The sequence below is a fragment of the Bradyrhizobium sp. GCM10028915 genome, from assembly GCF_042666195.1.
In the GTDB taxonomy this organism is placed as follows: Bacteria; Pseudomonadota; Alphaproteobacteria; order Rhizobiales; family Xanthobacteraceae; genus Bradyrhizobium; species Bradyrhizobium canariense_D.
In genome coordinates this window covers 1-55,380 of sequence record NZ_JBHTFN010000014.1, presented here as the reverse complement: position 1 = coordinate 55,380, position 55,380 = coordinate 1, and the positions used below count along the sequence as shown (strand labels likewise).

Sequence of the window (55,380 nt, the reverse complement as noted above, 5' to 3'; positions counted from 1 at the left end):
GACCTGGAGCAGAAAACCCTGCAACCTCTCGACAACCCGTTCGGCACGAGGCTGTCACCCATGTCTTAGGTACGTTCCGTTACCCATGTCTTCGGGCCGGACACCTGATTTTTTGGTAGCGGGAGAGGGACTCGGTACCACATTCAAAAAGACGATAATTCCCCTGATTTTCAATGGCTTGCCTGGATCGGAGTAGCGGAAATCAGGGTGTTACATCCCGCCGGGATGTAACACCTGCGCTATCCCCGGAAAGGCTCATTTCGTGGCCCGTCCTTCCTATCTCGCCCGGCGTGCCGGTGGCCGCTATTTCCTGCAAATCCGGCTGGGGAAACGGGCCGCCGAGCTCTTCCAGCGCCCCCTCCTCCGTGTCAGCCTTCGAACGGCGGATTTTGCAGAGGCCCGGAGGCGCCTGGTGGACAATCTCGGATGGGTATTGGAGCTGATCGAAGCTCCCGACCTAGAGGTGATGGGAAGCGTGCTCGACGCACGTCTCCGAGCCTATGTCGGGCGCGGCTCCCCCGCCGATGAGCGGTCGCTGGCGGAGCGCTGCGCCTTCGAAAACGAGGTCCGTCGGTATTTTACCCGGGCACAAGAGCGGGGATATGCCTACCAAGGGCGTTTCCCGGAGGTCCCGAGCCTGTGGGTCGACTTTGTCGATCAGAACAAGGCGGCCGAAAGCGCCATGACCCGTATGACGGTTCGGCGCTCTTACGAGGCGGGCCGGAATGAAGCTCGCGAGGCATTCAAGGAAGGCTGGGAGCCGTCGTCTCGGCACAGCCCGGAGACATTTGACCCGATCGCCATGATCGATCGTCTCGTCCAAGACGCCGTAGGCCGGCGCATGGCCGAACTTGCCCCCTGCGTCCTAGCCCCTCCGGCGGCGCCGACCATCGTTCCGACAGAAATCGACGAAAATGCCTCGACCAAATCCGGTGGCTCGACTGCGGGTGCCCCGGACCGTATGTCGGTCCTGCTGCAGGAGTTTCTCCGGCCGGCGGGGCGCAAGCGCCAGCACACCACGAAAGGACGTGGCGAAGCGGAGGCAGTCGTGCAGTTCGCGATCGACTTCCTGGACGACCCTCGCATGAGCGAACTCACCAAAGAGAAATGGAGACAACTCGACGAAGCTCTCCCGGACATTCCAAACCGCGACAATATTCCGCGAGAATTCTCCAAAACGCTGTTCCAGCGATTTAAGTATGCCGAGACGAACGGCTGGAAAGAGCTCGAGCGGGTCACCACCACGACCATAAAAAGCCGCTACTGGGGTGGCCTCTATAAATTCGTCGATTTCGCTATTGAGCTGAAGCTTTTCGACGGCCCGCGCCCGAAATTCGAATGTATTGACCCCGAAAATCTCGCCCCGCTCCCCCGCGACGCATTCGACGACACGGAACTCCTGCAGCTCTTGCAGCAACCTCTCTTCACCGGATGCAAAAATCGGATCCACGTCTGGCAGGCTGGCGATTATTTTGTTCAGTCTCACATTTATTGGGGATTTCTGATCTGCATATTGACCGGCATGCGGCCCGGCGAAGTCGGCCAGCTCAAATGCGCCGATATCCGCACCGATGGAGAATTCTACTATTTCGATCTAAGGCCATTCGATGCGCGATCGGGACGCGTTGCCCTGAAGGACTTGCGGAATTTGAAAACCAACGCCGCTGGTCGCGTAATTCCGATCCACCCAATTCTTATTGAGCTTGGCCTGCTCGATCGCATGCAGGATCTCATCGACAAGAAGGAGGAGCGCCTTTTTCCCGAATGGGAAGCCTACACCCGAAAAGACGGGACCATTCGTTGGTCACAGCCTCTCAGCAAGTCTTGGCAATACGTTAAGAAGGTGCTCAAGCTGAGCCGGGCAGACCTAACGCTTTACAGCACCAGGCACCTGATGGCGGACTGGCTCGACAACGAAGCCATCGCGCAGCGAACGCGCGACCGTATTCTGGGCCACGCCAGCGACGTACGCGGCCGCTATGGTCGTAAGGGCGTTTTGGACCCGCAAGTCGCCGCAAAAATCGAGGCGCTCGAACCTCCTATTGTCAAAACGATGCGAGAAATCTTGCTCGCGGCGAAGAACCGAGCGGATGCACGCGAGCTCATCGCGCTGAAGACATACTGATCGTTCGGACGTGCCACCGATAGTCGCTGGATTGATCGGCCGCACGGCTTGGAGCTGTTCTCGAATGTTCGACCCAATGCATTCCGGCCACGGAGCGAGCAAGCAACTCTGATTTGATCCATCGCGGCTGGAGCAGCGCCACAACTGTATTCGTCTCGAATCGGACTTGATGGCCGTAGACTTCCAACCCTTGGGGGTTTAGCGGAGGCGGTCCAATTCTTATTCTCGTCCTCCCTCGTGCCACTTCGCTGAACCACAAGTATGTCAAACGCCATCCGGAACTGCCCCCTTTGCGTCATGAAGAACTGCCCCCACCATCGGGATTATGATCTCGGTTGAAGGTTGTTTCCGCCGGTCACGGGCCGGAGGGAGGCGGAGCCGACCGGAGGGCCGTCACCGGCGGTCGGCGTCTTGATGAGGCCGCTCTTGCGCTTGGCTCGGAGCCGGTAGCTGTCGCCGCGGATCGTCAGCACGTGGCTGTGGTGCAAGAGCCGGTCGAGGATCGCGGTGGCGACCATCAGCGAACACGGTGCCCCATTCGGCAACACTGCGGTTCGAGGTGATCAGCATGGCGCCAGTTTCGTAGCGCCGGCTGACCAGTTGGAAGAACAGATGTGCCGCGTCAGGTATCCGGAATGAACAGAGCAGCGGGTCAACTACGAAAAACTCAACGCGAGCAAATCTGGTCCGCGCTGCCTTGCGGACCGAACATCTATCAAGGTGTGCCGCCAATTCGGCAGTGGGCCATCTGCAGATGCACCGAGATAAACCGCACAGAGCTACTGGATTAGCTCATCAGCAAGCAGCAGGATTGATGGTGGTATTGTCAACCCGAGGGACTGCGCGGTCTTGAGATTGACGACTAAACGGAAGCGCGTCGGCTGTTCAAGTGGCAGATTGGCGGGCCTCTCGCCTTTCAGGACGCGCTCCACCAAGCTCGCCCCCCGCTCAGCGGTCTCTACCTCGTCCGGACCATAGGACATAAGGCCTCCGTCCCGCACGAAGCTATCCGCCTCATAGATGGCAGGCAAGCGATGCCTCGCCGCAAAGTCAAAGACGCGTTTGCGATTGAGAGCGGTGAGCGCGTCCGCTACCATCAATAACCCATCTGGCATGGAGCGTTCCATGCTTGCAAACGCATCTTCGAAATCATCAGGCTCGCGTACGCCTAATGCCATCACTGTGATGTTCAACTGCTTTGCCGCAGCCGCAGATGCTTCATAGCGCGCGGTCATTCCGGGGTTACCTGCATTCCACAGCAATGCTACGCGTTGAAGTCGAGGCGCCGCGTTCTTCAACAATTCGAGGCGCTTCGGCGCGAGCTCGGCTGCGACATCGGAAATGCCCGTTATGTTTCCTCCCGGTCGATTGAGACTGGCGACAAGATGCGTTTGCACGGGATCACCAGGGGCAAAGATCACGGCCGGAACCGTACTGGTACCTTCCTTCACTGCAGCAGCCACAGGATAGCCGATGGCAATTATGACGTTGACCTTCGCTGCAACCAGCTCCGCCACGAACCCCGGTAAGCGGTCGAGATGCCCTTCAGTGGCACGTTGGACCAGCTCGAGGTTGCCCCCAGGAGTAAAGCCATTCTGCGCGAAGTGGTGAGTTAGTTGGTCCGTGAGCCTGCCGGGGTAAGTGTCCGGCGCGAAGCTCCCTGCGCTTATGACGCCGACGCGGTAAAGCTTCGGCGCCTGCGCAGCCATGGGCCACGCGAGCGGCAAGACTGCTAGACCCCCAAAGGCTGAAAGCAGCTGGCGTCGTTCCATCGCGGTACCAATGACCTGAATGATGACCGCCTCAATGTAGCACGCCTGCATATCGGCCGTGCAGGATTTCACGGCCGCATTGAGAAACAATCCCCGGCGATGCCCGCTTCGCGTCAATCTCTGCTTAAAGCGCAATCGAGGGCGGTCTGCTGTCCGCTCTAAACCTGACGCTCGCCAGCAGCCGCCGAAGGGCGTCGTCGGTGGGCCAACTAGGCGTCATTCAATGACTTCATCCGCCGACGCTAAGAGAGATGCCGGCAAGTCCAGTCCAAGCACTTTTGCTGTCCGCAAGTTAAGGACAGTTTCAAAGGTCGTTGGTCGTTCGATTGGCAATTCCTCTGGTCGTGCCCCCTTCAGGATGCGGTCTACGTAGGACGCCAATCGACGGTAAGAGTCGGACAACTTTGGACCGTATGTGCAGAGCGCGCCGCTTCTGGCAAATATTGGCCAGCCTGATATGACAGGTACCCCATGTTGCATCGCGAACTCAATTATCTTGTTGCGATTTTGGATGGCAAATCCGTCGGCCAGGACCGAGACCGCTTGAGGAGGGCTACGGTCCATAGCCGCGAGTGCGGAAACGAGTTGATCCTGGGTTGCCGTGGCAAAGAAGTCGGCTGCGATCCCCAGCTGCTTAGCCGTGTCCTCTGAGTACACACGTTCGATGTGTGAGCCCGGATGTTCGGGGTTGCCGATGATCGCAACGCGCTGCAAGTGTGGAACCGCATCTCGCAAGATTTGCAGTCGCTTGGCGTTGAGTTCGGCCGCCATAAACGTCAGGCCTGTCATGTTGCCGCCCGGGTGCGAAAGGCTGGTCGCAAAACCAGCGAGCACAGGGTCTCCACTGAAGACGTATACGCCAGGTGTCGATAGTTTGAGCTGATTCACCACAGTCACGGCGGACCCTTGGACGACCAAGAGGTCAACGGGCGTGCTAACCAGCTCGAAGGCAAGTCTCGGCACGAGCGTAAGATCATCGTCGCCATACCGATAGGTGATTTCTAGATTCACATTCTCAACATAACCAAGCTGTTTGAGACCGCTTCTAAACACGTCGACAAACGGCGCGAGGCTCGGCTCGCGCTGAGCCGTAAGGAATCCTATTCGGAATATTCTTCCCGCTGCCCGTGCTGGTTGCCGCTCCGCAAACACCACTATGAGGCTCGAAAGCAAAAAAATGCGTCGATCCATTGGCTCGTCCTGACCACAAGAGCTTAACTTACCAAAGTTGATGGCACCATCAAACAACCTCGGCCAACGGTTCAGAGGGACAGACCTCGGCTTTGTATCCACCGTCGATCAATTCCTGCGCGAGCGTGCTCAGCTTGTTCGTGTCACCGTCGGCAAATCTACGTTTGAAGGCAATGTTCTGTCCCTCGACATATCCAAACACACGTAGCTCCGGGATGAACGCGTCGAGCGTGGCAAGACTGGCGTCAGCTCTGTCGCCGCGGCCCTCCGACAGAACGCCGATCTGGACAATCTTAAAGGTCTGCTGCGCGTCGGCGTCGATGGGCCAACTCCCGACCGCGCTGATGAGGAGTTTGATGAGCTCGCGCCGCGTCATTTGCCACCCCGACATAGCACCGGCCATGGTAGCGATAAACATTCGTCACTGGAAGGGCGCAAGGTCAGTCATGACCTCTTAGCCTCCACAAGCTCCCTCCCCTGGCTAGACGCCAGACGTCCTTCGGTCGACCTCGACCTCCGGACAATCGCCGCCGCCGCCTCGCGCCATCAGCAGTTACGAACGCCTCCCGAACTCACTCAATCAGTTCGTCCGCCTCTATGAGAATGGATGGTGGTACCGTAAGGCTGAGTGCTTTCGCAGTTCGCATGTTGATCACCAGCTCGAACTTCGTCGGCCGCAGGACTGGAAGATCGACCGGTTTCGCTCCGCGGAGGATCTTGCCCGCATATACGCCGACCTGGCGGTAGGCGTCGGCGAGGCTGGCACCATAACTCATTAGCCCGCCATCCGCCGGAAACTCCCGAATGTGGAAGATGCCGGGCAATTTGTGAGTAGACGAGAGAGCAATGATCTTGATCCGTCGGGAGTCGAAGAATGGATCGTTCTGAACTATCAGCGCCCCGACGCCGGCTTCATTCAGTGCCGCGAAACCCGCCTCGATCTCAGCATCCGTTGTCGCGCTCTGCACGATTATCTCGCGGCCGAGCGACTGAGCTGCGCTCACTACCGACCGTCGGAACTCGTCGAACGCTTCCATTCCGAAGGCCGGGTTGAGCAAAAGCCCCACAAGACGAGCTGAGGGGACCAATGTGCAGAGAAACTCCACCCGTTTGGCGCCGAGATCGCCCGTGAAGAAGTTCACACCAGTGGCCGTGCCGGGCCGATTCATACTTGCGACCAGACCAGCGCGCACTGGATCCTGGCCGACGACGAAGACAAGCGGCACGGCGAAGCCCGCCGCCTTGGCTGCGAGTGCGGCCGGATCGCCGGTAGCAACAATGACCGAAAGCGGTCGGCTCCGCAGATCGGCGACAAGCAGCCCCAACCGACTATAATTGCCCTTGGCCCAGCGATACTCGACAGCGACGCTAGGACCTTCGACGTAGGCCATTTCTTCGAGCCCGCGGCGGAAGGCGTCCATGTGAACCGTAGCTTCTTCAGGAGAGCGCGTGCTAACGAATCCGATCAAGGGCTGCGAAGGTACTTGCTGCGCGCGCGCAGCAGCCGGCAACGTTGCCGAGAGAGCCGCAACTCCCCCAATGAATTCTCGCCGTCGCATTTGTCACTCCAAGATACGCCCAATCGTTTGGCTGCATAATGTCAGCGCTCGGCTCCTAGGTGATTTCGCGCTGAAGTTCCAAGCTGTGCATGTCACTTGCGGCTCAATCGCGTCGCCCTGAGAGTTCGTGATTTCCGACCTACTGCTGCAGACATCCTCGCTGCACGCAAGGCTAATAATGGAAGTGGCTTCCCTTCGACGTAATGCTGGCGAGCACCAAAATGGCTGCAGTGACTATCCGGCAGTTCGGACTGATTAAGGGTCGCAGAAGGTCAGCTTGGAGTCAAAAAGAGCCTTGGCTAGTCCTGAGCTTCGGGGGCGCACCAAATCGAGAGCACCGCCGGATACCTGAGAAGAGAATTGAAGTTGACAATGCGATGCAATAGCAGAGCAAGTCGGAGCCGGAACTGACTTGAGCGGACATGCCCTGCCCCTCCAGAAGCGGTCTATTCGATGACTTCATTGGCCCGCGCGAGCAGTGACATCGGCACGGTGACGCCGAGGGTATTTGCAGTTTTAAGGTTGACGATCAGCTGAACTGCCGTGGATTGTATTACCGGCAAATCTGCCGGCTTGTCGCCCTTCAGTATCCGACCCGTGTAAGTGCCCGCCAGACGATAGACATCTTCAACATTTCCACCATAACTCACCAACCCTCCGGCCTCGGCATACTCACGCCTGTCGAAAATGGTGGAAATTGCATAGCGTTTTGCCAGATCAACGAGTTGGGCGCGCCGGCTGAATAGAAACGCATCCGTGTCGACGAGAAGAGCGCTTCTTCCTCGTTCACCGAGTTCGGCAAGAGCTACATCGATTTCGCTTTCAGTTGTTGCATTCACCGTATCGAGTTGCAGCCCGATGCTACGAGCCGCCGCTTCCAACGCCCTGGACTGAGTTTTCGCGTTGGGATTCACCGGGTTGACCAGCGCGGCAACAACGCTTGCGTTCGGGAGCAGTTCATGAAGCAGCTCCAGCCGCTTCGAAACCACCTCGACATTCAACGTGACCGCGCCGGTCACGTTGCCTCCGGGGCGGTCCAGGCTGGCAACAAGCCCTAACTCAACAGGATCGCTGCTGGTCGTAAAGACGATGGGAATTTGCGCGGTTGCCTGCTTTGCCACGAGGTTCGCAGGGGTGCTTGTCGCGACGATAACGGCGACGCGCCGGCCAACCAAATCAGCCGCCAACGCCGGCAGCCGATCGTAGTGGCCTTCTGCCCACCGGTACTCGATCTCGACGTTTTGCCCCTCAACGTAGCCGGTTTCGGCAAGCCCACGGCGAAATGCCGCGACGAAGTGGCCATATCCCTGCGGCGATGTGCCATTGATGAATCCAATGACTGGCATCATCGGCTTCTGCGCCCATGCCGCAACCGGCCAAACGACAGCGGCGCTGCCGAGTAACGAGACGAACTCGCGCCGCTTCATGTGATCATCCTGTTGGGATTGCCGGTGACGCAGCACCTTGCGCTTAAAAGATGGAGAATGAAACAGCTTATAAGGAAAGCCGCGGTTGCGGTCCCAAGAAGACGTTTCGGGCCAAACTGCGGAGGGAGTTGACCGGAGCAACTCTAGTCCGCCCATGCCTTCCTAAGCTGACCTCAACGAGGTGCGCGGCTATTGCGCTGATGCGGTTGTCGCGAGACTACGGAAACAGGAAGGTGGACGCGGCTGCCATCGAGATCTTAATGCCGCCAAATAATTTGAAGCGTGGACAATCTTTGGGCGCGGTGCGGGACTTTTACTCAAACTGAATGCGGGTGCCCTTGGCACCGTTGAGTAACCGCTTGAGATGAAATCCGGCCAGCGCGTCGTCGGCATGTAGGCCAACCAGTGCAGCAAAGGCCGGCATCGCCGTTGTATCGCCGGCCTCCAGCCTGGCGAAAGCCTCGACATATTGCGCGGTGGAAGGCGCCCTGAATGCCGCGTCCTGAAGCGGCTCAAAAGCACGAAGCGGCTCGCTGCGTCCTCGCAACATAATTTCGCCGACTGGCCGTCCCTGAAAATTGCCCGCGGCTGCGGCTGCCGCTGCGCTGACGCAAATGCGGGTGCCGAGATACTTATTGGCAGCCTCGAGCCGCGCTGCGGTATTGATGGTATCGCCATAGGCGCTGTAGTCGAAGAACCGACTTCCGCCAAAGTTGCCGACCAGCGCAGCCCCCGCATGGACACCGATGCGCGTGGCACCAAAATCAACGCCCTTTTTTTCCCAGCGTTCTCGATACATTTGGGCCCAGGTGTCGAGTTCATGAGCGCAGGCAATGGCTCGTCGGGCATAATCGGGCTGTTCGCCTGGCGCATTGAACAGCACCTGGATCGCGTCGCCTAGGACCTTGGCGACCGTGCCCTCATGAACGAACACCACATCGGTCATACCGCCCACATATTCGTTGAGCAGCGCGCCCAGCACTTCCGGGGCTACGGTCTCCACGAGCGAGGTGAAGTTGGTGATGTCGGTGAAGATAGTCGCAATCTCCCGCCAGTGCGCTTCCATACCGTCGCCGTCGCCTATAGCCGCGAGACGGCTGGCGATCTGCGGCGAAAAATAACGAGATAGCGAGGCGTGAGCGCGTTCGGCTTCGAGCTGGCGGCGGCGGGCCTCGCTCATGGTCTGGACGTGACTGATCGTCTTGTTGATCGTGATTTCAAGGTCGTCGAAGTCGATCGGCTTGGTCAAAAAGTCGAACGCACCGCGGTTCATGGCCGTCCGAATGTTACTCATGTCGCCGTAAGAAGAGACGATGATGGTCGATTTCTTGTCCTCGTGCTCCTGCAGCTTGGCCAGCAGCGACAACCCGTCCATCCTGGGCATATTGATGTCGGATACCACCATGTCGACATGCGGATGCTGCTCGATCGATGCTAACGCCTCGATGCCGTCATGCGCGAATACGAACGCCATTCCTCCTTCACGGATCTGGCGACGAAATTTCTGCAGCACCAGCGTCTCGAGATCAGGCTCATCATCGACGACCAGGATAGTCGCGGTCATGCAGCTTGACCTAGTCGATTATCGATTTCGATCCGGAGCAGCGCAAAATCGATCGGTTTGGTCAGTAGATCGGCCGCGCCATTCTCCAGCGCCTTGCGCTTCGTGTCGGCATCGGCATACGCCGTGATCATGATCACGGGAACATCCGGACGGGCGGCACGCACGATCGGCAGCATTTCCAGACCACTCATTCCAGGCATGTTGATGTCAGACAGCACCAGAATGAGCGCTGCATCTCGGATCTCTGTGGCGCGCTGCAATGCCAGAGGTGCCGAGAGAGCAAACTCCATAAGAAAGCGGCCGTCTCGCAGATCGCGCCGGAAATGCTGACGGAACAAGGCTTCGACGTCGGGCTCGTCATCGACGACTAAAATATAGACCCTCAACTCTTGCCTCCGGTCTGCGATATTGGAGCCGCCGTACGTGGCAGCGTGATAATTAACTCTGTAAAAGCACCCGGCGCGGTATCGACCTCGATCCTACCGCCATGCTGTTTTGCGATGATATCGTGGCAGATCGAAAGACCGAGCCCCGTCCCTTCGCCCGCTGGCTTGGTGGTGAAGAAAGGATTGAATATCTTCTCCTTCACCTCGGGCGGGATACCAGTGCCATTGTCGCGAATCCGGATTTCCACCGCGCCGCCGAGATTTCTCGTCGTTGCACTCAGCGTTGGCTCAAAACTATCGCCAGCGGCTTCCTTACGCTTCGCGGCTGCATAAAAGCCGTTTGCAATCAGATTCAGGAATACCCGGGTGATTTCCTGCGGATAGACGTCGATTGTCCCTGCAGCAGGATCAAACTTCCGCTCGAGCGTCACATTGAAGCTCGGCTGTTCTGCTCGTGCACCGTGATAGGCGAGGTTGAGGCTTTCGTCGACCATCGCATTGATGTCCGCCGTCCGGCGCTCGCCCGACCCCTGACGCGAATGCAGGAGCATATTTTTGACGATCGAATCCGCTCGCTTGCCATGCTGGACAATTTTTTGGAGGTTTCCCTGCAGCAACTCCGTGAGTTCGTCGATCTCCTTGCTGGCATTCTCGTCGACTGCCACTGTGCGCAGCACCTCTTTGAGTTCCTCGATCAGCTCCGAAGAGAGAGCCGAGAAGTTATTGACGAAGTTGAGAGGGTTCTTGATTTCATGTGCTATCCCGGCCGTGAGCTGGCCAAGCGAGGCAAGCTTCTCACTCTGGACCAGCCGATCTTGCGCGGTGCGAAGCTCTTCCAGAGACTGCGATAATTCCTGCGTGCGCTCGCGCAACTCGTTCAACAGCCGCGTATTTTCGATGGCAATCACAGCCTGGTTTGCGAAATTGGACACAAGCTCGACCTGTTTCCCACTGAAGGGCTTGACCTCCTGGCGGAAGATCGTGATGGTTCCGATGAGCTCATCTTCTTTGAGCATGGGTACGATGACCAGGGTTCTGGCGCCGCCAAGATCGGCAAGCGCCCGGACGTCCGGATTGCCATCGATGTAGGGCGGCTGAGTCCTGATGTCGTCGATATGAACAGTTTGGTGGGTCTTCTCGACAGTGCCGAGCCCACTTGCAGGATGCGGGCGAATGCTCTTGAAGAGTCGGGTGTCAACATAGGGCTGCGGCGCATTGTAGAGGGCGACAGTACGGAAGCCGCCTTCCTCGTAGAGATTCATTGTGCCAAATCGGGCACCGCAGATCCGTGTCGCATTCTCCAGCATCTTGTCAAAAACCGGGCTTAGCTCGCCCGCCGATGAACTGATGGTTCCAAGAACTTCAGCAGTCGCGGTCTGCTGCTCGAGCGCCTCGCTCAAATCATCTGTGCGTTGACGCAATTCCTTGAGCAAGCGCGTATTCTCGATCGCAATTACCGCTTGTTTCGTAAAACTTTCAATCAACTCGATCTGTTTGCCCGTGAACGGCCGAACCTCTGTCCGGTAGATAATAATTGAGCCTATCACCCCATCGTCTTTCAACATCGGAACCAAGACGACGGTGCGGGCACCAGCGATATCAGCAATCTCGACGACGTGACGTGCACCGGCTAAGTATGCTGGGGTGCTTCGCACGTCATGAAAATGCACTGGCCGCCGGGTTCTGATAACGGCAGCGTGGCCACTGTCCGGGTGAGGCTGAAAGACGAAATCCCTTCGCAAGGCAGCAAATTCGGGCGGCACATTATGACTTGCGGCGATACGAAAGCAGTCCCCGTCGAGCAGATTCATCACGCCAAAATTCGCACCACAGACGCGTGTGGCATTCTCGAGCATCTTCCGGAACACCGGCTCTAAGTCACCTGGCGAAGAGCTGATAACCTGCAAGACCTCAGAGGTCGCGGTTTGCTGCTCAAGTGCCTCCGTCAGTTCGCGCGTGCGCTCCTGCACCTCCTCAAAAAGACGGACATTTCCGATGGCGATCACCGCTTGGTCAGCAAAGGTCCGAAGCAATGCGATCTGCTTTTCGTTGAATGGATTGACCTCGGTGCGGCGGAGAACGATGGCTCCGATGCTCTCGCCCTCGCGAAGCAGTGGTACGCTGAGAATCGTGCGGACGTTCGAGCGACGTGCGAGTTCGAAACCGACTGGGTATTCGTTACCCTCAGGCCCAAGGAGATCGTGTACATGAACGGGTTTGCAGTCGAGAATGGCGCGACCGGACGGCAACTGTCGGTCTATAGGCAAGCGCTGCCAACTCATTGGAATGGATCCGTGCTGCGCTCCAAATACTACCTCATCTTCCCCTCGAAGCAGAACCACGGCATCGGCGGCCTCACAGAGCCCGCAGGCGCTTTCTACGATCGCCTTGAGCACTGGACCTACGTCGGTTGGGGACGAGGCGATCACTCGTAGGATGTTAGCGCTGCCCGTCTGATAGGTCAGCGCCTCCGTTAGATCGCGAGTCCGAGCTTGTAGCTGCTCAAATAGCCGTACATTCTCAATCGCAATTACCGCCTGGTCGGCAAAGCTCTGGACGATGTCAATCTGCCGCTGGGTAAACGGCCCCGGCTCCGGCCGCGCCAAGCTGAGTACCCCAATCGTAATGCCTTCGCGAACCAAGGGTACGTTGAGCGTCGCGCGATAGTCACCTAGGCTCGCAAGATCATGCCGTTTGAAGTCGGGATCCTTCAAGAGATCAGGAACATGATCTATTTGACCACTTAGAGCCGCCCGCCCGCTCGGCGTATCACGGCTCGGCGCGAGCGGCTGGCTCCTGCGCAGGTCAACCCATTCAAACGGATTGTTATGGGCGGCCTCCAGATGCAACAGGCCATCACGAATGAGATAGATCGCCGCCCGGGGGTCGCCACACAGTAGTGCCGCCGAGCTGACGAGTGTGTTGAGAACATTCGGCAAGTCGAACGTCGATCGGCTGATCACCTTCAGAACGTCCGCGGTTGTGGTCTGTTGTTGCAGCGATTCGCTCAAGTCATCGGTGCGCTGCCGAAGTTCGTCGAAGAGGCGGACATTCTCGATCGCGATCACCGCCTGGTCGGCGAAGGTGGAGACTAGTTCGATCTGCTTTTCCGTGAAGGGCTCAACGCGCTGGCGGGCCAACACAATGGTCCCGATCGGCTCACCCTCTCGCAGCAACGGTACACATAGCGCAGTATGCTGACCGGCGAGTGTCGTCGACTCCCGCAATGTGTATTCGGGGTCGGCCGACACATCGAGGATCTGAATTGGCCGCCCCTCGAGCACCGCACGACCGGTGATAGTGCCTCGATCCGGCGCGATCGGGTGGCTCTTAAGGAATTCGATGTAGTCTTTTGTGTAACCCACAGCCGCGCCCGCGCGATATACCCGCCCTTCGCGTCGCATGATGAAGGCCATTTCGGTGTCGCACAGGCGCGCTACTGTCCGCACAAGCGTGTCCAGCACTGGCTGCAGATCGAATGTCGAGCGGCTGATAGTCTTGAGGACTTCTCCAATCGCAGTCTGCTGCTGCAGGGCTTCGGTCAGGTCTCTCGTGCGCTGCTGAACCTGGTTAAACAGCCGTGCATTTTCAATCGCGATCACTGCCTGGTCGGCGAACGTCTGCAGCAACTGTACATGATGATCGGTGAAATGGCCGGTCTCCTTGCGCGTGACGCTGATCATGCCGATGACAGCTCCGCTGCACACCAGGGGCACGAACATCATGCTGCTAAAGCCACGCGCGCGCGCAATGTGCTTGATATCGTTCGTCAGACTTTCGATGTCGGCCGTCTGCACCACCTTGCCCGCCTGGGCCATTGCGAAAGTATCAAAATCCGCTATTGGCCGCGGAAATGTTTTTTTTAAGATTTCGTCAGCTGCCGGATCGGTCGGCGTGAACGCCGCGAGATGTCCAATGCCGTCAATGAACCGAAAGACAGCCGTTGAGAAACCACCGAGCAGAGCGTTGGCTCGCGTGGCAATGGCCTCAAACACAGGCTGCACGTCCGAGGGCACGCTTGCGATCACTCTGAGGATATCGGCGGTTGCTGTTTGCCGCTCCAGGGCCTCGCGCGTCTCGTTCAGAAGGCGGGCATTCTCGATGGCGATCGCCGCCTGCAAGGCAAAACCCTCCAGGAGGGCAATCTCGTTGTCTGTGAAGAGCCTGATTTCGCGTCGGCCGCAGACGATCATTCCGAGCAGCGCTTCGTCTCTGCGCAGCGGCACGAACAGTGCGGTACGAATACCAGCGAGTTTGGCCGCACTTTGCATAACCGGATGGTCGATTTCCGAGCAGTCTGTTAGGTGCACCAGGCGGTCACCGGCAAGCAAAGCCCGACCTACCGGATGGTCGGATCCCCGAAACCCTCTTCGCAAGAGATCAGCGAATTGTTCTGGCAGATCATGGACCGCAACGGCGCAGAACCGTTCGCCGTCGTAGACCTGTAAGCTGCCATAAGCGACATCGCATAGGCGGTGCGCCCTCGCCAAGATGGCGTCGAACACCGGCGCGAGATTGCCAGACGATGAATTGATGACCTGCAATACCTCGGCCGTAGCGGTTTGCTGCTCCCTGGCTTCCTTCAGTTGGCGAGCGAGCACGTCCACTTGCTTTTGCAAATCGACGTCGCCCGCCGAACCACCGATGGTCCTGAAGATTTCCGCAGTCGCCTTCTGCCGATCATTCGCAGCGCGCAACTCAGCTAAAAGCCGCGCATTCTCCTGCTGCAAGTCCGCGACCATGTCCTGAAGAACCGCGGTCATGAAAAATTCCATATCGCCCGACAGCGAGTATTCGACGGGCCAAAATCGCATTAGGGACCAAGATTATTCCACGCTCTGCGCCATCACGCCACCCTAACGTTGGTTGATTTTCAAGCCGGCTGCCCGTCAGAAAACTCGGTTTCTCGCCTGCGGCATGGACCATTAGGACCACCCACATGGCAGAAGAGTTTGATTCGTTGCGGCGCGGTCGAGCTACGCATCCCCAAGCTGCGCAAGGTTCAGGCACTGGAACTCCCGACGCGGGCCAACACTATGTGCAAGCTCTCAGGCGGTTGCCGGATAGTAGCGCTGGCTCCCGCGTAGCGTTCCCACATTTTCTTTCCATCTAGATCCTCGACCAACTCAAGCCCAACAGACATCAGAACGTTCGCGATCTCTTTGGGATCAAACCCGGACCTATAAGGTTCGCCTATCGCGCCACCAGAGGGGCATTGTCATTGTGTGGCGACTGCGATCGATCCGGGCTGAACTCGAGTCTATCGACGTAAGTGAATACAATCTCGCTTCCTGGCGAACCGCATGTCGCAACAGCCCGCAGCGTTGACAAATTGGCCTCCCGCGTCAGGTACACCGTCACCCCGAGCCAGGAGAAGAATGCTGCCTTGTCGTTTCGGAATGAAGAGCGACGAGATCCTCCTTTGCGAGGTCGGCAGCGATGAAGTGCACAGACCGCAAAAGCGAGACGCCGCATTCGCTGATGCGATGAGTCTTCATGGTTTGCGTCGCCGGATGGTCTACCTCGAAGATTTCCAGCATGTTGGAAAAAGCAGGGCAGCGAAGCGCAAAGCTGTCGAATCCCGCATCGATTAGGACATACTGACGTACACCCCTGATTGTTGCCTCGCGTAGCGCATCCTCGGCGTACCGGGAACGGATGACCACTCCAGGGAAGGCAGTATTCCTCAACAGGAACTCATCCAGGATAGAATCCGGCGCTCGCAGAGCGCGGGCATGTCCTTCCGAATCCATGCGGGCCAAAATCCGGTGCCTTAACTTTTCGCGCTCGGACGCGGGGACGAGCCGATCGCCCCAAGGGTCATAGAGAAGAGGAGAAGGGTCACACCGCGAATGCACCGCTCTCATCAGCGACGTCATAAGTGCCGTTCGGCTGGGTGATGCTTCCACCATCAATCTCCTCTAGGAGAGTTTGCCTCAGCCGCCGGCTCTTGAGCGCAGCGGCACACGTGCGGATGTTGTTCGCCCAAAGACGGTCGGACCAGTCCGGTAGAGTCCTGCGCCGACTAGAGCAACACCGTCAGCCTTTACTGCCGTGACGTAGCTAACATTTGTGCGACGGCTCCGTCTCGCCCGGCTTCGGGAGCCAATAGTCGGCCCAGCCAGAACCGTTCGACTTGGCGGCTTTGTGTCTCGTCGTGAAATGCCTTCCCCATCTTCGTTCTCTCCGGGTAACGCGTGCTCTTCGCGCGCTGGCAACGGCGGGACATTTAAAAGGACGGGCGGAGCAGACCAAGTCACGGCTCCCAGTAGGCCCGCCCAGAGAACAACGCGTTCGATGATTCTCCAGTCGCTGCTGAGTGAAGAGCTCGTCAGGAAAACGTTTTCTCTGCAATTCCAACTGGCGCCCAGATCGGAACTGACGTGGTGCGGAACAAACGCTAGAGCCGCCACCAGTGGCGCGGCGGTGAAGGCGAAAATGCGGGCGTTGCGTTAGCGGGCCATCGGTGTATCTCCGTCCCTTGAGATGGGGGCAATCATTCTCCCGTCCGGCTTCAGCTTCATTTCGTCGACCTTGCGATCATGTTTCAGGATTGTTTCGACGCGTATGCCGCCTGGCAGCCACCCTTATTCGATGGCGATGCAGGTCGGGCGATCGCTTCTTTGCGGCACGGGCTCACCCTCAATCCTTATGACTCGCAGAACGTAGCGTGGCCCATCTTCCTGGCCTACGCCGAACTTCGCAGCGACATGGTGGATGAGGCGCTCGAAAGCGCGAAGCGGGCGCTGGCGTTGCGTCCCGTGTTTGGTCCGACATTCGAGTTGCCGTGCTGCTGCACAATGGCGCTCGGGCGGGGCGATGACGGCCGCCGGTGGGCCGAACGCGTGGAAGAGGTTCATGGCCCGGAAGGCCGCTTCGTCGCGCCAATTAGAGCCGGTCGACTTGGTTACGACAACGCATCGCAGTATCCCTCCGGCGGCGGCCGCCTTGTTTAGTTTGGGAGGCGGCCCGAGGATTTGACCTTAAGTCTAGCTTTAAGGTCACGTGGCGAATGCAGGTCAATGTGTTGGGCGCCGAACGTCGGCGGCGATGGAGTTCCGACGAGAAGGTCCGCCTTGTCGAAGAGACCTTGCAGGCTGGTGAGACAGTCTGCGGCGTCGCGCGCCGGCACGGGATGGCTCACAGCCTGCTGTTCACGTGGCGTCGACAAGCGCGCCAGGGTCGGCTGGGCGGAGATTCCGTGCCAGCTCTCGTTCCCGTCGAGATCACGCCGGTGGCGTCTCCGATCTCGAGTGACGCGCCACAACCGGCCTCTTCCCCGCCGGCGCAGCGCGCAAGGACTGGAATCATCGAGATCGAGTTTGGCGGCGGCTGTCGCGTGCGCGTTGACCGGGACGTAGACACCGAGACGCTGCAGCGGGTTCTTGAAGTTTTGAGACGACGATGATCCCGATCCCAAGCGGCGTCAGGGTCTGGATCGCCACTGGCCACACCGACATGCGTCGTGGCATGCAAAGCTTGGCTCTCACGGTTCAGGAGAGCTTGAAGCGCGATCCTCATGCCGGCGATCTCTACATCTTCCGGGGCCGCCGCGGTGATCTGGTGAAGATTCTTTGGCATGACGGGTTGGGCATGTCGCTGTATGCCAAGCGCCTGGACCGTGGCAAGTTCATCTGGCCCTCGGCGTCGGACGGTGCGGTGTCGATCTCGGCGGCCCAGATGGCTTACATGCTAGAAGGCATCGACTGGCGGAATCCGCAACTGAGCTGGCGGCCACAAAGCGCGGGCTGAGCGCCGAATCTGTAGCTTCTTGCATTTTGGGGAATCCCATCGCGTCCAATCTGTGATTCACTGCATCGCGTGCATGCTGATCGCGACGCTGTTCCGGATGAGGTTGCCGCCCTGAAGAAGGCGCTGGCAGTCGAGCGCGCGAAGGCTTTGGAGGTCGCCGCCGAGCTCGCGGTCGCCCGCGCGAAAGCGTCGGAAGACGAGGCGCTGATTGCCCAGCAGAAGCTGCAGATCGCCAAGCTGAAACATCAGATCTACGGACAACGGTCGGAGCGCTCGGCGCGGCTGATCGAGCAGTTGGCGCTGACGTTCGAAGAGCTGGAAGCTGACGCAACCGAGGACGAGCTGGCGGCGGAATGGGCCGTGGCCAGGTCGACCACGGTGCGCGGATTTACGCGCAAGCGCGCCGAGCGCCAGACCTTCCCCGAGCACCTTCCCCGGGAGCGGGTAGTGATCGACGGACCTACGGCTTGTGAATGCTGCGGCAGCAATCGTCTTCGCAAGCTCGGCGAGGACGTGACCCGCACGCTAGAAGTGGTGCCGCGCCAGTGGAAGGTGATCGAGACGGTCCGCGAGAAGTTCTCCTGCCGCGACTGCGAGAAGATCAGCCAGGCGCCAGCGCCGTTCCTGCCGTTGCTCGGGGGTGGGCTGGTCCGAGCCTCTTGGCCATGATTATGTTTGAGAAGTTCGGCCAGCATCAGCCGCTCAACCGCCAGGCGGAGCGCTACGCTCTGGCGTGCCGATCGCACTGTCGACCATGGCAGATGCCGTTGGGGCGGTCTGTGCCTCGCTGGATCCTCTGCTGCGCTTGGTGGAAGCCCACGTCATGGCGGCCGAGCGCCTTCATGCTGACGATACGACGGTACCGGTCCTGGCCAAGGGCAAGACCGACACCGGACGGTGCTGGATCTACATCCGCGACGATCGGCCATTTGGGGGCACGGACCCGCCGGCGGCGATGTTCTACTACTCGCGCGACCGCAAGGGCGAGCATCCCCAAGCGCATCTGGCCCGGTATGCCGGCATCCTGCAGGCCGACGCCTATGACGGGTACAACCAGCTCTATCTGCCGGGACGCCAGGCCGGGCCAATCCGCGAGGCTGCCTGCTGGTCGCATGGACGGCGCCCGTTCTTCGCGATGGCCGACATCGAAGAGAATGCCCGGCGCAGGGCCACCGGCAAAAAGGAAATCCCGCTCTCGCCGATCGCGATCGAGGTCGTGCGGCGGATCGATGCGCTGTTCGAGATCGAACGGTCCATCAACGGCAAGAGTGCCGAGGAGCGCCTTCGGGTTCGGCAGACGCTGAGCCGGCCTCTGGTCGAGGACCTCCAGGTCTATATGCGGGAGCAGCTTGCCAAGCTGTCTCGGGGGCACGACCTGGCTAGGGCGTTCAACTATATCCTGAAGCGCTGGGCGAGCTTCACCCTATTCCTCGAGGACGGCCGCGTGTGTCTCTCCAACAATGCCGCCGAACGGGGCTTGCGAGGCATCGCTCTTGGGCGGAAGTCCAGGCTGTTCTGCGGATCTGATCGCGGAGGGCGGCGCGCCGCAGCTATGTACAGCCTGATCGTCACAGCCAAAATCAACGGCATCGATCCGCAGGCGTGGCTCACGAATGTCCTCGCCCGTATCGCCGCTCATCCGGCTCATCGGCTGGACGAACTTCTGCCCTGGAATTGGACGTCAGCGTCTGCGCTCTCCGCTCGAGCGGCGGCATGACCACCCAGGTCAACAAGGTCCATCACGTCACCACCATCACCAAGGTCGCCAAAGACCTCGGCGAAGACGAAGATTGGCTGTGGGACATCGCCAACGAGATGGAGATCGAGGATGGCGTCATCTGGGTCTATGGCGTCGGAGAAGACGGCGTTCAGGCGTTCACCGACTTCGGCATCGACAACCTGATCGAGTTCATCAAGTTCTATAAAGAGAACCCTGGACTACTCAGGCGGTAGCCCTGCGGCCTACGCCGAATGGATACGCATCGCAACCGCGTGAACCAATATGTCCGACTTTGGCCCATCAGCGAAGTAGAGCGCACCTCGTTAAGGTTCGCTCAGGCGGGCAAATCACTTGGCTTGACCCCATCCAGGATTTTCTCGACGAAATATGCGCCCCGGCGCCATATTCCATCAAACTGAGCTCTATCGGCGATAACTGCCCGGAAATGCACGCCCTAGCACTGAGCCCGCGAGCGGAAGTAATTTGTCGCTGGCTTTTCGCTCGAGAGCATCTTCTTCGATGGCTCCGCCGTGTCGAACGCCGCAGCCTTCATTTCCTTGCCGAATGCGGAGCTGGTCGCCAGCGCTAGGCAAATGAAGAAACCTCCAAATGCCGCGCTCCGACGCGGCGCGCGGAGACGCAAGCCCGTCACTTTCGATCCGCAGGCGCCTGAGCGTTTGCCTTGTTGGCGTCGGCTTTGTTCGCTTCGTGGTAACCAATGGCGCAACCCGCGGCGGCGCCAAGCTTGCCCTGTCCGGCCATGTGACCAGCTACGCCACCGACGACGGCGCCTTTGAGGCAGCCCTTGGCGTCGGCGGCGGGTGCCAAGGCGAACGAGATCGCGGCCACCAAGGCCACCGACATAATACATTTCGTCTGCATTCTCCGAATCTGGATCACTGCCTGGTCAACGCGTCGCGGACAAGTTCCGTTCCGACCGTCGCCTTGCTCGAGGAACCGCGATGGCGAGGCCGTAGATGCCAAGCGATGTCCGGTGGGTCCTCAGCTTTCGTGGCATGGAGACTGCCGGCGGCCACGACGTTGATCTCAACGCCGCCGAGCGAACCAGACCCCCAATACGAAGGCCGCCACCAGCGAGCGTAGCGGCGCCTCCACCGCCGCCTTCCGGAGCCGCTCGGCCAATTCATCCACGGACTGCCGGAGGTCTGTTTGGTTCCTCGTCCCCGACGTTTCCCGAGGAGGATTCTGGAAGCCGAAACCCGTCATGCCAGCTTTCCTCGCCCGTCGCCCAGACAGTTTCTTATTTCGAATAAGGGCTAAGTGGCGCGCTGCTGCCCGACTATTCTGCTCCGAAATTAATCGCGATGTTCGGCTTGGCGCGGCCCTGGCTTTGACTCTGTATGACCCGGAAGCCGGTTGTCCCGTGCGACGGCTCCCAGTTGTGCGGACCATTTAGTCGAAGGCGGTCGCGGGTTCTCGAAGCGTGTCGTGCTGCAAGCTACGGCATCATAGCGCGACGCATTTCCGACGGCTTGAGGCCGTAGAAATGCCTGAAGGTGCGGTTGAAGTAAGACAAGTCACCAAAGCCTGCGTCGAATGCAATCGAAGCAATGCTGCGCTGCGGCCAGCCAGGGTCTGTCAACATGCGACGGGCGCGCTCGAGCCGGCGGCCGAGGACGAACTGCGAGAATGACGTTCCTTCGCTCTCGAACAGTTTACGGATGTAGCTGTCCGATATCTGATGGCGCTTTGCGACCGCGCTGGGTGAAAGATCACTGGCCGAGAGGTGCGCCTCGATGTCACCCTTGATGGCGCGAAGGCGAGCCGCGCGAATACCGCGGCCCTCGGCAACCGCGATTGCGTCGCGGGTCGCGCCGAGCGTGACCGCGACGAGATCGCAAAGTTGCGCCGCGACAAGCCGTCGCATCTGCGGGCTCGCCAGCGCCGGATCCTCGAAGACGGCATCAACGTAATTCCGGAGCAGCCTCAACATGCCAGTGCCGCGCGGGATTCGACGTAGTGTGGCATCGTCGATGTTGCGCACAAGCGGACTGAGTAAGGCGCGCGAAAGTCGGATGACGCGATGATCCACGAGTTGTGGCCGGTCGATGGTCCGCGAGACCGAATAGCTGAGAAGCATCGCATCACCGTCACGCAACGTCGTCTCGCCGCGCCGCCCCGTAACGAGACTGAGCCCGCGCAAATTCATGTGAAAGCTAAAATCATCGTCGCCGTCGCCGCTGTCCCGGCGCGCGTGCTCGTGTCGGACACCCCGCACCGTCCCGGACAGGAGGCCAAAGTCAGGAAACTTCCGGAGCCCAAAGTCGATGCTGCAAGCAACGTCCGGCATCGGCTTGAACTCCACCCAGGTCACGCCGCGGTCATGCAGTGATTCCACGTCACTGGCTTGCGCTTGCACCTGTACGACATCCGCGACGCGGGTGGTCATCGGGATACTCCATCGCGCAGCGACCACAGCGGTCAGGTGGTAACCTAGCAACCGTGCGGAGTCCCGTCCAGTCCGTGCCTCATTCCCGCTGCGGCCAAGCCAGAGGCATCAATCGACGGCTATGCTGCGGGCAAGTTCAGAGGATGCCATGACCCTTATACGGCGCGAGTTCTTACAACTAATCGCAAGCGCGGCTGCGGCCCCGGCGATCGCTTTCGGCCCCGCCGCAGCGCAAGAGGTCTCGCGACAGGTCCGCGTAGCGACCGGTCTGCTCGCCACCTGGCAGAGTACCGCATGGCTTGGAGCCGAGGCCGGTGTCTTCAAAAAGCATGGGATCGAGATGAGCCTGCCGGCCATCGCAGTCGGCGGGCCGCAGGCGGCTGCCCTCGTCATCCGCGGCGACTGCGAATTCGCCCATACCGGCACCCTGCCAGTCGCCGAAGAGGTGCTCAAAGGCCGCGATATCGTGATCCTAGCGACGCCGACGTCGGAATTTCCCAATTCCTTCGTGATGACCCGCAAGGACATCAGGGAACTCGCACAGTTGAATGGCAAGAAGGTCGGAGTCTTGACCGAGACCGGACAGACCAGTGTGGCGGCCCGGATCACAGTCGAGAAAGCGGGCGCCACTGCGACCTACCTCCCGCTGATCAAGTTCGATCGCATCTACGCGGCGCTGGCAGCTGGCGAAATCGATGCCGGGGCACTCCCGATCGATCTGCGCTTTGGGGGCGAAGTCCGCTACGGCTGGAACGCGTTCCCCATCCATGAGTTCGGCACGCCATCGATCTTCGCGAGCACTCGCAAGCTGATTGCGTCTGATCGCGCGCTGGTGATGAACGTTATGCAGGGATTTGTCGAGACGATCCATCTGTTTAAGACACGCCCAGACGTCGTCGTCCCCCTTCTGCAACGCTATCTAAAAATCGACGATCGCAAGTCCGCCGAGGAGCTATACGCGTTTCACGTACCAGTGTTTCAGAAGATCCCACGGCCATCATTTCCTGGGATGTCGACGCTGCGGGGGCTGCTCGTTCCGAAATATCCCGCGGCGATATCGCTGAAAGAATCCGACATCGCTGATTCATCATTCATCGACGAGCTTGAACGCAATGGATTCATCGACCAGCTGTACGCAGGTGACACTAAGTAGACTGAACAGCACCGGTCCACCTGGGAAAGCAGTACCGAATGTGAGAGCAACGCATCCCGTCGCACAGGCAAGCCGCTGCCGGATCACGCGCAGGCGGGAGAAGGCCTGCCGTTGCTGTTATTCAGTTGCCATAACAGCAGGCGCTCCCTCGGCGGCTTCTTGTACAGCAGCGGATACGGGAGCGCCTTCACTGCCGCCCAGTCGTGCTCTTCTGTGGCTCCGGACTTCTTGCTTTAGCGGGCAGCGCCTTCAAGAGTTCGCCCGCGAGATCGGCGAGAGACTGCGCATCCTCAAAGCGGCCCGCTTGGAGGAGGAGATGCCGTAATGCCAGCTCTTGAGAGCTTGGTTCAACGAAAGGCCCAGCGGCCAAATACATTGCAGCCGAGTTTTCTAATAAATCAAACCAAAACGGGCTCCAGCGCGTCGCGTTGTCCATAAGGAAGCAAAACAGGGAGGGTCGAAGTCCACAGGTCTGCTCGGGAACAAGCGGCAATCAGAGACGTTGGGGCGGCAGCTTGCACCTTGGAAGCCACCTTATCGCGAAGGTCTGGAGAGCCATTGAATGGATGCGGCGATCGAACCGAAGGTTCAGAAACGAAAGACGTTCCGCGTTCGCAATTTTCTATCCACACTGGGACCAGGCCTCATCACGGGGGCATCCGACGATGATCCGTCCGGGATAGGCACCTACAGCCAGGCCGGCGCGCAGCTCGGTTTCGGCATCGGTTGGACCATGCTGCTCTCTTATCCGCTCATGGCCGCGATCCAGGAGATTTCGGGACGGATAGGGCGTGTGACCGGCCGCGGCATTGCTGGAAATGTCTGTCGGAATTTCGGGCCTGCCTACGTCTGGAGCCTGGTGGGGCTGCTGTTCGTCGCCAACACGATCAATATCGCTGCCGATCTCGGAGCCATGGCGGATGCGCTCAAACTCTTGATTGGCGGTCCCGGCATCGTCTACGTGGTGCTGCTCGGAACGCTGTCGGTCCTCGCCCAAATCTTCTTCAACTATGACCGGTACGTGTCGGTGCTGAAATGGCTGACCCTCAGCCTATTCGCTTACGTGATCGCGCTCGCCGTCGTGGAGGTGCCTTGGCTGGAGGCGCTGAAGGGTGTCTTAATTCCCCGCGTCACTTGGGACGCCGCCTTCTTGACGACGCTCGTTGCCATCTTGGGCACGACGATATCACCATACCTTTTCGTCTGGCAGTCGTCACAGGAAGCAGAGGAGCAGCGGGTCGATGACGACAAAGAGCCTTTGAAAAAGGATTCGTCGGACGCGCCGGAAGAATTTCGCCGTATCCGCCTCGACACGATGATCGGCATGGCCTTTTCGAACCTTATCGCGCTTTCGATTATCGTCACGACGGCAGCGACGCTGCATGCCCAAGGCAAAACCGATATCGAAAGTTCGGCGCAAGCGGCAGAAGCCTTGAAGCCGATCGCAGGTCCTTTCGCCGAGCTCATCTTCGCATTCGGCATCATCGGGACCGGGCTGTTGGCGATCCCTGTCTTAGCCGGCTCCACTGCATACGCCATTGGCGAGGGGCGTCGTTGGAAGGTCGGGCTGTCGCGCAAACCAAAGGAGGCCATCGCGTTCTACTCCGTGCTGGCACTTTCGGGCCTCTGCGGTATCGGGCTCAATTTTACCCCCATTGATCCGATCAAGGCGCTCTATTGGAGCGCCGTGGTGAACGGGGTGCTCGCCGCGCCTGTAATGGTTCTTTTGATGGTGCTCGTTCGGCGACCGAAGGTCATGGGCAAGCTTGTCGTCACAGGACCCTTGTACTGGCTGGGCTGGGCCGCGACCGGCGCCATGGCTCTCTGCATCGTGGGCATGGTCGCCACGATGTTCATGGGCTCGTCGTCCTAGAACTTGAGCGTGGTCCTGAGGCCGAACACAGATGCGTTTTTGAGAGCCTTGCCCGCCAAGGGGCCGGCCGGTAATGCGGCCCCGCCTCCTGGATGAACGATGTACTGGAAATTGGGTTGGACAGTCCAGCCGTCCTTGATCTGGTACTGGTAGGCAGCGGTCAACAAACCTTCGAAGCTTCTCAGCGGCCAATTTGGATTTACCAACGCCCGGTAATCCGCGTCTAGCGCCTGGGCCCGCCTGGACACATGGGCATAGCCCGCCGCGATCCCGAACTTGTCGTCGGGCCGGTCCTCGCGAAGCCCGATGAACTCGATACCGGCATCTGCGTAGAGGTCGATTATGTTGCGATCAGCGGGTGCGCCGGCGGCCCTTGCGAATAAGCCGATGCCGCGATCGTCGCTGTGGGGTACGCGGTAGGTCTGCTGCTCGAAGACCGCCCAACCACCGATGTCCCCTGCCAGCAAGAGGGGCTCGCCGCTGCTACCGAGAGCGGCGAGCGAGACGCCGTTCGAAGCGAACTGTTGATTGGCGAAAGAGCCGAAGTGCCGCCAGCCGCCGAACTTGATCTGGCCGGTCAGGTTGGGATCACCCTTCTTGTTGTTCCAGGCGTACTGGATCTGACCTAGAAGCAACGGCGGATCGTTGACCCGGAAATTCACGCCGTAGCGATTGCGCTCCTGCGGGTCGCCCGATCCGGGTCCCGCTTGGTCGCCGTCGAAGATCCCACCCAGAACAGAAAGCTGGTCGGTCACGTTGATCAGCAGCCTTGCACCCATAGCCGCCAAAGGCGGCGACGGTCCGCCGCTGGGAAGATTGAGCGACGTGATCGCGGGCCAACCCATTGAGGCGTTGGTAAACACATCTGTGTATTTGGTGTTGAAGAATTCGCTGTCGGCGGCGAGCTGACCGACTTTGAGCGAGATCCTCTTCGCGCCCCACTGCTTCTCGAAATACGCTTCGTAGAGACGCGTTGAGGGAAGGGCCTCGATTCCGCTGACGACGAAGAAGTTCTGAAGATTGCTTCGGGACAGGCCGTCGCCATGAATCTGGAACATGTTGGCGTGAAAAGTGAGCTTGTCGATGCCGACGAGCTTCTGCAGATCGACATCCACCGCGAGGTTGAGACGGCCTTCGTAGATAGCCCCCTGTTTCACGCCGCCGGAAGCGTTATCCAACGTTTCGCCGATATAGGTGGCTGCGAACTTCACCCCGTACTTCTGCAGCGGGTTAGGAAGAAGGCCGAGCGTCTTTTCCTCTACGGTGCTCTCACCCGTATCCGGATCAGCAGGCTTGTCGTCGTCGGTCTTCTTGTCCTCCTGGGCGGCGGCACCGGCCGCCAGAAGTAAGACGAGTGACAACGAAAGAACTGCCTGCCTATAGGCTCGCTGGGGTCGCGACACGCGAGTTCCTGATCTCGACAATAGCCTTACGAATTGCCCGATCTTGCAAGGCAAGTCCACCCTCGGGGCTTCTTCCAACAGGTGGTCAGACCAACTATCGTATTCGTGACATTTGAGGCGCGCCATGCGGAATGTTGGTTAAAGTACGACTTTCCCTTCTGGGGAGGCATTGATGTTCGATGCGGCAGCGACTGCGCTATGGGCGGTCTTAACAAGATCTGCGAGAGCGTTTTGTACCGCGACCCCGGAGCGTACCTATGTCGCCTCATAGATACTGGAGGCGGCCACCAGTGGCGAGGTATCGTCGGACTAACTCGGGCGCCCTTCGCGGGCGTCCACGATCTGGCGCTGATCGGTCGAGGCGGTGGTGAATTTCCAGGTCACGGTTCTGAAAATCCTGGCCGGCCTATCCGGACGGCTTCGCCGTCATGGAAGATCTCAAGCGCGACATGGCCATCCTGGCGACCAATGGCCGCGAATGGGCGGATCGGACCAAGCGCCTCGCCGCCCGGGTTCCGGATCTCGACATCTTTTCACACGGGCTGGTCGAACGAACCAGCGGCGGCTGGAGGATCACGTCCAAAGGTCGGGAAGTGCTCGACTTTACGGAAGCCGGAATTGCTGCTCTCGAGCCGATCCGAGCGCCATTAGTCGAGGACGCCACGTCCGCAATAGTCGCTCCAAGCCAGGTTCCGCTGCCGGCACAGCCTGCTGACCGTGCCAAGCGGCGGCGCGAACGCCGCGAACGTCGTCGCGAGGCGCGTGAACGCGCGAGAGCGAATAGCTCTTGAGGTGACATCGAGGCCAAAGAAAAAGCGCCGGTTGGGCGCGGTGGCTTGGTTAGTTCCGAACTGTCGATTGCCTCCCCAGCCCCAAGCGTACCGCCCTCGCCCTGTTGCTGCAGCGCAAGCTCGATCTAGCGAGTGCGTTTCAATGCGGCGACGGGGCGGGCGAGGTGTGCCGGGGGTCCTTACGAGGCCGGCAAGGGCGCAACGAGGACCGGGGAGCCGACCCCCTGCGCGGTGTCGCCGGCCCGCGATCGTCCCGCGGCCCCCACCACACCAAGCGCTCTGCCTTTGAGTTGAGGGCCCGTTCCGCTGACGAGAGCACCTGCCGTTTCAAGCCGACTGAGCATTCGGTGAAGACACACTGCGTCCAGAGGCCGGTCAGGTCCACAATCCCCGCGGCTCCAAGATCGATGGATGTCCCGAGCGGCACTCGCTCGACGCCGAGGCCGGTCGATCCTGATCGAGCAGAACGTTCAGTGGACCGTTCAGCGTGCGCGCTATATGACGCTGGAAACTATCGCTCCGTTGAGCGATGATCCGAGCGTCAGCCTCACGGCGATCGCCAGCTGACAAGCCCGGCTCTCGCCGGCGAACGTGGAGACCTGCTGCCACCTACACCACGCCACGGGACACGATCTCGGAACGAATGCGAGCCGCTGGTTGTAGTCGTCAAATAGGACGTTAAACGGTGGACATGAACGCCGGGCGAACCGCTGGAGCTTTGGTCGGCAACGGTCGTGGCACCTGGGCGCCTCGCCTACCAGCGGCGGACGGGGGACGGGGGACGGTCTCCCGTAAGGGCAGAAGACGAGTCGAAGCGTAGAATACTGCCGTTGGCCCAGCAAGGCATTTTCACCTTGTTTTTGTGACCTTTAAATTGATGGCAGTCGCGGAGAACGCAATGCCGACTGACGAAAGCAAGGATCGCTCCCACCCAGAATCGGGTGGGGTGCTCGACTTCCAGTATCACTGGATCCGTGCCACTACGCAGACCCAAGCGCAGTTGTCCGGGATCCCCACAACCCTGTACATTGGGCTCATCTAGTTGGCGCAGCGAGCCGAACAGATTTGGTGTGATGAAACAGCGGCCGTCAGACGAGAGGAGCTCGGATTACTCGACATCCGTGATCTCAGCGGTGCTCAGGTTTCATCCGTCTCCCAAAGCCTATCTCTGCTGGACCTCGACCGGGACTTCGTTGCCTCGCGTCTGGCCGGTCTGGCGGCAAAAGAGGATTTGCAGTGCCGCGGAGCGACAGAGCTAGACGCCGAGGCAACCCTTACGTGGGATGACATCGAAGCCACGATCTCCTCCGTAAAGGATTGGGGCGCATTCATCGAGGCTGCTCGTGCTTATGGGCGCTGGATCGCGACGGCGAAATAGCCGCCGCCAGATCCCCAGGTCATCTCCGTGGCACCACGTCGCTTTTTTTCAGATCATGTTTTTCCATCAAACTCTACGATCTGCATCTCGCCGCACTGGACCCAACCCCGCTTGTGGTCCAGGAACGGGCCCATCTTGCCTATCGCGGCAGCGTTCTTGCGACACGAACACTCATGTAGTGCGTCCGATTCGATGAGCCAAACCAAATACGAGCCGCGGCGCGGCGGGTTTGTGCCGCTCGGCTGAGCGAGCCGCCGCGCAGAACGTGTCGGCTGCAATCACCTTCTATCCAGGCCGATCCGTCCGCCGGTGCGCCTTGATAAGTGTCGTGCCAGCAGTCCTCCACCCAGTCGTAGACGCTACCATGGACTTCGTAAATTCCCCAAGGATTAGGAAGCGCCGGTCTTGGCAACGGAAGGGGCGCCCCAGCGATTTGGCGCTGTTCGAACAGATCAATAGCGAAGGAATCGCCCCACCAGAAGGCGGTCGTCGTTCCGGCGCGCGCGACGTACTCCCGCTCCGATTCGCTCAACAATCGATATGGCTTTCCGGTCGCACGCGACAGCCATTCGACGTACTCTTTGGCTTCGACCCATTGGATATTGGTGATAGGTTTCCATTCGCTACTGCTGCTGGGATCCGAAGGTTGGAAGCTGCAGCCCTTCCTCATAACGCAGGCGTTCCACTCAGCGAGAGAAACGGGAAGGCGTCCAACCGAAAAGCTCGGAAACGTCACTTGGTGTTGCGGTCGTTCGTCCGGCGTACTGCCTGGTTCATCTGCGCTTGCGCCCATGGTAAACCGGCCAGCAGGAATGACGATCAGCACTGGACAGAAATCACACTCTTTGAAGCGATCAAGCGGCAGCAATGCGCTTTCTTCAGATCGCGATAGCGGCCGGAAAAGCCGCAAATCTAAGAGTGTTGGGTGCTCTAAGATCGCGAGCGCCGATACGGATTGATCCAACGTTTCTGCACCGACGCTTGGTACATGGAGCTGGATAATAAGCGGCGCAACAAATAGAGCTAATCGGTGAACAAACCTATGCATACAAAGTCTCCCAGCCGCATCGCGGGGGTGGGGTAAACCACTAGACTGGCGGCCTCAACTACAGCAGGCCCCTTTGCCGTTCTCTTGGATCGGCGGACAGGGGACGGTCCCGTAAGAGCAGAACACGCAGCAATCGGCGGGCTTGGCCTTCAGCCGGGTACCGCAGCCAGCGCAATCATAGAAAAACTGGCAGGCGTCAGTCGGCATGCGTTCGGTGGCTTTGAACTGGCAGCTCGGGCACGTAATTGTGGATAACAAGATCATTCTGCATTCATACAACAAATTTGGACCGCCGCCAAATCAGCTTACGTCCGCTTTGATTGAGACAGCCGAGCGCAGCTTGCAGGAGCTAGTCGGCTCACCTCGCCGAAACGGCCGTCGCGGGAGTGGCCGAACTGCGTATCGCCCGTTGCGTTGCGTTTGTGCTTGATCTTGCAGTACTGGTACGTCCGACGTCGAAGGGCGTTATGACCGTGCAAAACAGACGTTTGGCTTTTGTTGGCTCGGCACAAGAGCCTGACGGCCACTCTCTCCTTTGTGGCTATCGTCCCAAACTTTCGACATCGCGCTCACAAACAACCCTGCGATTGCGCTACGATATTCATTGGGCCTCCCTATCGCCTATCAGCCCGACTGCTCACCGGCCTCAAGCTGATGAAAGTCGCCGAAACTTGGGGAGGTAAGCCGCTCCCAGCAGTGACTCGCAAGTCTACAATCGCGCCACACGCATCATCGTCGAGAGAGCAAGCGCGGTGCTAGATACATGGCTGTCGAGTTGCGGCGGATCGTCGGTGAACCCGTGCCGTTCTGTGCGGGAAGCTCGGTCTTAGATCGGAGCAGCCGCGTTTTAAGGCAGCTTTGCTGACCCGTAAAACGCAATGATTAGCCGCAAATGAGAAGACAAGGTGTTCGCTTCGGCGTAGAGATACGATCACTTGCTTGTTCGGAATTTCATTTCATCAGTTTTTATTTGGGGCTCACCATGGCGGTAGCAGACTCAAAACTAGTATCATCCGTTGAAACAATTGAACAATCTGAGGCGAAAGCCGCGACGAGTGAGGTCGTGACCGTCGCCTTGTTCTCTGGCCTTGGGTTACTGCTTTCGTTGGCCGTCCTGATAATGGATCTGATCACTCCCGGCGACTGGTTCTAAGTCAGAGCCGCTCTGTCGCCCTTTGGCGAAGCTCGGCGCACTTCTCTTTTCTTTGCGATTTTTTGATAACAGGAGGTCGTTCCATGCCGAAGGTATTTAGTCGTGTCGTTGCTTTAACTTTCGCCGGACCAATCATGGCAGCCCAAGCCTAGGCGGCGCCAGCTAACGCCGCCATCGTTGCGCCGGATGTGCTAACCCCGGGCGCAACGGTTCAACCGCTTCCAAACGGCGGCAGCGGTGTCGCCACCCTACTATATAACGCTTTTTGTGGTATCTCGAACTTTGGCGGACGGGAGAAAATGACGTTCTAGCGACGAGTGCCAGCCCATTATCCGATAGCGGCCAAATCATCTTTGCCAAAGAACTTGCGGGTGGAGAATACAGCGCCAATCTGCAAACATTTGTAGTCGGAGCTTCCTTCCAAGATCCTTTTGCCTTCTTCACTGACCTGTGCGGCAACAATTTTCAGACAGACGGCGCTGTTGGGCCGCTGTACCAGCCGTCCCCGAACCGTCAACTTGGGCCATGATGATTCTTGGCTTCGTGGGCATGAGGCCGGCGCAGGTCGAAAGGGACCGCGCTCCGCGTAGCAGCGGCGTGATTGTCTCGAGCTAATGCAACGAAAGCCGCTCCTGAACGTGATGGATCGCCGTTCTCGTCCTTACGAATCTGACGATCGAGACAGCGCGCAATGTTGACTTCCGACCATCCAGAGCTCGCCCGCAGTGCCGCGCGCCGCCGGGCGTCTTCACCTTGCACCTTGCTATGCATGGTACGTTCATGCGCCGCACATCGCTTGATGCGATAGCGGCGCGCTCCACTAGCGACATCATGGAGCTTGTGATCTGATAACCCCGCCTTGATTTTGATTGCTAAACTCGGGATGAGGGAGAGCTAACATGAAACAAGTGTCACAGCTTTCGTGCCGCGCGGGCGCCGACGCGGCTTCTCAGACGGGAGGGCGTGGGGGTTCGGCGCAGGTACGAATTTATCCGCGATGATCTTTTTCATTCGAGCGCGATATCGGCAGCCACGTAGGCGGCTGATAGCCACCTCCTAACTGCCAGGGGAAGAACATGATGAAACAACGCAGCATTCTGAGTGTCTCAGGGTCGATCGTTTTGACACTTGCCCTGTTTGGCATCGCTGCCGGGAGTACCGCAGCAGCAGCTGAGATCAAGCTTCTATGCGCTGTGGCTTTGCAGCCTGCAATGGACGTGCTAATTCCGGACTTCGAAAACACCTCAGGACACAAAGTAACGGTAGCCTACGGAAACGCGGGGGCTATCGCGGACCGTTTCAAACAGGGTGAGGCCGCGGATCTTGTGATCAACGCCGCGCCGCTGATGGAGCAACTTGGAGCGCAAGGCAAAGTCATAGCTGGGGACCATATCACCATCGCGAAGGTCGGCGTTAGCGCCTTTGTGCGCAAGGGTGCCGCGAATCCCGACATGAGTTCGGCAGACGCCTTCAAACGCTCCATATTGGCCGCAAAATCAATTATCTATCCTGACCCCGCTGGCGGGGGTGCCAGTGGCATCTACATGGCCAGTCTGCTCGAACGATTGGGCATCGCTGCGGAAATGAGGTCCAAGACTAAGCTATCTCCGTCTGCAAAAGTGCTGTACGCAAGCGTTGCCAGCGGCGACGTTGAGATCGGATTCAATCAAATCAGCGAAGTCTTGGCTCAACCAACCGTCGAATTCGCTGGCGCATTGCCATCGGCGATTCAGAACTACACCAACTTTGCCCCTGGAATCGTCACTACTAGCAACCAGACTGAGGCCGCAAGAGCCCTGGTCACGTTCCTTACCTCGCGCGCCGCTAAGGCCGTTCTACAAGCAAAGGGATTCGAGTAAAGCGCGAGCTGCGAGCCACAAGCTCGGCGGCTAACTGCATAAACCGCGTACGCGAATATGGTGGTTGAAATTAGAAATAGTGTCTACCTTGAGGTTAAGCGGTTGTGGAGGGGGCATATGAAGGCGCTTTCTTTTGCGGCAGTGAGTATCCTGGCAAGTATGATGCTGTTGTCCTCTGCGAATGCAGCTGAGTTGAGGGTGCTGGCCGGCGGTGCCATGACGGGGGTCTGGGCTATTTTAAAGCCCAAGTTTGAGCAAACCTCGGGCCACAAGCTTGAAATTTTCTTCGGCACCACCCCCAACCTGATCAAGGAAGCGACTTCCGGCAAGCCGTTCGACGTCGGCGTCGTGCCGGTTGAGGTAATGAAGGACGCCGCCGCGCGACCACACTTCGCAGCCGGGCCCACGCTGGACGTAGCTCGTGTCGGACTCGGTGTCGCGGTGCGCGGCGGTGCGCCAAAGCCAAACATTTCCACACCCGAGGCGTTTAAGGCTGCTCTGCTTAATGCGCAATCGGTCGCCTCGATCCCGGAAAGCGCAACTGGTTACTCAATCGCGAAGGTATTTGAGCGCCTCGGCATCACCGAGCTGATGAAAGCCAAGATGAGAGCGCAGCCGACCCCCGCACAGGTGGTCGCTGTAGTAGCCAACGGAGAGGCTGAACTCGCGCTCTTCCTGATGAACGTGTTGACGGTGCCGGGTTTGGACGTGGTTGGCCCTTTCCCCGCTGAGTTGCAGCAGGATGTCGTATTCACGGCCGCGCTCGGTGCGGGCACAAACGAGCCCGCAGCCGCGAAGGCGCTCCTCGATTACCTGAAGACGCCAGACGCCATATCGGTGATCAAGGGCAAAGGTATGACACCGGGATAACGGTGAGCCGTCTTGTGCGGCGACCAACATTTTGATTGATAAACGGCGGATTGCTTGGAAGGTGGCCGCGGGCGAACGCAGCGACATCTTCGGGACGAATGTCAGGAGCTCACGAACTCAGGGCAGATCCGAAGCCATCGCCTTGAGCCGGCGCTCGCTTTTGCGTGAACCGATCTAATCCGATCCCGCGGGTCCTTTGGAGATTCTACGGCACCTTGCAATCCATCTCAGGTCTCAGGACGACACTCTCCTGTGCCGTCGCTTCGTTGCGCGAGCCAATGAACACTGCCGGTTCTTCGCCTCGGTTCACCGCAACGTGCAACATATTAGCTGGGATGAAAATGTAATCCCCCGGACGCACGGTGTCGCGAAACTGAAGTTGGTCGCCGGTCAACAATTCCATTTCGTCGCCGCTGAGCATATAGAGCGCGGTCTCGTGGTACTCGTGCACGTGTGCCCGCGTGCGCTTGCCAGCCGGAAGCGTGATCAAACCTAGCCAGAGCGATCGTGAGCCCACCGTTTCTGCGCTCACTCCTGGTTGGTAATCGCTGCCTTGTTCCGCGCGATAGCCTGCGCCGTTCTTGACAACAGAGGCTTTATGCACCGCAGCAATCGCGTCGCTGCTCTGGCTGGCTTCAAGGACCGTCATCGAACCCTCCTATGTGATACATCCACGCGCATACATTCTGCCGTTAGCTCTCGAAAAGTCCTGAATGCTGAGCCGAAATCTTCCGAAAATTTGCAAAACACGCTAGTCTCGCGGGATGTCTACAGATTTCTCCTTCGGCCCGTTCGTGCTTGATACCCGACGCGGAAACCTCTTCCGAGATGGCCGGGCCGTACCGATCAGTAACAAGGGCTTTCGGTTGCTTGAGGCACTAATTGGCTCGCCGGGTCGGGTGCTGACAAAAGATGAATTAATGCAGGCCGGCTGGGGCGACACGGCGGTGGAGGAGAGCAACCTCTCGGTTCAGATCGCGGCGCTCAGAAAACAACTCGGCCCTACTGCAGAAGGGGAAGATTGGATCACCACCGTTCCGCGGGTCGGCTACCGGTTCGTTGGGCCTGCAGCAGAGCCGGTGCAACGGATCGCTGAAGCGACCACGTTAGCGGCCGAGCCTCGACCGTCAATCGCTGTGCTTCCGTTCACGAACTCTGGTGGTGAAAAAGAACAGGAATATCTTGCTGACGGCATAACCGAAGATATCATTACTGCTCTGACGCGGTTTCGCTGGCTGTTCGTGATCTCGCGTAACTCAAGCTTTGCCTACAAGCAGAAGCTGATCGGCGCAAAGCAGATTGCGCAGGAGCTCGGCATCGAATATCTGATCGAAGGGAGCGTACGCAAGTCCGCGCAGACGATCCGCGTTTCTGCGCAACTAGTAGAGGCCACCTCAGCAAAGCATATTTGGGCTGAGCGCTATGACCTCGAACTGACCGAGGTGTTTGCAGTTCAAGACGAAATTACAGAACGCGTAGCAGGCGCTATTGAACCGGAGCTGCTCAAGACGGAAGGCGCGCAAGCGGCAGCTCGGCACACCGGCAACGTGACAGCTTGGGACGTCGTGCGGCGCGGGACCTGGCATTTTCATCAGGTGACCCACGAGAATCACCTGAAAGCCCGGGAGCTTTTTCGTGAGGCTGCTAAGCTCGATCCCGAACTTCCGGAGGCGCATCTCTGGCTCGGTCGGGTCAGCGCGGGATTGGTTGCCTATGGCTGGTCGGACGATCGTGTGGCCGACGTGCAGGAGGGCACGCAAGCGGCGTTGAAGGCCGTTCAGCTGGACGCACGAAACCCTTATGCGCACTACTCGCTTGCGATCGTCAGCGCCTATGCAGGCGCGTGCGAGCAGGCAATTAGCGCTGCCAGAAAAGCGGTTGAAATCAGCCCCAGCTTTGCATTAGGCCATCTCGTCCTGGGAATGGCTCTCCTGTTCAGCGGGCGCGCGGCGGACGCAATTGCACCACTTGAATGTGGACTGCGACTGAGCCCGTACGATCCGCAAAATTTCGTCTGGTTCAACCTTCTTGCACTAGGTCGGCTTTTCTCCGGGCACGCGGAAGCCGCTCTGGAAGCAGCTGCTCGCGCTCTACAGATACGGCCGACTTGGCGGACTAGCTTGGAAGTGCTCGCCTGTTGCTACGCGGCGCTTGAAAAGGCGGACGAAGCACAGCGCTGCGTGCAACAAATGCTCGGCAGTTCAGGGCAGCCCGACGGGATACTGGAGCCGCTCAAGGCTCACAATCCGGCGTGGGCAGCGCAGATGATCAGCAGTGTCCAATGGCCGCAGTCTTAGTACTCCAATGTGTCGCGGTAATGTCGCTTTCTGGCGCTTGGTGTCCTCGCCGCCGGCAACACGGCCCGAGAGTTCATCCGCCATCCCGCTCCCCGAGCTTGGGCGGCAGGACGCAGCACTCAGGAAACGCAGCGATTGCGCGAGAGCGCCAGCGCGCCGTACCCTTCACGTCCGTGCAAAAGATGGCACAGGCAGCCAGACAGCAGCTGCTTCGGCTGGCGAACAGAGCGCCGTTAGTAAGCGCAACCTTCCCTGGGGCGTAATCCCGCTTGACCTTCGCTCTGGCCCAGACTGAAGTGCAATTGCTTCAATCAAGGGCTTTCCCCATGGTCTGTTTGGCAGTCTTATTTCTCATTTTGCATTCGTTGAGCCTGGCCAGAGTGTGTTTCGGCATGGAATAAGGACCCCGTTTTCGGGGTGATCGGCATCCAATCGGGACCCCGGGATAAGGGTCCACAGTGGCTTCCATCGAGTCATGGAAGCCGAGGTTGGGATGCTGGTGGTGGAGACGATTGGTAAGATCCGTCGCGCCTACTTTGTTGATGGTCGTCCGATCAAGGCGATCTGCCGAGAACTTGGCGTATCGCGGAAGGTGGTTCGCAAGGTCATTCGTTCTCAAGCGACGGAGTTCCGGTATGAGCGCGCGACGCAGCCGCTCCCGAAGATGGGTCCCTGGAGTGCCGAGCTTGACCGGTTGCTGGCAGGGAATGAGAGCAAGGCGGCGCGGGAACGGCTGACGCTGATCCGGCTATTCGAAGAGCTTCGCGGCCTCGGTTATGCCGGCGGCTATGATGCGGTTCGTCGATACGCACGACGGTGGAGCAAGGAACGCGGCACCTCGACAGCGTCGGCGTATGTGCCGCTGAGCTTTGCACCAGGCGAAGCCTACCAGTTCGACTGGAGCCACGAGGTCGTCCTGCTGAGCGGCACCACGGTGATGGTGAAGGCTGCCCATGTCCGGCTCTGTCACAGCCGCATGCTGTTCGTGCGGGCCTATCCGCGAGAGACGCAGGAGATGGTGTTCGACGCCCACGACCGGGCGTTCGCCCTGTTCAAGGGCACCTGCAGCCGCGGCATCTACGACAACATGAAGACCGCCGTAGAGACGATCTTCGTCGGTAAAGGCCGTCTCTACAATCGCCGCTTCCTGCAGATGTGCAGCCACTATCTGGTCGATCCGGTCGCCTGTACGCCAGCGTCGGGCTGGGAGAAGGGGCAGGTCGAGAACCAGGTCGGGCTGGTCCGGGAGCGCTTCTTCACGCCGCGGCTGCGGTTCAAAAACCTCGACGAGTTAAACGCCTGGCTGCTCGACAAGTGCATCGCCTACGCCAAGGCTCATCGCCATCCGGAGCTGGCCGATCAGACGATCTGGGACGTGTTCGAAGCCGAACGCCCCAAACTCGTTCCCTATGCCGGCCGCTTCGACGGCTTCCATGCGGTGACGGCATCGGTCTCGAAGACCTGCCTGGTGCGCTTCGATAACAACAAGTACTCGGTCGCAGCCAGTGCAGTCGGACGACCGGTCGAGGTTCAAGCCTATGCCGATCGCATCGTGATCCGTCAGGATGGACGTATTGTTGCCGAGCACCCGCGATCCTTTGGCCGCGGCGATACCGTCTACGACCCCTGGCATTATGTGCCGGTGCTCGCCCGCAAACCCGGCGCCTTGCGCAACGGTGCTCCCTTCAAAGACTGGGTGCTGCCGGCCGCGATCGAGCGGATCCGGCGCAAGCTGGCCAGCACCGACGATGGCAATCGGCAGATGGTCGACATCCTCAACGCGGTGCTGACTGACGGTCTGTCCGCGGTGGAAGCGGCTTGTGCCGAAGCGCTCAGTCACAGCGTCCATTCCGCCGATGTCGTTCTCAATATCCTGGCCCGTCAACGTGAACCCGCCCCACCGGCCAACATCATGACGCCGGCCGCACTGACGCTCCGTCATGCACCGATCGCCGATTGTGCCCGCTACGACAACCTCCGGAGGACCATCGATGGAACGAACCCAAATCTTCGACCTCATGGGCGAACTTAAGCTCTACGGCATGAAGGCTGCCTTCGACGAGATCATGGCAACTGCCGTCAAGCGCCAGCACGAGCCTCAACGCATTGTCGGCGACCTGCTCAACGCCGAGATCAACGAGAAGCAAGCCAGGTCGATCAAATACCAGCTCACCATTGCCAAGCTGCCGCTCGCCAAGGACATCGCCGACTTCCAGTTCGACGGCACGCCGATCAATCAGACTCTCGTCAATGATCTCGCTGGCGGCGGCTTCATCGCCCAACAACGCAACGTCGTGCTGGTTGGCGGCACCGGTACAGGCAAAACACACCTGGCCATTGCCATCGCCAGAAGTTGCATCCGCGATGGCGCCAGAGGACGCTTCTACAACGTCGTCGACCTCGTCAACCGGCTCGAGACCGAGACCCGCAACGGTCGGCAGGGACGGCTCGCCGAGCATCTGACCCGCATGGACTTCATCGTTCTCGACGAGCTGGGCTATCTGCCGTTCGCACAATCCGGCGGTCAGCTCCTGTTCCATCTCATCAGCCGGCTCTACGAGCGCACCTCCATCATTGTCACCACCAATCTTGCGTTCGGCGAATGGCCGAGCGTGTTCGGCGACGCCAAAATGACCACCGCGCTACTCGACCGATTGACCCATCACTGCGACATCGTCGAGACCGGCAACGACAGCTGGCGATTCAAAAGCCGCGACGATGTTCAAACAACCCGCGCTCGCGCCGTCTCCGCAACCCCGACCAGCTCCGACGACCCGAGCGCTACCAGCAGAGCACGCCGATCAAAGGGGTCCCTTTTGGATGCCGATAGGGGGTCCCAGTCGAACGCCGATTGACAGGCCAGAGATTGCCCCCGTCGAGCTTAGATCACGGGACCTCAGGGGCATCTAAGCGACATATCTTTAATCGAAAGCGACTCCGAGGCGCCGCCCAGTGCGCCGAACTACCCCGCATTGCCGTTTCGACCCGTCGCTCCGAATGTGGAGAACGAACCGATCAGGAATGAAGAGCGGCGTTACAACCTCCAAAGCCGCACCGGTCGCAGAAAGGTTTTTGACCGTACAATCGATGGCGTCCCCGCCGAACTCAATCGTGCCAGCCTTGAACACGCGACGCCTTACTGCGATTCTTTTCTCGCTCATGCACTCACTCAAGAGTTGGCTTCTCAACAGAAGTTAAGGGCGCCTACCCTGGCGCAGCAACCGCGGTACAATCATGCTAATGGGCAAACGCTAATCCTTTGATACCGCCGGTTAGGACGAGACGTAAAAGTCAGGTTAACATCCCGATAAAGGTACGATTCCGACGCGCTATGCCGCAGACGAGCTGCGGAGGCACACTGCCATGTCACTCGCCGGCTCGACTGCTGGAAGAAACCCAGATTAGGTGCCCCGTGCTAAGATCTCACCACCGCCTTGTTGCCAGCGATTGCACGGTCTTCCTCCCGAGGGGAGACCAAGGATGAGTGGATCGCGCACGGGGGGCTCGGGGCCACGACATAGAAGTCTGGCTGAGATAATCTCTATCCGCTTGCTGCAAACAAGCCCCATCGACCCGGAAGTCCATTGAGCTCATGTACTGCCCGGTTGCCGAACTTCAGTCCCGCCCTGGCTACAAGCTCGGTGACGACGCGAGATACAAGAACCTTCTCGGCCCCGGACTTTGCCATAACACGAGCTGCCGCGTGAACGGCGATGCCGCCGATATCGCGGCCCATGACTTCGATTTCTCCTGTATGCAAACCCGACCGCAGCGGTAAACCAATCTGTTTAGCGGCGGCCGAAAATGCCAGCGCGCATCGCACTCCGCGGCCGGGGCCATCGAAGGTAGCGAGAATACCGTCGCCGGTACTCTTGACCAAGTTGCCGCGGTGTCTTTCGACGATGTGGCGCGCCAGCTGATCGTGATTGTCTAGCAGGCGACGCCAGTTCTGATCACCCATCTCGGCCGCCCGGCGGGTTGAGTCGACGATGTCGGTGAACATCACCGTCGCCAGGATTCGCTCAAGATCTATCGCTTCAGTCTCGCGATCCCGGTGATGAACTCCTCGATGTCACCCAACAGAGCTTCTACGTCGCCTGACCAGAACGCATGGTCGCGGCCGGGATACTCGATATGTTCGCGCCAGGAATTTGTGCCGCGAAATCGCGTCTCATCTGGACCGGAATCGGGTCGGTCGCCCGGTGCAGCACGAGCGTCGGGAGGCGTACTGCTGGAAGGATGTGACCGACGTCGATCTGCAGATTCAATAATTGAATGGCCTTCATTGCTCCGGGGCTGGCCGACACCGCTCGAATTTGGCAAATGCGCTACCGCGTCGGGGTCGGCTGCCTTGCTGGCCATGACGCGCCCGATCTGGGCGCCGGTACCCCACGACTTCATGCGTTCGTGATTTTATTCGTTCTGGATCGGCACTGCGATAAAGATCCGCATAACTGATGAATGCTCCGAACAAGACAAGGTGCGATACACGCTCAGGGCAGGAAACGGCGAACATTGCTCTCATGGCGCCACCCTCGGAAAATCCGAGCGGGGCCGCCCGCGGCGAGCCAATATCGTCCATCACGGCCCGCACTCATCCAGGCGTTGCTCAAGCGTGGGGGCACCGGATATTCTGTCGGATAGCCCCTGGCCACGTTTGTCATGGTAACGCGAGCGAATTTAGAAAGGCGCTGCAGGAAAGCTATATATCCAGGTATTTCATGCAGGAATTCGACGTGCGAGACAACTCCCGGAACCAGGATGATGTCGATGGGGCCGTCACCCATTACTTGATAGCGATGTTAACTTACCCGCTGGCAGCGCAACGCGTTAATGGCTAGTCTGAATAGCTCATCAGATGGCAGCCTCGGCGATGCTGTAATATCCGTTACAATAACACCGGATCGTTCGGCGAGTTCTGCTCTGGGTTAAACGTCGAATTTCACCGGCAGCTCGGCTGTACACTCAACTCCGGACATCGCTCTGCGCTGCACAACTGACGCTTGGTGACAAAAGGCGACATCATCAGCTCATTCTTTCACCCTGACGCTGGCGCGAAAGTCCCAAATGTGTAGTGTTAACCTTCTGCCTCCCTCAAAAGGCAGGCAGTCGGGTGGTCCTCAAAAATTTGGAGTGAGAGGGACCGTTGTGAAACTATCTCGTAGACACTTGCTTCAACTGGTGGCGGCAGCTACCGTCCTCCGCAGTACGCCGCGGATCGCATGGGCTCAAGTCCCATCCGCGCCTGCCACACTATCTCCGACCGGCAAGCTGCGGGTCGCTCTAATTGCCTCCAATCCTGTTCTGGTGACCCGCGGCACCGACGGTTCCCTCAGCGGTGTTTCTGTCTCCGTTGCCCGCACGCTCGCAGCACGTCTTGGCGTAGCGGTCGAACTCAAAGCCTACGACAATCCCGTGCGTTACAACGAAAGTCTCGCGAGCGATGACTGGGACATCGGGCTTGCTGCACGCGATCCATCTCGCGCAGAATACCTTGCTTTTAGCGTGACATTCATGGAAGTAGACAACGGCTATGTCGCGCGCGAAGGAGCAACGCCGACCACCGCAGAGGAGGTCGACCGTGCAGGCGTGAAGGTAGCCGTGGCGCAAGGAAGCGCGCCACACGCCGTTCTGACACGCCTCTTAAAGAATGCAGAGATCATACAGGTGCCCGGCGGATTTGAATCGGCTCGCGAGACGTTGGCAACAGCTAAGGCTGACGTTTACGGTGAGAACCTGCACCTCGCCCACCGCATTGCTGACGCATTGCCTGGAGCACACGTATTACCCGGGCGTTTCAACGTCGTGCAAATGGCAATCGGAGTGCGCAAGCGAGCCGCCTCCGCGCTTTCTACGGTTGACGAACTCGTGACCGAAATGCGGGCGGATGGCACCGTGGAGAAAGCGATTGCCGAAGCCGGGCTGCGCGGCGTTCGGGTTCCGAATTAATTCGCGCCAGTCGTGGAGCTTGGGCCATGAGGGTCCAAAGCTGTCGTGACGGCTCCGAAATTCCCGAAACGCTGCCTTAACCCGAACATCGCGTCATTGCCAACAGCCGACACGAGCATGTCCATTTTGGTCGACCAGGTTGTCTACATTCATATCGGATTTGGCTTTCCCGCCCCCTTGAGGGCGAGGGTCAGTTCTCGGACATCCTTTAATTCTTCGAGGCCATCAACGAGAGACATGACGCGCTCAGCGCCGGCCTTGCCAACGACAGGGACCGAAAAATTCATGAACTTCCGTTCGAGCGACGATCGCGAGAGCGGGCGTTCGGAGTCGCCTTCGGGAACTTCCACGGTGTCCCGCAAGGACTGACCGTCTACGAATACAATCTCAATGTTTGCGCCACGTCCCTTGGGGAGTTTGGCGATGAGTGCCGCCGCCGGCTTCACCGACGTCTTTTCCACCAGGGCCATCACGTCCTGTGCCCGCCAACGATCCTTCTCGAACTGAGCTACGGTCACATCACCGTCGAGAAGAGCCATGGCAAGGCAGACGGGAAGGCTGTGATCGGCCGTCCCCTTTGTCTGCGGCTTGAATTTCGCCGGATCTGCGACTCGCTCGATTATCCCGGGATAGGTCTCAACGGTGATCGTTCTAATATCTTGTGCGCGACCCTTGATCTTCGCAGAGAGCGATGCGCCAGCCTCAACCACGGCCTGCAGCTCGATTTGAACGGGGAAGCGCTTGAACGCCACCCGGGGCAGCCGGTATTGGGCAAGCTCAAGATCAACAGCAAACCCGTCCTTGACGGGCTTTATTTTCGACGCCAGCCATTCCAGCGTGCCGGAAGGGCCAGTAAAACCCTGCGCGGCGAGCCGCGTTGCGAAAACGCCGTCCGCCGCGGTCGCGGCAAGTCCCATGGCTTTCATCATGCTGATCGCGCCACTATTGACGACAAAGCTTGTGAAGCCACGGGCGCCTGAAATTCCAACCGCGTTGGCGATGGCTTGCTTAGGCAGTCCCCAGATCTTACCCGCAATCAGGGGGATACCGTAGGAAGCGGCACACAAGGGGTGAAAACCACGTTCAATGAAGGAAATTGCGTCGTTGACGCGCATGCTGGCTTCGTAGCCCGCGACGATCGCCTCGACGAGGTCACGGCCGTTTCGTGCATTCTCCTCGCAGAGCGCAATGGCCGTCGGAAGCACCTCACTCGGATGAAGTGCCTCGGTGCCGATATAGGTATCGTTCAGGTCGAGCGAGCGGACGAGGACGCCGTTGACGAACAGTGCGCCTTCTACGGTCGCGGAGTGCGGATAGCCGATCACAGTGGCGGTGTTGCCGTCTCCGAACGTTTTGCGAATTGTCGCCTCGGCTATATTTGCAGGCTCGCTTCCTACGGATCCGAATGCGCATCCGAGCGTGTCGAGAAGCACCCGCTTGGCCGCTGCGATGACCTCCGCAGGCAGCCCTTCATACTTGATCGAAAGTGCAAATTCGGCCAAATTCTGCTCACCGGTGGCCTTCCGCCTATCGCCCTCGCCAGCGGCAAGCGCTGAACGGACAAAACGATAACCGTCCCCCCGACCGTTCTCCAGAAGGAGATATGCGGAAACGCCAGCTGCGGTTCGCGTCAGAAAGTCACGCCGTCTCATGAATGTCTCCATTACGAGTTTTGCTACGACAGTCCTGGCCAGCAACCGTCCGGTTAGTAATCCGCCGTTGCATGCCAGAAGGACTTCAACGAAGGACCGGGTCTATTCGATCACCTCATCGGCGCGGGCAAGTAGTGACGCCGGTAAGGCGAGGCTTAGGGCCTTCGCTGTTCTGAGGTTCACGACCAACTCGAACCGGGCCGGGCGTTCGATGGGTATGTCGGCGGGCCGCGCTCCTTTAAGAATTTTGTCCACGTAGACAGCGACACGTCCCATGATTTCGGCGGTGTTCGGGCCATATGACAGCAACAGACCGTCTCTTGTCCAATCTCCCCAGCTGCCGATTGCTGGCATCCCGGAATTTGCGGCGAACGCGAGTATCTTCTTACGCTGTGTGAAAAGCAGTCTCGTCGAGACAACGATCAGCCCGTCTGCATGCTGATCAAGTGCAGATACAAATGCGCCATCAAAATCACCTGCGCCCCGCACCTCCAGGGATTGAACCTCCACGCCTTCCAAGTCCGCAGCTCTCTTAGTTTCCCGAAACTCTGGATCTGCATGGGTCGGGTTCCAGAGAACCGCTACGCGTCTCAATTTAGGCACCGCCTCTTTGAGGAGCGAGAGCATCTTCCCCGCTAAATCATCATAAATCAGGGTGAGACCGGTTACGTTGCCGCCCGGTTGCCTGATACTGCTTACAAGTCCAGTTTGTACGGGGTCGTTACTGACCATCACGACGATCGGAATAGAAGTCGCTGCTTGCTTGGCGTGGGGGGCAACATCACCTCCGTACGCAAAGATCACGTCCGGCTTGCGATCGACTAAGGCAGCGGCCAACTCGGGTAATCGCTTGGATCGACCATCTGCAAAGGCAAAATCGACAATGATGTTTTTCCCGTCTATATAACCGAATGTCTTCAGATTATCCAAGAATGGACTTATTGGCTCAGTTTGCGGCGAGTTGAACAGCAAGACCCCAATGCGACGAGGACGCGTCGATTGCTGTGCAAACGACCGGACGTCGGCCGCCAACGCGACCACCGTGACGGCGGACGCTGCCCTTATGAAATCCCGCCGCCGCATCTGCGCCCTCCATCCGAGGGATGAATATGCGCCGCAGCGAGTCATAATAATAGCGCGGATAACGAGATCGCGCGGCAAAATCCAATTCGACCGATGCGAAGATCGGTCGTCGCTTTTGGGAGCTAGTTCCGGTCGACGCCGAACAACGGGCATAACAAGACGATCCGCTGGCTCCGTTTTGTGCCAGAAGCGTCATTCGTGTTGTTAACTTGCTCGGTACGTATATCTTCCGTTGATTGCAGCAGCTGCTCCGTTCGACGAGGAGATAGCGCATGAGAGAGACCTCGCGACGTCTTCAGGAGGTCGCGCAAGGCTGCTCCGTGTGGGCGGCGACGAGTTCTGGCATCACGGACCAGGTGCCCTTGTCGGCAAGCGCGGAACTACTGGCCACCAGGACGCGGGTGACGTTCCAGCATGCAATCGAAGTCGACGGGCATCGGTGTGACCTTGCCAAAGTACTCGTTGTTTCCGAGTGCTTGTTGAGCTTTGCTGCCATTTCGTCTGCCGACGCCAAGGGCTGTATCAAGGTGCGGTCGTAAGGCGGCATCGCCAGCCACGTGGCAGGACAAGGTCGGAGCTGCGGCCGACTGCGCCAGAGACCATCATGAGGCAAACAAGCCGCAAAACCGACAATCCTAGCTGTCAGACACCGGCGCAACGAAAGCAGTCGAGCTTGGCGGAACACGCGGGGTTTGGGTTATCCGCCCGTCACCTGCGAACAACTTGTCACGAAAAACGAATGATCGCACTTCCAGCCAGAACCCAACTTCGTTTCTGCGCTACGCGGTATAACAGCTGCGCCGGCTGCCAACAGAAGGGCACTGAGGACGATCGCTCGAGCGTAGCTCCAGATCCCGGCATGACGTCTTCTCCTCAATTCGATGCAAGGATAATCGGCCCAATTTGCTTCTAGCAGATGTCGTGCCCGCGCACTTAGGTTTCAGCTGTGTTGCGTTGGCCTAAATTTGACGGCTGTGATGCGACCCGGCCCGCCATCGAGATAGAAGAAGCGGCGAACGATGAGTCTTCGCAGGCGGCGAACGCCAACGTCTGATCCACGTCTCAGAGCACTAAGCAGCTCTAGTTCAGCTGTTTGGCCGCAGGCGCATGCCCAATGAGGACACGAGATTAGCTCCGTCCCTGTCATCCGTGGATCAAGGCATAGCAGCCATTGCTGTGAAGGCTTCATCGAGTGCTGCGGCGGCCAGGTAAAGGAAGGCAACCAAGATCATCGCAAGAACTGCATATCCTGTAATGATGCGGCCATCGTAACTTCGTGTGCTGAGAGAAGACGGGAATGAGCATTCGCAGCTGAACTCATGACCATCTCTCCTTTCACTTGGAGTGCTAATCTTAAGGCTTGAAAACATAGTGTTTCGGGTGATGATCCACACCCAACGAGGCTTGCTGCTCTCCGGAGCTCTGAGGCAATATGCGTTGGTGGACACCGATCGCCGCGACGTTCGTCTTACCTGACGTCATCGGACTACCCGTATGAAAGTACGCCGGAGGAATTGCCATGACGACTGCTGTGCTTCGCGTGCCAACTTGCGTGACGGTATTATTCTTGCTCCTGATCATGATTTCCGTCGCTTGCGCCGCGGATCAGACGATCACTCTTAGGCTCGGCGCTCCGACGACGCTTTCGCTTGAAAGATCTTTCGAGACGGTGCTGATCGGCGATCCGAAAATCGTTGATATTCATACGCTCGAACATAGCCGGGTCACACTGGAACCCTTAAACCTTGGAGCAACAAATCTCATTTTCTTAGACGACGCAGGCATTGCGATCACCAACGCAAGAATCGTGGTGATTGGCCCAAGCCATATCTGAATGAGAAGCCGGCAGAACATAGACCGTCTACGATCCCGAATCCCGCGATCCAAACGGGTCTATGGCCCCGGTTTGCCCCTGAACTCCGAACTGTTAGTCTACCGCTCGCTCGAGGCATGCCACTGAACGAATAGGCCAATTCTCACATCCGCGCGTAATCACCGTGCAGCGTATGGTCGCTATTGAGCTGCCTGAACGATACGAGGACCTGGTCCAATCGTAATGCCCCCCTCGGCTCACCCTACAGGCGCTCGGCTACGCAGGCCGACACCTCCTACACTATTGAAACCCTCGGACCGACCAGTTGGAGCAACTCCACAGGCTCGAAAAATTGAGCCAGGGCTCGCCCCCCGCCGACGCTCGTCTGGAGTGGCCATGACATCACCGCGGCGTTCAGCGGGATAATTTGGAAAGGCTCAGCATAGGCGAAGATAAGGACGGCTTTTCGCTATGCCGGAGATGAATTTCAGCGTGAGCGACACGGCTTCCTTTGTAAGATACGGCACGACGCCGAGCCCTTGAAAGAATGCCGGCTGGACGGTCTGAACCCGGCCTCGTCCGGCCTTCCGAGAGCCCTTCCCATTGGAAGTCATCGGCTGCAAAGACAAGTGACTGCGGCTCGATAAGTCCTACCCTCCATGAATGCTCCGGGTTGCTTCCAGCTGGAGCGGTTGCCGCGGTCGGACTTGCACTCATTGGAAACCGCCGCCTTGTCACGGAGCACGCCAATATCAGAAGCCAGTCCTTCCCCGTGTAACTCACCTGCGATAAATGGGGGAGACGCCGTTCGGGAGGCTTTTGTTTGGGCGCATCGCAGCACCGGAACTTAGCCGAAGTCTTGTGGGATAAGATGCGGCTTGTCGTTACGCCGTTTCAAAAGCGATGCAGGGCGTAGGACCACAGTGGCAATGTCAAAAAAGAAAAGGATAGGCTGTCCGGAGTACAATAAAGAGGTTGACTCGCTCGACTGGGGGCTGAGAAATCTCGTCTGACCTCCGACGCCTGATGGGCACTGAGCCAGCCCGTGATGCGCGGTTTTGCTCTTGGGCTAATGTGGCTTGCAAAACGGCTCCTGCGGGAGGAACCCGGGGATAAGTTCGCGAACGTCTTGACCTTGTGATTAGCTCCTGGGCGGGAATTTATCCTTCGCTCATTGTTTCTCTTCCGGTTCGGCAGACGATCGTAGAATCTCCGCCGGCAAAACTGCGGTGCATTCACCGGCCCATATCTTCGTCCCCCGGACAGAGCCGACGAGTTTACAGCCCATCGCTGCCTGTGGCCTGAGTTGGACAGCGGGCTTGTTCGCTTCCTTCGGTGGAGCGGTTTGCGCGAGGGCACTGGTCGCAACGAGCACAGCCGAGAGGCCGACTAGGAATCTCATACGATCGGTCCTTTGCTTGAAGACTGCCTGTTTTAGCCCGAGCTCGACCAGCCTGCCTATACTATTTAAACCGCTGATCCTTCCGACCTGCCTTTTGTCTAGCCTCTTGCCCGCGTCCCAAGCCTTTTGCTCGTGATCGGCGGCATCGCTGAAACCGGTTGCAACGCTTTCGGCTGTGCATCTGGTACTCGGCGGGATGCCGCAGATTCTGCCGATGTCTGCCCAGCCGACGCAGCGGCCCGACGGCCCGCGATAACCAGGGCCACCCCGATCGCCGCACGCGGCAAAGGTTGTCGTCGTTTGACTCAGAAGCAGCACTAAGCGGATTCCAGCCCGCATCGCTCCCTCTCCCCAGAGGGCGAATTCTATAACATAGGCGTGGAAAAATATCAGGGACTCCGCGCGGGCTTCATTTGCCTTTCTTGAGACCGAGCTCCACAAGGCGGCGGCTGGCCTCGGAGCGGCTAAGCTCAGTTGCCGCCACAGGCGGGTTTTGTCCCATGATGAGCGTCACGCCAAACAAAATCTTAAGCCGACGCATAAAGACCGGCTTAGATCCAGAGGCCTTCTTTAAACGAGGAGCGGTACGCTCCTCATCATGCCCGTCGCTCCAGTTTCAGACCAGCCACGGTTCAAGTTCGTGTGTGAGCAGTGCGGTAGCCTGTCTATCATATTACCGCCGCGCGAAGCACCAAGCACAGCTCCCGTGCTCTGTGGGGGATGTGACTGCGCCAGGGGCACACTTGCTGAGCTTCGCAAGCTTGCTAAGGACGGAAGCCCCACTCCCGAACTGTAAATGCCCGGTGGCTGCACCGTGCAGACTTGGCCGCTCAACAGAAAGCAGAGCCAAGCCAACCAGGTTGCCTTATGGTGTTGCGAAGCAATGAAAGCGGAACGTACCGACATTGCAGCAATTATCTCGAGATGAGCGGCCGGGTTAATTTACGAGAGTAGTGATGGTGACAGCTGGTTTTTGGCGCGTCACCCCTTTTCGAACACGCTGATGGTCAAGCATCAACCCGATCCCAGTTCAGGCTGTCTAGTTTCGTACATTGAGATCGGAAGGTTTCTTCGCCAAGGCGCACACGGCCCAGAGCAGCAGGACCTGCTCAAATTAATAAATTCGTTGATCAGGAATTGATCGAACGCGCGCCGTGTTTCACATCAGAACAAGATGTTGGTACGTAACATGCCGCAAAGAGTCTTCGTCGAAGGGATATCAAGTGCCGCCGCCGAGAGTGCCGGCCCGCCGGCGTGAAGCAGCGGCCAAGCTCATGGTCGCATGAAACCGTTTGCCACCCTGCGCGAAATACCCTGAAACAGAACTTGTTCGAGATTAGGGCCACTGAACGCGGGGAATGCCGATATGCTAGTCCTGATGAACCTGATCTGGCGGCGCCTTGCTTACACAATGCTGGCCGGTACGCGGTCAAAGCTTGTTAAGCAATAGAGCAGGCCGGGCCGATGGCGACTTTTTGAGCGCGCCTACTAGCGCCTGCGCTCTGCCCGAGCGTCGATAAACTTGGCCGCTGCGAACGTGAGGGTCGGGACGGCAATACACCAATAGTAACCGAAACAGATCACCCGAACCAGGCGCAAAAGGAGGGTCTACCGGCACCCAAGGAACCGACGCCGGCCCGCCCCGTTGAATTTTCATCGCGGGAGAAGGCCCATGGTCAGAACCAGCATGTTGTTAGCCGGTCTGCTCGTCAGCTTCTCCGCGCATGCGAGAGCCGCGGAGGATTGGAAAAATCGGCTCAATCCCACTGAGCGCGCGTGTCTTGAGCGGATAGAAACCACGGAGGGGCAAATATCAGGGATTAGGACAGTGCAGGCAATCGACCGTCCGGGAGCCTTTAGCCTGCTGTTGGAGGTCGATCGTGCTGGTGGACCTGTCAAACTCCGATGCCAGGGGACTATGCGACCCGGAGGCGAGCAGGTGACGGACGTGACAAGAGAGTAACCGCGCATCGAGTTTTGATCTTCGAGAAATCCACGCCGTAGCGGGCCAACCGGTTCGGCCCTTAAGGACCACCGTGAGGGCTCCAAAGGCGACCATAGCGGTATCAATCCAAGGCACACTACAGTTTACCAAAGGGTACATTTGTCCAATGAGCAGACCGATACAAGGCTATGTTCGCGCTGACGTGCCGTTAAAAGTGTTGGATACGGCCGTGCATAAGTCCGCCGCTGATCCCCTAGCCGGCTTTCTGGAGATTTCGACCGAGGATGGCGTGCTCCGGCTTGCGCTGAGCGGGGACGCGGCCGAAGACCTGCGGATCGATTTGGATCAATTCTTGGCTGAGGAAAAAGAGCGTAGCCCTAACATCGGTTGATGGGAAGGCAATGGCTACCAAAAGCAGCAATATCAAAGTCGGGTTTAGGTTCGAAATGAAAGGCTGCAAAATGAAAGCGCTCAGTCTTGGGCTGTTGTTGGCGACAGCAGCGTTTTCCAATTCTCACGCACAACGCTCTCCGGACTCGCTGCCGCCCATCACAGTAGATTGCTACCAGTCATTTGCCTCCAAGGCGCAACTGCTACAACTTCCTTCCAACGAAGTAGCTCTGGATGCAGGCAACTTCGAGCCGCCGCCGATACGCTATCGACTTCAAGGGGTGGAAAAAAACAATCCTGAAGATAATTAAGGACCCAGATCGGCCCGCATTTCGCACCGAGCATGGCAAAAGCGTCTGGGAAATGGCGAGGGATTTTACAAACAGCCATAAGCTTGTGGGTTGGCGAGAGCAGCTTTCTGGCGGACGCCTAAGGCTGTACACATTCGACTTCGAGGACCTGTTGTTCACTACCGTAGACAGTCCTGTCAGTTCTTCCCCAGCGGGAATCGAATTGCACGTTATGAGATGCCGCCAGGCGACTTGAACTCGGGCAGCCACATGCGTAGCTCAGCAAAATGAACATAATTGGAGCGAAGGATGGATTTCGAGAAGCAAACAAGGATGATTCCGTCCTCAGCAAATTCTGTCGATCAGCCCAAGGAAGTATCGCTCTTCGATGCTGTGCGAAAATGGACAAGGCTGAAAACCCGCGTGCATTCTCGATTGAGTTAGACGGTAAGCGCCTAACGCCCGACGAAATCCAGAAGATTGCCCATTCGGAGCCTACAAAGGATCGGCTGTTGGCATTCAATGAAAGGCTCGCTTGATGTCACGAGCACGCGACCGAGTTTGCGTGGCTTGAAGCTTTATCTGAAGCCGCTATCCCAAGACGGCTTTGTCAGGCGCGGCGCAAATATCCGCTCGCGCGACACCCGCTGGCATCATTCATATTTGCGCGAAATAGCCACCGGGTAGGCAGCGCTGATCTGAGCGGCAGAGACGAAGGGTGGTTTCGCATCCAGTTGGGTAGCACCCTCGGTGAGAGCGCGGGTCAGTCACAAATCCTCGACGGATTGTGCGCTCTCTATCGTAAGCGCTGTTTCGGTGCCACCTTCCATTGAAGGCGTCGAGCGAGGAATGATCGATCTCTGATTGGAGATCGGCTTGTGTCTAAGTTTGACCATATGCTTGAGCCTAGGACCTCGGTTCGTCGGGTCGAGGTCATCACGGAGAGCGGCCGACGCCGGCAGTTCTCGGCCGACAAAGGCGCATTCTAAAGCTGATGCGCAAAGGTTGGGTTGAGACGAAGCCGGCAAGGGCCTACGGAAGTACCAGATCACCTCCAAGGGCGAAGAGGCGTTAAAAGCCAAGATGCGGACGTATTGACGGACGGGCAGAGCGCCGTGTCAACGAGCTGCCGTTCCCTTCTGGCTCCATCTCACGCGACGCACTGGAATGCTGGCCAGCGGCTGCGCAGCCGATCGGCAGAATGACCTTCTTTACTTCAACAACTGAGCAAAGAGCTGCCCACTCCTTCTACTCGCGCGACCCTGCTGCCTTTGAAACCGATGCAAGCGAGCGTAAACCGCTTGCCGAGTTCGGCCCAGCCGCTCGGCAGCGAACTCAGCTGTCGCCCCTGCCTCGAACAGCGAGAGCAACTCCGCTTCTTCGGCGGGCAACCATCGGCGCGTCAAGGAACGATTGTTCGTCATTCGCGAGCCTGCAACGCTCAAAGGCGGGGCGGCGCTGGCCGCCGCGGCTGGTCAGGAATTCGGCTTGGCCGTTCGAGCCGCGTAGGCGCCGGCAAGCGGCTGGGCTCCGGCAATCGACTATCGCGCACCATCCACGCCGCTAAGCGAGCATAGCTTCGCCTAAGCGCGGGAACGAACCAACCGGATGCGTCCTCGTGATCCATGCCGCAGGACAATACCCATGAACCATTTAGAAAAGATTGCTGGCTGTTCCCGCCGTAACTGATCGTAAACGATGCGGTGGCAACAAACGGCCATGGAAGCCGAACGCCCGCTTGAAACGACAAGTCAAGACATCGGTCAGCAGGAAAAGCGCATGCCGATCTTTAATCAGCATCACCGGCAAATGCTCGATCCTCTTCGTGACCGCGATTGGGTGTCTGTTTCGAAGCTTCCCGATCAACCAGGAACAAGGCTCGCTCTTTTGCGAAACGGATGGATGGAGCAACGCTCAACGGGCGAAGGTGTCGAATATCGTATGACCGAAGCCGGCCTGACAGAACTTAGCCGGCCCCGATAGCCCGCGAACTGGTGGGAAACGACGAACGTCTCGAACGCCAAAACGCGTCGCAGCGGTGCCGGTCAAAAACGGAAGCATTTGGCGCCCTTCACCGCGAGCTGTGACTGCGCGAGCCTCCCTAGCCAGATCGCTTTGCCAATTCGGCCACGATCAAATCCCTCTCCTGTAAATAAGCCTTTTGGTTCTCAATCAGGATGTCGAGAATGGAGAACGCAAGAGCTAGATCGCGTCCTTCGCGCTTGCGCTGGGCGATGACCCTCTCCTGCTGCCTGATATGTTGCTCGCCTTCCCGGAGACGGCGCTCAGCTAGGGTCAAACGCTGGGCCAGCCGCCAAAGCGGCCGCTCCTGCCTTCGCTCAGGCTCGAAGCGAGCGAGACGGCGCGAACCACACCAAACCTCGACATGGTCGTCCGCCACGGCGGCGGAGCCTAGCTGTAGAGCCTCATCGGCGTTGTTGCAGTCGATCTCTTGCGCGTTCAGTGTCCTGCCGTCGTCGTCGACCGTGAAGATGTAGCAGCGCATCGAACTTTGCAGCTGGTGTTCAGTCAGGAATTCGGACGCGGGCCTAGACGCTCCTCGGCATTCACCGGTTAAAACATTCCGGTGCCCCTTCTCGTTCCCGAATTAACTTCCAGCGCGGATATCAAGCTTAACTTGAAGCTTCGGTTGCGGCGACGCGTAGGCGGGATAGCTTTTGCACACCGGACATTGCCCCGTCCGGGAACATCCAGGCGGAGCCGTCGCGCCATCCTATTCGACGCGGCGGCTCTCGTTTTATCGGCGCGAGGCCGCCTCATGCGCAGACTGCTATTGGTCATGTTCGGCGTCTGTTTTTGGGTCGCCTTGCTGGCGACGATCGTCATAACGATCGCATGCCTTGGCGCCGATGCGAAAGAGCGCCGCGCGCAGAGTGTCGCCGCTCAGCACTCAAAGACCCGCTGACTCCGCTACAAATCGGAGCGACTTCGGCCGGATCTCGGGGCAATTACGCGCCCTTGGCGGTTCATCTATACGGGTGGCGCCATGCACATCCACCTCGCCTCGCAGTCCATCGAAGCCGTCGCCACCACCATGTCTGGCGCTGGCGGCAACGACCAGACGCCGCCGATCGGGCTTCACAGGTCGGCCCACGGCTCGAGTCCTTCATGCGGGCTGTAACGTAGCCATGCGCGCTGAGAACGGAACTCATCGGCTCTCATCGAGGCTCTCGCGCGGGCCAATTAGGAGGCGACCAGACGGTCCTGAGAAAACAACATCGAGCGGCGGCGGATGTTCGTCGAGGCAGGTTTCATCGGCCTGCACGTGGGACACGCTGTCCGGAGCGGAATAAAGTACAGCCATTCCGCTGGCGGCTGAGTATCAAACGATACTTACGCCGCCATCGGCCGTGCTATCCTACCGCCGCTTTGGGAAACGTCGAATGGTAGATCGTCTTAAGAACTCACTCGCCGAACTGGAGCCGCCTACCTGCATGAGGTGCAGGATCGAGATGCGATGGTTCATGTCGAAACTGGAGCGCCAACAGCCCGTCACTACGATCATCCATCGCTTTGTGTGTCCCGGCTGCGAAGGCGTGACCGAAAGCGAGACCGAGTTCAAGCCGCTCAGGGTTCTGCCTGACGCTCGCGGCGCCGAGAACAGCGCGCACGCGGCCTGAAGCGGTATCAACGCACTGCATTCGGCAGGCCGGAACGACGCTGCACCCTTGCCCGGAACACCGCGGCTGGGCGGCACGTTGGTCTTCCATGGAAGCCTTTCTGCACCGCCTCTTCACCGCCAAGTCAAACTTCCCGATCTGGGTGCGCTACGTTCTCACCCTCGGCCTCGTCGGTATCGCCTTTTTCGCCAGGGTCATGGCGGACGAATACCTCCGATCCTATCCGCTCCTGCTTTTCATTCCCGCCATCTTCTTGTCATCCGTCCTTTTCGGTCGCGGATGTGGAATTGTTGCGACCACTGCGGCGGCCGTTCTCGCCGTTACGTACCTCATACCCAGGCCGGCCACGGCCGCCGCCATCCCGCTCGTCCTGTTCATCATCACCGGATTCTGTATCGCTGCCATCACCGAGCTCCTTAGGACCACGTTGCACAAGCTCTCGGAAGCCAAGCGCTATGGAGACGTTCTGCTCCAGGAGCTCGCACATCGAACGCGGAACGACCTCGCTACCATCGTCTCTATCCTCCGGCTGCAGGCTCGCTCCGAAACCGACCCGGCCGTGCAGAGGGCGATTGCGTCCGCGGTAAGCCGGGTGGACGTCGTCGCGAAGGTGCACGACCGGTTGCGCGAGACGGCGGACACCAGTCGGATCGCGCTGGCGCCGTACATCGAGTCCTTGTGCGCCAGCCTTGCGGATTTTCACCGTGGCGTGCGCACGATCTCGATCCGGGTCCGCTGCGAGGACATCTGGGTGCGGAGTTCGCAGGCGGCCTCGATCGGGCTGATCGTCAACGAACTGGTGACAAACTGCTTCAAGTACGCATTTCCCGAGGGCCGACACGGCTCGGTGGAGGTCGAGCTGCGAGCCAAGGAAAACCACGTTCTGGTGTCGGTCAGGGACGACGGAATCGGTTGCTCCGCGGAAGCGAAGAGCGGACTGGGCACTCGGCTCATCAACCTCCTCGCCACCCAGATGAAGGGCACCGTCGCGAGGAAGCCTCTTCCGCAAGGCTGCGAAGTGCAAGTCTCGGTCGCGCTCGACAGCTGAAGACCGCGATGCATTTTCGGATTTGCCCTGCAACCATGGACGGCTTGTGGCGTAGATGATGTCGGAGCTTGCGAGAACACTATGGTCGATCGATCACCAAAACACGCCGAGGAACTGGACCGATTCCGCAGACTTCACGCGGAGACGACCGATCCTTTGGCCGCACGGCTGCTGCAGGACATCATAGCGGAACTCGAGGCAGATCTGGATCCGACGAGGCAGGAGACCGGCTCGAGGGCGGAACGCGGCTAGGGCATTTACTCATCAAGTCGGTTGGCGGCCTTATGTCCGTTTACCCCCGACATCGGCCGAAGAGCGAATGGCCTCCCAGGTGCGGCGCGGCAATCAGGATGGAAGTGCAGCGTCAATCAGGATGAGAGAGCTTCGCCGGGCTCGTGACGCAGGGAGGGCGTAGCCCGACCGGAGTTACGAGCCC

42 protein-coding genes and 5 pseudogenes are annotated in these 55,380 nt (G+C 58.9%); 25 read left to right on the top strand and 22 right to left on the bottom strand.

The features are described from left to right. Positions 1-262: 262 nt before the first annotated feature. Positions 263-2,125: a hypothetical protein gene (locus tag ACFQX9_RS11420; RefSeq protein WP_377788525.1), complete on the top strand. Its 1,863-nt coding sequence runs from the start codon at positions 263-265 to the stop codon at positions 2,123-2,125. 323 nt (positions 2,126-2,448) lie between these two features. Here the strand turns inward: ACFQX9_RS11420 and ACFQX9_RS11415 are convergent. From ACFQX9_RS11415 to ACFQX9_RS11370, 10 genes and pseudogenes are all read right to left on the bottom strand, one after another. Then, positions 2,449-2,812, bottom strand: a pseudogene (locus ACFQX9_RS11415) (ATP-binding protein); the annotation flags it as partial. Positions 2,813-2,904: 92 nt separating this feature from the next. Next, the gene (locus tag ACFQX9_RS11410; protein ID WP_377788522.1) at positions 2,905-3,987 is read right to left on the bottom strand and encodes an ABC transporter substrate-binding protein; all 1,083 of its coding nucleotides are present in this window, start codon (positions 3,985-3,987) and stop codon (positions 2,905-2,907) included. Positions 3,988-4,113: 126 nt separating this feature from the next. Then, a complete protein-coding gene (locus ACFQX9_RS11405) occupies positions 4,114-5,088 on the bottom strand; it encodes an ABC transporter substrate-binding protein (protein WP_377788519.1) in 975 nt (324 codons plus the stop codon). A gap of 49 nt (positions 5,089-5,137) precedes the next feature. Further along, positions 5,138-5,464 (bottom strand): hypothetical protein, encoded by a 327-nt coding sequence (locus ACFQX9_RS11400; protein WP_377788516.1) that lies wholly within the window; start codon positions 5,462-5,464, stop codon positions 5,138-5,140. A gap of 196 nt (positions 5,465-5,660) precedes the next feature. Next, positions 5,661-6,509 carry an ABC transporter substrate-binding protein gene (locus ACFQX9_RS11395; protein ID WP_377788513.1) on the bottom strand — a complete coding sequence of 283 codons (849 nt, stop codon included), beginning with the start codon at positions 6,507-6,509 and terminating at the stop codon, positions 5,661-5,663. Positions 6,510-7,093: 584 nt separating this feature from the next. Next, positions 7,094-8,074 (bottom strand): ABC transporter substrate-binding protein, encoded by a 981-nt coding sequence (locus ACFQX9_RS11390; protein ID WP_377788510.1) that lies wholly within the window; start codon positions 8,072-8,074, stop codon positions 7,094-7,096. A gap of 313 nt (positions 8,075-8,387) precedes the next feature. Then, the gene (locus ACFQX9_RS11385) at positions 8,388-9,638 is read right to left on the bottom strand and encodes an adenylate/guanylate cyclase domain-containing protein (protein WP_377788507.1); all 1,251 of its coding nucleotides are present in this window, start codon (positions 9,636-9,638) and stop codon (positions 8,388-8,390) included. After that, the gene (locus tag ACFQX9_RS11380; RefSeq protein WP_377788504.1) at positions 9,635-10,024 is read right to left on the bottom strand and encodes a response regulator; all 390 of its coding nucleotides are present in this window, start codon (positions 10,022-10,024) and stop codon (positions 9,635-9,637) included. Before ACFQX9_RS11380 ends, ACFQX9_RS11385 begins: the two co-directional genes overlap by 4 nt. Further along, complete coding sequence (locus tag ACFQX9_RS11375) at positions 10,021-14,787, bottom strand: GAF domain-containing protein (RefSeq protein WP_377788501.1); 4,767 nt, start codon at positions 14,785-14,787, stop codon at positions 10,021-10,023. The genes ACFQX9_RS11380 and ACFQX9_RS11375 overlap by 4 nt, the downstream gene beginning before the upstream one ends. A gap of 594 nt (positions 14,788-15,381) precedes the next feature. After that, positions 15,382-15,903, bottom strand: a complete 522-nt coding sequence (locus ACFQX9_RS11370) for a class I SAM-dependent methyltransferase (protein ID WP_377788528.1) — start codon at positions 15,901-15,903, stop codon at positions 15,382-15,384. A gap of 663 nt (positions 15,904-16,566) precedes the next feature. Here ACFQX9_RS11370 and ACFQX9_RS11365 point away from each other — a divergent pair. The 5 genes and pseudogenes from ACFQX9_RS11365 to ACFQX9_RS11345 all read left to right on the top strand — a co-directional run bounded on the left by ACFQX9_RS11365 (position 16,567) and on the right by ACFQX9_RS11345 (position 19,729). Beyond that, positions 16,567-16,980, top strand: coding sequence for a tetratricopeptide repeat protein (locus ACFQX9_RS11365; RefSeq protein WP_377788499.1), 414 nt, complete (start codon positions 16,567-16,569; stop codon positions 16,978-16,980). A gap of 56 nt (positions 16,981-17,036) precedes the next feature. Further along, the gene (locus ACFQX9_RS11360) at positions 17,037-17,432 is read left to right on the top strand and encodes a transposase (RefSeq protein WP_377788497.1); all 396 of its coding nucleotides are present in this window, start codon (positions 17,037-17,039) and stop codon (positions 17,430-17,432) included. Next, the gene (gene tnpB / locus ACFQX9_RS11355; protein WP_275167826.1) at positions 17,429-17,776 is read left to right on the top strand and encodes an IS66 family insertion sequence element accessory protein TnpB; all 348 of its coding nucleotides are present in this window, start codon (positions 17,429-17,431) and stop codon (positions 17,774-17,776) included. The genes ACFQX9_RS11360 and tnpB overlap by 4 nt, the downstream gene beginning before the upstream one ends. A gap of 69 nt (positions 17,777-17,845) precedes the next feature. Next, a pseudogene (locus ACFQX9_RS11350) lies at positions 17,846-19,493 on the top strand (IS66 family transposase). Further along, the gene (locus tag ACFQX9_RS11345) at positions 19,490-19,729 is read left to right on the top strand and encodes a hypothetical protein (RefSeq protein ID WP_377788493.1); all 240 of its coding nucleotides are present in this window, start codon (positions 19,490-19,492) and stop codon (positions 19,727-19,729) included. The pseudogene ACFQX9_RS11350 and the gene ACFQX9_RS11345 overlap by 4 nt, the downstream one beginning before the upstream one ends. Positions 19,730-20,144: 415 nt before the next feature. Here the strand turns inward: ACFQX9_RS11345 and ACFQX9_RS11340 are convergent, their stop codons facing one another. Continuing rightward, on the bottom strand, positions 20,145-20,360 hold the full coding sequence (locus tag ACFQX9_RS11340) for a hypothetical protein (RefSeq protein WP_377788490.1): 216 nt from the start codon (positions 20,358-20,360) through the stop codon (positions 20,145-20,147). 595 nt (positions 20,361-20,955) lie between these two features. Next, positions 20,956-21,906: an AraC family transcriptional regulator gene (locus ACFQX9_RS11335; protein WP_377788487.1), complete on the bottom strand. Its 951-nt coding sequence runs from the start codon at positions 21,904-21,906 to the stop codon at positions 20,956-20,958. A gap of 148 nt (positions 21,907-22,054) precedes the next feature. On the opposite strand from ACFQX9_RS11335, the gene ACFQX9_RS11330 reads away from it, so the two are divergent. Then, entirely contained in the window at positions 22,055-23,059 is a 1,005-nt protein-coding gene (locus ACFQX9_RS11330; RefSeq protein WP_377788484.1) for an ABC transporter substrate-binding protein, read from the top strand. A 562-nt stretch (positions 23,060-23,621) separates the two neighbouring features. Continuing rightward, on the top strand, positions 23,622-24,932 hold the full coding sequence (locus ACFQX9_RS11325; protein ID WP_377788481.1) for an Nramp family divalent metal transporter: 1,311 nt from the start codon (positions 23,622-23,624) through the stop codon (positions 24,930-24,932). Here ACFQX9_RS11325 and ACFQX9_RS11320 read toward each other — a convergent pair. Continuing rightward, positions 24,929-26,461 carry a carbohydrate porin gene (locus ACFQX9_RS11320; protein WP_377788479.1) on the bottom strand — a complete coding sequence of 511 codons (1,533 nt, stop codon included), beginning with the start codon at positions 26,459-26,461 and terminating at the stop codon, positions 24,929-24,931. The genes ACFQX9_RS11325 and ACFQX9_RS11320 overlap by 4 nt on opposite strands. Before the next feature lie 241 nt (positions 26,462-26,702). Here ACFQX9_RS11320 and ACFQX9_RS11315 point away from each other — a divergent pair. The 3 genes and pseudogenes from ACFQX9_RS11315 (at position 26,703) to ACFQX9_RS11305 (ending at position 28,504) form a co-directional block, all read left to right on the top strand. Beyond that, positions 26,703-27,126 (top strand): annotated as a pseudogene (locus ACFQX9_RS11315) (hypothetical protein). A gap of 423 nt (positions 27,127-27,549) precedes the next feature. Continuing rightward, positions 27,550-27,693: pseudogene (locus tag ACFQX9_RS11310) on the top strand (IS256 family transposase); the annotation flags it as partial. A gap of 475 nt (positions 27,694-28,168) precedes the next feature. Continuing rightward, positions 28,169-28,504, top strand: a complete 336-nt coding sequence (locus ACFQX9_RS11305) for a hypothetical protein (protein WP_377788476.1) — start codon at positions 28,169-28,171, stop codon at positions 28,502-28,504. A gap of 139 nt (positions 28,505-28,643) precedes the next feature. Here the strand turns inward: ACFQX9_RS11305 and ACFQX9_RS11300 are convergent, their stop codons facing one another. Further along, positions 28,644-29,552: a formylglycine-generating enzyme family protein gene (locus ACFQX9_RS11300; RefSeq protein ID WP_377788473.1), complete on the bottom strand. Its 909-nt coding sequence runs from the start codon at positions 29,550-29,552 to the stop codon at positions 28,644-28,646. Positions 29,553-29,606: 54 nt separating this feature from the next. After that, positions 29,607-29,816, bottom strand: coding sequence for a GDCCVxC domain-containing (seleno)protein (locus ACFQX9_RS11295; protein ID WP_084777481.1), 210 nt, complete (start codon positions 29,814-29,816; stop codon positions 29,607-29,609). A 1,378-nt stretch (positions 29,817-31,194) separates the two neighbouring features. Here ACFQX9_RS11295 and ACFQX9_RS11290 point away from each other — a divergent pair. The 3 genes and pseudogenes from ACFQX9_RS11290 to ACFQX9_RS11280 form a co-directional block, all read left to right on the top strand. Then, positions 31,195-31,306: pseudogene (locus ACFQX9_RS11290) on the top strand (PEP-CTERM sorting domain-containing protein); the annotation flags it as partial. Positions 31,307-31,781: 475 nt separating this feature from the next. Further along, positions 31,782-32,564, top strand: a complete 783-nt coding sequence (gene modA, locus ACFQX9_RS11285) for a molybdate ABC transporter substrate-binding protein (protein ID WP_377788470.1) — start codon at positions 31,782-31,784, stop codon at positions 32,562-32,564. A 117-nt stretch (positions 32,565-32,681) separates the two neighbouring features. After that, positions 32,682-33,434, top strand: coding sequence for a molybdate ABC transporter substrate-binding protein (locus tag ACFQX9_RS11280; RefSeq protein ID WP_377788467.1), 753 nt, complete (start codon positions 32,682-32,684; stop codon positions 33,432-33,434). Between the two features lie 205 nt (positions 33,435-33,639). Here the strand turns inward: ACFQX9_RS11280 and ACFQX9_RS11275 are convergent, their stop codons facing one another. Beyond that, entirely contained in the window at positions 33,640-34,083 is a 444-nt protein-coding gene (locus ACFQX9_RS11275; protein ID WP_377788464.1) for a cupin domain-containing protein, read from the bottom strand. A 115-nt stretch (positions 34,084-34,198) separates the two neighbouring features. Between ACFQX9_RS11275 and ACFQX9_RS11270 the strand changes: the two genes are divergently transcribed. The 3 genes from ACFQX9_RS11270 to istB all read left to right on the top strand — a co-directional run bounded on the left by ACFQX9_RS11270 (position 34,199) and on the right by istB (position 38,586). Next, complete coding sequence (locus ACFQX9_RS11270; RefSeq protein WP_377788461.1) at positions 34,199-35,731, top strand: winged helix-turn-helix domain-containing tetratricopeptide repeat protein; 1,533 nt, start codon at positions 34,199-34,201, stop codon at positions 35,729-35,731. Positions 35,732-36,224: 493 nt separating this feature from the next. Beyond that, the gene (gene istA / locus ACFQX9_RS11265) at positions 36,225-37,763 is read left to right on the top strand and encodes an IS21 family transposase (protein ID WP_377788458.1); all 1,539 of its coding nucleotides are present in this window, start codon (positions 36,225-36,227) and stop codon (positions 37,761-37,763) included. Continuing rightward, positions 37,723-38,586 carry an IS21-like element helper ATPase IstB gene (gene istB / locus ACFQX9_RS11260; RefSeq protein WP_166107168.1) on the top strand — a complete coding sequence of 288 codons (864 nt, stop codon included), beginning with the start codon at positions 37,723-37,725 and terminating at the stop codon, positions 38,584-38,586. The genes istA and istB overlap by 41 nt, the downstream gene beginning before the upstream one ends. A gap of 66 nt (positions 38,587-38,652) precedes the next feature. On the opposite strand, the gene ACFQX9_RS11255 is transcribed toward istB, so the two are convergent. The 3 genes from ACFQX9_RS11255 to ACFQX9_RS11245 all read right to left on the bottom strand — a co-directional run bounded on the left by ACFQX9_RS11255 (position 38,653) and on the right by ACFQX9_RS11245 (position 40,017). Continuing rightward, on the bottom strand, positions 38,653-38,892 hold the full coding sequence (locus tag ACFQX9_RS11255) for a PilZ domain-containing protein (RefSeq protein ID WP_063994993.1): 240 nt from the start codon (positions 38,890-38,892) through the stop codon (positions 38,653-38,655). 380 nt (positions 38,893-39,272) lie between these two features. Beyond that, on the bottom strand, positions 39,273-39,734 hold the full coding sequence (locus tag ACFQX9_RS11250; protein ID WP_377788453.1) for an adenylate/guanylate cyclase domain-containing protein: 462 nt from the start codon (positions 39,732-39,734) through the stop codon (positions 39,273-39,275). 85 nt (positions 39,735-39,819) lie between these two features. Further along, positions 39,820-40,017: a lysophospholipase gene (locus tag ACFQX9_RS11245; RefSeq protein ID WP_245313319.1), complete on the bottom strand. Its 198-nt coding sequence runs from the start codon at positions 40,015-40,017 to the stop codon at positions 39,820-39,822. Positions 40,018-40,798: 781 nt separating this feature from the next. On the opposite strand from ACFQX9_RS11245, the gene ACFQX9_RS11240 reads away from it, so the two are divergent. After that, on the top strand, positions 40,799-41,680 hold the full coding sequence (locus tag ACFQX9_RS11240) for a transporter substrate-binding domain-containing protein (RefSeq protein ID WP_377788449.1): 882 nt from the start codon (positions 40,799-40,801) through the stop codon (positions 41,678-41,680). Positions 41,681-41,829: 149 nt separating this feature from the next. On the opposite strand, the gene ACFQX9_RS11235 is transcribed toward ACFQX9_RS11240, so the two are convergent. Together ACFQX9_RS11235 and ACFQX9_RS11230 are read right to left on the bottom strand one after the other, a co-directional pair. Next, positions 41,830-43,332: an MmgE/PrpD family protein gene (locus ACFQX9_RS11235; RefSeq protein ID WP_377788446.1), complete on the bottom strand. Its 1,503-nt coding sequence runs from the start codon at positions 43,330-43,332 to the stop codon at positions 41,830-41,832. 102 nt (positions 43,333-43,434) lie between these two features. Continuing rightward, positions 43,435-44,262, bottom strand: a complete 828-nt coding sequence (locus ACFQX9_RS11230) for an ABC transporter substrate-binding protein (RefSeq protein ID WP_377788443.1) — start codon at positions 44,260-44,262, stop codon at positions 43,435-43,437. Between the two features lie 1,672 nt (positions 44,263-45,934). On the opposite strand from ACFQX9_RS11230, the gene ACFQX9_RS11225 reads away from it, so the two are divergent. The 4 genes from ACFQX9_RS11225 to ACFQX9_RS11210 all read left to right on the top strand — a co-directional run bounded on the left by ACFQX9_RS11225 (position 45,935) and on the right by ACFQX9_RS11210 (position 52,238). After that, positions 45,935-46,249: a pilus assembly protein N-terminal domain-containing protein gene (locus ACFQX9_RS11225; RefSeq protein ID WP_063994988.1), complete on the top strand. Its 315-nt coding sequence runs from the start codon at positions 45,935-45,937 to the stop codon at positions 46,247-46,249. Positions 46,250-49,741: 3,492 nt separating this feature from the next. Beyond that, positions 49,742-49,966 (top strand): hypothetical protein, encoded by a 225-nt coding sequence (locus tag ACFQX9_RS11220; RefSeq protein ID WP_063994985.1) that lies wholly within the window; start codon positions 49,742-49,744, stop codon positions 49,964-49,966. Positions 49,967-49,976: 10 nt separating this feature from the next. Next, the gene (locus ACFQX9_RS11215; protein WP_377788438.1) at positions 49,977-50,276 is read left to right on the top strand and encodes a hypothetical protein; all 300 of its coding nucleotides are present in this window, start codon (positions 49,977-49,979) and stop codon (positions 50,274-50,276) included. 1,698 nt (positions 50,277-51,974) lie between these two features. After that, entirely contained in the window at positions 51,975-52,238 is a 264-nt protein-coding gene (locus tag ACFQX9_RS11210; protein WP_156526996.1) for a hypothetical protein, read from the top strand. 118 nt (positions 52,239-52,356) lie between these two features. On the opposite strand, the gene ACFQX9_RS11205 is transcribed toward ACFQX9_RS11210, so the two are convergent. Next, complete coding sequence (locus tag ACFQX9_RS11205) at positions 52,357-52,761, bottom strand: hypothetical protein (RefSeq protein WP_377788435.1); 405 nt, start codon at positions 52,759-52,761, stop codon at positions 52,357-52,359. 273 nt (positions 52,762-53,034) lie between these two features. On the opposite strand from ACFQX9_RS11205, the gene ACFQX9_RS11200 reads away from it, so the two are divergent. From ACFQX9_RS11200 to ACFQX9_RS11190, 3 genes are all read left to right on the top strand, one after another. Next, positions 53,035-53,181: a hypothetical protein gene (locus ACFQX9_RS11200; RefSeq protein ID WP_377788432.1), complete on the top strand. Its 147-nt coding sequence runs from the start codon at positions 53,035-53,037 to the stop codon at positions 53,179-53,181. A gap of 559 nt (positions 53,182-53,740) precedes the next feature. After that, complete coding sequence (locus ACFQX9_RS11195; RefSeq protein WP_377788429.1) at positions 53,741-53,896, top strand: hypothetical protein; 156 nt, start codon at positions 53,741-53,743, stop codon at positions 53,894-53,896. Between the two features lie 88 nt (positions 53,897-53,984). Next, complete coding sequence (locus tag ACFQX9_RS11190; RefSeq protein WP_377788426.1) at positions 53,985-54,944, top strand: sensor histidine kinase; 960 nt, start codon at positions 53,985-53,987, stop codon at positions 54,942-54,944. Positions 54,945-55,380: the final 436 nt, after the last annotated feature.

Excerpts from the sequence above, each read along its gene's own strand:
- ACFQX9_RS11405 (WP_377788519.1), bottom strand. The coding sequence starts at position 5,088 with ATGGATCGACGCATTTTTTTGCTTTCGAGCCTCATAGTGGTGTTTGCG.
- ACFQX9_RS11400 (WP_377788516.1), bottom strand. The coding sequence starts at position 5,464 with ATGACGCGGCGCGAGCTCATCAAACTCCTCATCAGCGCGGTCGGGAGT.
- ACFQX9_RS11395 (WP_377788513.1), bottom strand. The coding sequence starts at position 6,509 with ATGGACGCCTTCCGCCGCGGGCTCGAAGAAATGGCCTACGTCGAAGGT.
- ACFQX9_RS11390 (WP_377788510.1), bottom strand. The coding sequence starts at position 8,074 with ATGAAGCGGCGCGAGTTCGTCTCGTTACTCGGCAGCGCCGCTGTCGTT.
- ACFQX9_RS11385 (WP_377788507.1), bottom strand. The coding sequence starts at position 9,638 with ATGACCGCGACTATCCTGGTCGTCGATGATGAGCCTGATCTCGAGACG.
- ACFQX9_RS11375 (WP_377788501.1), bottom strand. The coding sequence starts at position 14,787 with ATGACCGCGGTTCTTCAGGACATGGTCGCGGACTTGCAGCAGGAGAAT.
- ACFQX9_RS11370 (WP_377788528.1), bottom strand. The coding sequence starts at position 15,903 with ATGACGTCGCTGATGAGAGCGGTGCATTCGCGGTGTGACCCTTCTCCT.
- ACFQX9_RS11365 (WP_377788499.1), top strand. The coding sequence starts at position 16,567 with ATGTTTCAGGATTGTTTCGACGCGTATGCCGCCTGGCAGCCACCCTTA.
- ACFQX9_RS11360 (WP_377788497.1), top strand. The coding sequence starts at position 17,037 with ATGCAGGTCAATGTGTTGGGCGCCGAACGTCGGCGGCGATGGAGTTCC.
- tnpB (WP_275167826.1), top strand. The coding sequence starts at position 17,429 with ATGATCCCGATCCCAAGCGGCGTCAGGGTCTGGATCGCCACTGGCCAC.
- ACFQX9_RS11345 (WP_377788493.1), top strand. The coding sequence starts at position 19,490 with ATGACCACCCAGGTCAACAAGGTCCATCACGTCACCACCATCACCAAG.
- ACFQX9_RS11340 (WP_377788490.1), bottom strand. The coding sequence starts at position 20,360 with ATGTCGGTGGCCTTGGTGGCCGCGATCTCGTTCGCCTTGGCACCCGCC.
- ACFQX9_RS11335 (WP_377788487.1), bottom strand. The coding sequence starts at position 21,906 with ATGACCACCCGCGTCGCGGATGTCGTACAGGTGCAAGCGCAAGCCAGT.
- ACFQX9_RS11330 (WP_377788484.1), top strand. The coding sequence starts at position 22,055 with ATGACCCTTATACGGCGCGAGTTCTTACAACTAATCGCAAGCGCGGCT.
- ACFQX9_RS11325 (WP_377788481.1), top strand. The coding sequence starts at position 23,622 with ATGGATGCGGCGATCGAACCGAAGGTTCAGAAACGAAAGACGTTCCGC.
- ACFQX9_RS11320 (WP_377788479.1), bottom strand. The coding sequence starts at position 26,461 with ATGGCGCGCCTCAAATGTCACGAATACGATAGTTGGTCTGACCACCTG.
- ACFQX9_RS11300 (WP_377788473.1), bottom strand. The coding sequence starts at position 29,552 with ATGCATAGGTTTGTTCACCGATTAGCTCTATTTGTTGCGCCGCTTATT.
- ACFQX9_RS11295 (WP_084777481.1), bottom strand. The coding sequence starts at position 29,816 with ATGATCTTGTTATCCACAATTACGTGCCCGAGCTGCCAGTTCAAAGCC.
- modA (WP_377788470.1), top strand. The coding sequence starts at position 31,782 with ATGATGAAACAACGCAGCATTCTGAGTGTCTCAGGGTCGATCGTTTTG.
- ACFQX9_RS11280 (WP_377788467.1), top strand. The coding sequence starts at position 32,682 with ATGAAGGCGCTTTCTTTTGCGGCAGTGAGTATCCTGGCAAGTATGATG.
- ACFQX9_RS11275 (WP_377788464.1), bottom strand. The coding sequence starts at position 34,083 with ATGACGGTCCTTGAAGCCAGCCAGAGCAGCGACGCGATTGCTGCGGTG.
- ACFQX9_RS11270 (WP_377788461.1), top strand. The coding sequence starts at position 34,199 with ATGTCTACAGATTTCTCCTTCGGCCCGTTCGTGCTTGATACCCGACGC.
- istA (WP_377788458.1), top strand. The coding sequence starts at position 36,225 with ATGCTGGTGGTGGAGACGATTGGTAAGATCCGTCGCGCCTACTTTGTT.
- istB (WP_166107168.1), top strand. The coding sequence starts at position 37,723 with ATGGAACGAACCCAAATCTTCGACCTCATGGGCGAACTTAAGCTCTAC.
- ACFQX9_RS11255 (WP_063994993.1), bottom strand. The coding sequence starts at position 38,892 with ATGAGCGAGAAAAGAATCGCAGTAAGGCGTCGCGTGTTCAAGGCTGGC.
- ACFQX9_RS11250 (WP_377788453.1), bottom strand. The coding sequence starts at position 39,734 with ATGTTCACCGACATCGTCGACTCAACCCGCCGGGCGGCCGAGATGGGT.
- ACFQX9_RS11245 (WP_245313319.1), bottom strand. The coding sequence starts at position 40,017 with ATGAAGGCCATTCAATTATTGAATCTGCAGATCGACGTCGGTCACATC.
- ACFQX9_RS11240 (WP_377788449.1), top strand. The coding sequence starts at position 40,799 with ATGTGTAGTGTTAACCTTCTGCCTCCCTCAAAAGGCAGGCAGTCGGGT.
- ACFQX9_RS11235 (WP_377788446.1), bottom strand. The coding sequence starts at position 43,332 with ATGAGACGGCGTGACTTTCTGACGCGAACCGCAGCTGGCGTTTCCGCA.
- ACFQX9_RS11225 (WP_063994988.1), top strand. The coding sequence starts at position 45,935 with ATGACGACTGCTGTGCTTCGCGTGCCAACTTGCGTGACGGTATTATTC.
- ACFQX9_RS11220 (WP_063994985.1), top strand. The coding sequence starts at position 49,742 with ATGAGCAGACCGATACAAGGCTATGTTCGCGCTGACGTGCCGTTAAAA.
- ACFQX9_RS11215 (WP_377788438.1), top strand. The coding sequence starts at position 49,977 with ATGGCTACCAAAAGCAGCAATATCAAAGTCGGGTTTAGGTTCGAAATG.
- ACFQX9_RS11210 (WP_156526996.1), top strand. The coding sequence starts at position 51,975 with ATGGAAGCCGAACGCCCGCTTGAAACGACAAGTCAAGACATCGGTCAG.
- ACFQX9_RS11205 (WP_377788435.1), bottom strand. The coding sequence starts at position 52,761 with ATGCGCTGCTACATCTTCACGGTCGACGACGACGGCAGGACACTGAAC.
- ACFQX9_RS11200 (WP_377788432.1), top strand. The coding sequence starts at position 53,035 with ATGCGCAGACTGCTATTGGTCATGTTCGGCGTCTGTTTTTGGGTCGCC.
- ACFQX9_RS11195 (WP_377788429.1), top strand. The coding sequence starts at position 53,741 with ATGTCGAAACTGGAGCGCCAACAGCCCGTCACTACGATCATCCATCGC.
- ACFQX9_RS11190 (WP_377788426.1), top strand. The coding sequence starts at position 53,985 with ATGGAAGCCTTTCTGCACCGCCTCTTCACCGCCAAGTCAAACTTCCCG.